The organism is Pirellulales bacterium, from assembly GCA_035546535.1.
Taxonomy (GTDB): domain Bacteria; phylum Planctomycetota; class Planctomycetia; order Pirellulales; family JACPPG01; genus JACPPG01.
Window position 1 is genome coordinate 1 of the sequence record DASZWQ010000153.1, and the last position, 40,997, is coordinate 40,997.

Consider the following 40,997-nt stretch of genomic DNA (forward strand, 5'->3'; position numbering starts at 1 on the left):
TCTACTTCGCCCGGGGATGTGCTTTTTCGTAAGCGGCGCGCAGGGCGGCGGTACTGACGTGCGTGTAGATCTGCGTGGTCACCAGGCTTTTGTGGCCGAGCAGCTCCTGCACGCTGCGGATATCGGCGCCGCGGTCGACCAGGTGCGTGGCGAAGCTATGCCGCAGCGTGTGGGGTGTCGTGCGGCCGTCGAGTCCCGTAACTTTCAGATACTTTTCCAGCAAGCGGCCAACGCTGCGCGTGGTGAGTCGCTTGCCGAAACGGTTGACGAAGACCGGGGCCAGCAGCGTGTCGGCCACGCGTCCGGCGACGCGACGTACTTTGAGCCACTTGCGCAGGGCCTCTTGCGCGTAAGAGCCTAAAGGCGATAGGCGTTCCTTGCGTCCTTTGCCGCGCACGCGCAGGATACCGGCCGGCAGGTCCATGTCTCCGTCGTTCAAGCCCACCAGTTCGCTGACGCGCAGGCCGGCCGAATACAGTGTTTCCAGAATGGCCCGATCGCGCAGGCCCAGTGGATCGTGCGTTGGCGGCGCGGAGAGCAGCCGGTCCAACTCGCCGCTCGACAAGAAGTGGGGTAGCGCGCGGCCGCGGCGCGGATTGCGCAGCGGTTTGGCCGGATTGGTCTTGGTCCATCCTTCGCGCTGGCCGAAGCGGAAGAAGCTGCGCAGCGACGCCAAACGGCGTGCAATCGTTGTCTTCGCGTAACCGGCCGTGTGCATGGCCGAGGCATAGCCGCGCAGATCGAGCGTGGTCAGGTCGGCCGGCTCGGGGCAGCGGCCGCGGTGCCGCTCACTGAGGAACTCCATCAAGGCTTCGAGGTCTTCTCGATAGCTCTTGATCGTGAGCGCCGAGGCGTTGCGCTCGACGCGCAGATATTGCAGAAAACGATCGACGGCCGCGGCGAGAGAGTTCTCAGAGACGGTTGCCACGCGCGATAGCTCGCTTGGTCAGGCCCGGCGTTCGGGGCGCTCAAATACCTACGAGGTGGTCTCTTCGCCGTCCGTCGGCGCCGGCATGCTGAAACGGGGCCGGGTGGCGGGAGCTTGCGCCTGCTGGCTTTCTTGCCGGATCTTCTGGCTGAGCACAGCGGCGTCGTACCAGGAGAAGCTCAGTTCGGGGTTCGAGGCGTACCGGCCCAATACCCGCAACGTCGCCGCACGGCTCGCGTCGTTATATAGAAACACGTACCGCTCGGCCCCTTTAACGAGGGCGAGAACGTTGATGTCCTGGGCCACGGCGAACTTCCTCCTTCCGCCACGAGTCGGAAATGGCCGGCCTGGACAATTGGGGTACAGGTGGCCGCGCAGACGCACGATGCCTCTTTGCTGCTATATCGGTCGTTGACTGGTGTTGCGCCAACGCGCCACGCCATCGGGTGGCACGGCTGACGGTATCGACACAATCGGCATCCCTTCTCCAGCTTTAGGCGGCCGATTTCCCAGCATCGCGGGATAGTTACCGGGCGGGGTGCGGCAGAGGTGCGCCGCGGCGAGTTCGGCGCAGCGGCTAGCGTTCAAGAAGAGCACACCGCGATCGAGTCAGCCGCCAACGACAGCAGCGCGACTACAGCAGGTCGCGCAAACTGGCCAGACCCACCGGTTCGCGACTGGCGAAAGGTTCGCCGTATTCGACGCCGATCGACCAGCCCCAGAAGGCGGCATAATCCCGCCAGCGATCGATAAGATTCGGGCTTTGCTGCTCGCGCCCCTTGATGAACTGGCTGTGGTAGCATTCGATCGCGGCACGCTTGCGCGGCCAGTAGGGGCTAATGTCAATGACGAACGCCGGCGGCGCGACGACGCGCAGGTGCACGCAGTGGTAGTAGAGAATGCGCGACGGATGGAACGGTTCGCCGGGCAGATCGCTCTTGGTGAGCTTCGACCAGAATCGTGCCGCCTCGATTAACTCCGTGGCCGCGACGTGATCGGGATGGGCATCGACCCAATAAGGGGCGAAGATCGTGCGCGGTCGCACGCGGCGAAAGACGCCCGCCAGTTGGGCCCGGGCATCGAGCGTGTGTTCCAGCTTGCGGTTGACGAGCCCGAGGTTTTCACGCCAACTGATTTTCATGACGTCCGAGGCGGCGGCCGTTTCGCGGGCGCGAATCTCGGGGGTGCCAAACGGCGTGGGTTCGCCGCTGGTCAGGTCGAGGATGCCGACCTTCAATCCCTCGTCGAGGGCGCGCATGATCGTGCCGGCCATCCCTAATTCGGCATCGTCCGGATGAGGCGCGACGACCAGGATATCGAGCACGGCGGCATCTCCAAGTTGGCAGCGGAAGGACGCGGGGGCAGCTACGCACGCGGGAAGCTGGCACTATTGTTAGCGTGCCGCGTGGGGACGTAAACCTGGGGCGACCTGAGAGCCTGCCGGGAGTCGTCAGGTTGGGTGGCGCTGCCAGCACGCCAGAGCATGCGACACTTCGCCGGGAGGGGGCTCGAGCAGTGCCGGAGGTCGATCTTGACCCGCGCCGTCGGGCTTGGTATTCAACCCGGCTCTCTTCTCACATTTTCACGTCTTCGACTCGAAAATTGCGCGCGAGGAAGCCCCTCTGAGACACGCGTACGTGGTGCGCGGCCTGGTGGCCGCCCTAGTGCTGTTCGCTGCGACTGTGACCCGCGGTCAACGGGTGCAGTTTCCCTCGGCGGTGCCCGAGGGAAGCCCTTACACCGCGCCGGCCCCGGTCGCGCCGCCGTCTTATGCGCCTCCGCCGCCGAGCGTGGGCGCTCCGGCATTTGATCCGTACGCGACGACCACGCAGCCGGTATTGGCTGATCCGGCGGCTGCTGGCGCGCCCGGCCAGCCGACCACCTTTATCGGCAATGCGACGCGATTCTTTCAACAAGTTGACTTCGATAGCACCTACATTTTTGGAAATAATACGGGCAACAACCTGGGCATCACCGACGTCGAGGCCAGCGCTACCTTCGCCATTCCCATCTTCAAGAACCCTTTCCTGGTGACGCCGGGCTTTGCCGCGCACTTCTGGAACGGGCCGAATACGAATGGCTTCGGCGTCACGCCCGGTCCGGAAATGCCGCCGGAGACGTACGACGCTTATCTCGATACGACGTGGAAGCCGCAAATCACGCCGCGGCTCAGTGCCGACCTGGCCGTGCGCGTCGGCGTTTACTCCGACTTCAACTTCGTGACCTTTCAGAGCCTGCGCACGCCGTTTCGCGCTTTGGGGCTGTACGCGCTCAATCCGCAACTGACGTTCGTGGCGGGCGTGGTGTATCTCGATCGTCTCTCGGTGCGCATTCTGCCGGCGGGCGGTGTGATCTGGGTGCCCGACCCCGATTCGCGCTTCGAGCTGCTATTCCCACGCCCCAAGCTTTCCCATCGGATCATGACGGTTCGAAACTCGAATCTGTGGGGCTATGTGGAAGGCGAGTACGGTGGCAACACGTGGACGATCCGCCGCAACGAGCCCGGCTTCAACGGAGACCTGGTCGACTACAACGATCTCCGGTTGAGTCTCGGCATTGAATCGATTGGGTTCAACGCGCGGCGCATGAATTTCGAGGTGGGCTACGTCTTCAACCGGCGCTTGATGTATCAGAGCGGTATCACGCCGACCACTTATCCGCACGGCACGGCCATGATACGCGGCGGGTTCACGTTCTAGCGACGCTGGCGCGCCGCGAATGCACGCCGCGATGAAAAGAGCTTCATGAGATTCCGTACCAAGATTAGCGAGTCATCGGCGAAGATCGTTCCAGGCGAAGGCACGGGCACTGCTACCACGCACGGCGCGCGATAAGCAGGCCAGCGTCAAAACAGGCGGACCAGGCGATGGCGGGAACGTGGCTGCAACCTTTTCGTGCTTGCCGACCGTATGGGCCGATAAGCACTCAGTACAACCCCATCGCGCCGTTTCGGCACCTTTACCGACGATGCCAGGCACCATGCACAGGGCAGATCGCTTGCGGCCGTGGCTATCCTGCTGCGCAGGCCTGGTCATTGGTCTGGCGCTTGCGGCCGGGCTTGCGCGCGCGCAAGCATTGCTGCCACCGCTCGGTTCGGGAGACGACGTTTTAGAACGCATCAAGCGCTTGCCTCCCGCCGAAGAGCAAGCACCGCTCTCGCGCCTGCCCCCCGTCATCGATCCCAACACCGCTCCGACACGGCAGCCGGAAAGCGTGGCGCTGTTGCCGCCGTCGGCGGACAACTCGAGCTTTTTCAGCGATCCGCGCGACCCAGGCCGGCAGTACGACCCGCTCGAAGAAGAGGTCGCCAAGGAAGAGGCGCCCGCCCTGCCGCCGGGTTTCAAGAACGGCGTCCTGCAGTTCACGACCTTCCGCAAGACGTTTCTGCTCGAAGGCCCGCGCGACACGGGGCTGGGGATTCAAAGTTTCCTGCTGCAGACCACGTTTGCGCTGCCGTTTTTCACGCGCGACAAACCGATCTTCATTACGCCCTATTTTCAAGCGCACATTCTGCAAGGTCCGGTTCCGGTCGACTTGCCACCGCAGCTTTACGACGTGTCGCTCGAGTTCCGCATCTTGCGCCAGCCCACTCCGCAGTGGGGAATCGATCTGGCGTTCGCGCCGACGATCCTCAGCGACTTTCAGAACATGTCGCACCAGGCCTATCGTTGGGTGGGGCGGGCCGCGGCGCTGTACACCTACTCGCCGACCTTGCAAATCGCCGGAGGCGCGATGGCCACCGGTCGTACGGACGTGCCGGTTTTGCCGATCGGCGGCCTGATCTGGACCCCCAGTCCCGACTGGCGGCACGAGATCATTTTCCCGAAGCCCAAGCTCGCCCGCCGCTTTGTCGTGCGCGAAACGGCCAGTTGGTGGGGTTATACGGCCGGGGAATTCGGCGGCAACAGCTACGCCATCGAACGCGCCTGGGGCGCTGACGACATTGCCACTTACCGTGACCTGCGCTTTATCCTGGGACTGGAGCGCAAGGACATCTCGGGCATGTATCACCGCTTCGAAATCGGCTACGTGTTCGACCGGCTGGTTTCTTACCAGAGCGGTACGCCCTCGTTCGCGCCAACACCGACCGTGATGCTGCGTGGAGAGGCGGTCTTCTAAAAGCCCGAGCGACCGCTGTCGTAATTGGCATGCTTAGAGCGCCCTTTGCGACAACGCATGTCACGCAAGATCCACGGGCAGCCCGTTACGGTGATAGGACCTTGATGGCCGGACTGCTGACCCGGCGTACCATGATCGCCCGCAGGTCGCGTTCGAGGCGGTCAAAGTCCTCGTTGGCGAATGGGCCGGTCCGCTCCTCGGCCAGGGCGTGCAACTCGACGACCGCCGTGCGGCCAGCCCAACGGGCCGGCGGAAAGAGTGTCCATCGAGCAGGATCGGCCAGCAGCATACCGCACGCAACTTTGATTCCGGGGTCGCCACGGCGACCGCAGTGAACGTTTCGAGGTTGTGACGAACAAGCCCAGTCACGGTTCCAACAAGCACGGGCGAACCAAGAATACCGCCGCGCTTGTGGCTCGCTAAAGTTTCCTTCGGCAAGGCGACCCGCCAACAGTGAATGTCAGTGGCGCGGAATTCGTGATTTGCCACGACGCGAGTCCGAGTGCGCGGGGCTACTCGTCGGCGCGGTTGTCCAGAAGGACTTCGGCTGCGTGTCCCCTTGCCATTACGTGTTGCACGATGCCGCAGGCAACTGTGCCGTGATCGAGTACGTGGACGGCAAGCGGAGCATCCACGACAACCCGCTCGGCGTGTTCACCAACGCGCCAACCTTCGACTGGCACATCACCAATCTGCGCAATTACGCGAACCTTTCCGTCACGAACGTCCCGCCGGTCGAGCTTGTGGGCGTCCGCCTGAGCGGCTTTGGCCAGGGGAACGGGCTGTTTGGTCTGCCGGGAGACTTTACGCCGCCGTCACGGTTTGTCCGTGCCGTGGCGTTCTCGCAGTCGTCGGTGGCCACGAAGACCGCGGTCGACGCAATCTTGCAAGCCTTTCACATCTTGAATCAGTTCGACATTCCCAAGGGAATAGATTGGGGACGTGGCGGGGCTGGCACGATAAAGATTCAGACCGCGAACGCCTCGCCGGCCCCGCGTAAATTCTCGCCCAACTCGATTCGTTGCCAAGCGTTCATTGCCAACAGATCGATCGTGGCACGTCCTATCGCGGTCTTGCCGATAACTCTGGTTTCTTGCCAGCGGAAGTGTTCGTGCCAATGATCGCGCCGTGGATTGTAAAGCGGCACAAGGTTTCCGTTTTCCGGGTCGAGGGCTGCTATGTTCGGCCCTTTATGGAAGTTGCAGTGACTGCCCGCGAGCGCCAGATTCTCGCGCTCGGACGAGCCACCGTGCTGTCGGGCGACAATATGCTCGGCATGGAAAAGCACCAGCCGAGAGGCCGCCTGTGGCAGGCGACAGTACTCACAGACGTCACCCGCCCGGGCGCGAACTTCGGAACGAAGCTTCCGATCCATCGACTTATTGGTTGAGCTTTTGCGTGCGTGCCTTGGCTTGCAAGGCCGCGATAACATCGATCGCTTGAACGTAGCCGGCGTATTCGGCCCGCTCTTCGTTGCTGAGCGCTCCCTCGGACGCGCGATCAGCCAGATAATCGATACGCTCCTGAGTGGCTTCGTCCGCGCGCAGGTCAGCAATCTTTGCGGCCACGTCCGCTGGCAACAAGTTCACAAGCGGTTGGAGCAGGCGGTCGAGATGAATGGAAACCGTACTCATTTGGTATACATCCTGCAATAAATCATAACACGCCCCGAATTGCCCGCCAAATCAGCTCAGAATCGCACGAGAATCTCGCCGCGCCCGCCTGTGAGCATATCGCCGTGGAAGATCTCATAGCTTGCGCGGCGCCACTCGTCCGGCGCGGGAAAGTCCAGCGCGGCGAGCTTGCCCAGATAGATGCTCAAGAAGAGCGGCTGACAGCGGCCGCCCGATCGAAATGTCGGTAACAATGCCGGTCGATCGTTGAAGATGACCAGCGTGCCGCGTCGCATTCCGGCGGCCGGGCGCAAGCCGCAAGTGCCTGACACGAACAGGCTGCCCGCGATCATATTGATGCCGGCAAAGTCGCCCACATTGCCGCCGACGGCGATCAGGCCGCGACGCATGGTGTGCGCCGTCTGATCGCCGGCGCTACGGTGAATCAGCAAAATGCCGCCGGTCATGCCGGCTTCGCTGCCAGGGTAGGCGGCACCGGCATGATGCCCTGCATTTCCGCGAATGCGGATAAGGCCATCGTGCATTTCCGCGCCGGCCCAATCGTCCGCGTCACCGTCGACCGTGATTTCGCCGCCCGTCATCCGGCTGCCCAGGTGGCGTCCCGTATTTCCGGTAACGTGGATCGCGCCCGATTGCATCCGCGCGCCGACATGGTGTACGCCCGCCATGTCGCCAACGAACTCGATTTGCTCGTCGGAGGCGTCGCCGCGCACGTTGAAGAGCTCGGCCAGCGGCAACTGCTCATTGCCGTGCAGCACGGAGAGCCGTTCGATTTGCGCAAGCGTCACATCGCGCACCACGTCGGGCACGATGCCGGCAACCTCGATCGGAATCGGCGACGGCGCACGCAATGTCAGCTTGAGAGGCATCGCGGTGGCTCAATAGTTGAAGCGCACGCCGCGCTTGCGCAGATCGGCCACGAGCGTGGGTGTGTCGGTGTATTGAACGGCGTCAAAGCCGCACGCCCGCGCTCCGGCAACGTGCCCGGCCGTATCGTCCATGAAGAAGATTTCCTCCGGTCGGACGTGCGCGGCTTCGGCGGCCGCGGCATAGATCTTTGGATCGGGCTTCATCGCGCCCACGCGAAAACTGAGCGTCACGACGTCGAACACGTCGGGAATCATGGCGTAGCGGCCGTCGGTGAAGTAATCCCAGTGCATTTCGCAAGTGTTCGAGAGCAGGCCGACTCGATGGCCACATTCTTTCAAGTGCGACAACACGGGCTTCATCGAGCCGTTCATGCGAAAGATGGCGCCGGCGGCGTGGGCGAGGGCCTTATAGTCGGGACGCCGGTCGGTGCGGCGGCAGAACTCTTCGTAGAATTGCTGACTTGTGACCTGGCCCGCTTCGTATTGCCATTGCAGGCCGCTGTCGAAGACGGCCTCGCGGACTTGCCCTTCGGTGAGTCCGGCCGCGGCCGCCATTTGCCGCGCCGACAGCGCATGGTCGAAGAACAAGAGGACGTTGCCCAAATCGAAATAGATGAACTTGGGCGCCATTACCGCACGTCCGGCTTGCGGGGCTCGTCCCCGGGCTTCATGCCGAAAAGGAAATGCATCAGGTCGCGCGTGCCGAGGGTGCGCGGGCTGGCCAGCAATTCGCCGGCGAAGTAACCGGCCGCCTGTCCCTGCTGCAGTGCAAAGGCGCGCACGCGATCGAGCACGTGCGCCTTGGCCGGCGGGAATTGCGTTTCGTAGCAGCGGATGGCCTCGATCTTGGTGTCGAGCGTGTCGGTAATGTCGACCACCAGGTGCCCACCGGCCGGCGGCAATCCCAGCGCGCCGAATGCCAGCGTGTAATAAAGCTGGGCCGAAATCGTGTGTACCGGCAGGCCAGCGAAGTAATCGTCCCACTTAGTCAGTCGCGCATAGAAAACGGCGGCGTCCGTGATTTGCATCGCCTGCCAATGATCGGGTGATGCAAGCGGCGTCTTCTCTCCAAAACCCAGCACGAGCTTTGGGCGATACTTGCGAAATTCCAGACCGAGCGCGACGCGCGCCTCGAACGAGTCGAACAACCGGCGGTTGGGTAGGTCCAACTGGATGCGCTTGGTTACACCCAGCACTTTCGCGGCGCGCTCAGCTTCCGCCAACCGTGCCTCGGGACCGGGCGACAACGGAGTCGGCTCGCCATCAGTCAGGTCAATAATGCCGACGCGGTAGCCTTGCTTGGCAAGCCGCGCGAGCGTGCCGCCGCAGGCGATCTCGACATCGTCAGGATGGGCGCCAACGGCAATCACGTCGAGTTGTGGATAGTCCTCTGGCTTCGTCATGCGTGGCCCGCAATGGGTCTCTAAGGGCGAGTTAGGACGAAGGTTTAACGATCGCCAACAGGAACGTCGGATTCAAGGCATCGAACCGTACGCGTTCGAGTTGATACGTACCTCGAGCGATATTGACCATCCATACGCGCACCTCGCCGGCGCGGCGATGCAGCGTGGCGTGAATATCGGCCAGGTTTTCGATGCTGCCGGTGTTGGCGACCAGCCGGCCGCCGGGACGCAGGCGCTCGTAGGCCAGGTCGAGGATGCGGCTGATTTCTCGCCCGCTACCACCGACGAAGATCGCGTCGGGGTCCGGCAGATCGATCCACGCCTCGGGCGCCCGGCCGAGCACGGCCACCAGATTGCGCAGTCCGAAGCGCGCCGCGTTATCGAGAATCAGCGTGTGGTCCTCTTGATCCATTTCAATGGCGTAGGTCTTGCCGCCCGAGGCGATTTGCGCCGCTTCGATGGCCACCGAGCCGCTGCCGGCGCCGATGTCCCATACGGTGCTCATCGTGCGCAGGTCCATTTGCGCCAGTGCAATCGAGCGCACTTCGCTGCTGGTGAGCAGCCCTTGCTTGGGCTTCGATTGCAAAAAGGCTTCATCCGGATTCCCGAACAACCGCAGGCCGATCTCGTCCGAGGGACGATCGGGCATGTCGGGCTTGCGCACCAGGATCATCACGTTCAACGGCGCGAAATCCTGCGCGGCCAACTCCTTCAAGCTGCCGCGCGTGACGCGCTCGTCGGGCGAGCCCAGGTTCTCGCACACGTAGCCCCAGAAATAATCGATGCGCCGATCCAGAAGCGCTTGCGCGACTTTCGAGGGCGGGCAATCCTCGCTCGTAAACAGCCCCACCCGCTCGGCGACGCGTATCTGCTCGATCACCTGCTCCAGCGGGCGATTGGCCAGGTTGCTGAGGTAGGCTTCTTCCCAGCTCTCCTTCACCCGGGCGAAGGCCAGTTGCATGCTGCTGACGTGCGGCACGACCACGAAACGATCTTTGCCCAGCTTTTCGCACAAGTAGCGCGCCAAGCCATAAAAGAGCGGATCGCCGGAGACGAGCACCACCACGCGGCGCGTTGCGGACGCGGCGATGCGTTCGACGATGGCGTCGAGATTGCCGCCGGCCACCAGCCGCTCGGCCTTGCCCGACGGCACCAGCCGCAGGGTATGGTCCGCGCCCACCAGCAAGTCGGCCTGTTCGATCAAGGTCCGCGCGGCGCTTGTGACCCCTTCCAGGCCATCGTCGCCGATGCCGACAATGTGAACTTTGTCCTTAGGGGGCATGTCCGATCGCGGTGTGCTGGGTTGGGGAAGTGCGAACGAAGAGGTCGCTGGCCTATCTTCTGTAGCCGGCCTCTGCGAGGCCGGGATCACATAAGTTGCCTGCCCGGGGTCACAGACCCCGGCTACAGGAAGTTTTTCTGCGTGTCGCCCGAGATTTTATGCCGACCGGGGAAGTTTGTACAACGGCTCCGCCGCACGCATTGGACGCACCGCCAGGGCCGGGTTACAAGTAAGGAGTCGCTCGCCGCGCTGGCACGGCGGACTGCGCAACACCTTGATCGGCGACAATACTCGTGACCACCAAGCAAAAGCAGAACCGCGGCGCAGGTCGGCCCGCGCCCGGCGGTCGTTCAGCGCCGCAACAAACAGAAGCGCGACCGGCAAAACGCCCGATCGTCGCAGGTCTCATCCTAGCGATGCTCGTGGGCGCCGCGGTGTACGCCGCAACGATGTACAACGCGCCGGCACCCTCAGCGGATCAAGCGGCGAAGGCCGCGGACGAAGCACGGGCCCGGCCGCACGTGAACGAGACACCTCCGCCGGGCGAGACGCCTCCCGGCATGGCGTGGATTCCCGGCGGCGTGTTCTGGATGGGGACCGAAGATCCGACGTCGATGGTGTGCGGCGGCCCCGATGCGATGCCGGATGCGCGGCCCGTGCACTTGGTGGCGGTCGATGGCTTCTGGATGGACCGCACCGAGGTCACCAATGAAGAGTTCGCCGCATTCGTCGAGGCAACCGGATACCAGACCATCGCCGAACGCACGCCGCGGGCCGAGGACTATCCCAGCGCTCCGCCGGAAAACCTGGTGGCCGGCTCGGTCGTCTTTACGCCGCCCGATCATCCGGTGCCGCTCGACAATCACTTTCGCTGGTGGAGTTACGTCCCCGGCGCCAACTGGCGGCACCCGGAAGGCCCCTCGAGCGACCTGGTCGGTCGTGCCAAGGAGCCGGTGGTCCACGTTTCCTTCGTCGATGCGATGGCCTACGCCGAGTGGGCGGGCAAGCGGTTGCCGACGGAAGCGGAGTGGGAATTCGCCGCGCGCGGCGGCTTGGATCGGCAGCCCTACGTCTGGGGCGATGAGCTGAAGCCCGAAGGCCATTACGTGGCCAATATCTGGGAAGGGCATTTTCCGAACGAGAACTCGGCCGAGGACGGCTTCGTGCGCGCATCACCCGTCGGTTCGTTCCCGGCCAACGGCTTTGGACTTGTCGATATGGCGGGCAATGTCTGGGAATGGTGCAGCGACTGGTACCGGCCGAACTATTACGCGATCGTCGCGCCCGCGGCTGACGGCGCCGTCCATAATCCGAAAGGCCCCGTCGACAGCTTCGATCCGAGCGAGCCCGGGGTGGCTAAGCGCGTGCAGCGCGGCGGGTCGTTTCTGTGTACCGATCAATATTGCACGCGCTATATGCCGGGTTCGCGCGGCAAGGGGGCTGTCGACACCGGCGACAACCATCTCGGTTTCCGCTGTGTGCGGTCGAAATGACGAGCTTGTGTGTTCCGGGTGCCAGCATCGCTAAGTGTGCTCTGGCGTCGCACTTGTCTCGATACACGGCGGCGAACGATTAACAGCGTCGACAGGCAGTTCGGGTTTGCGCGCCTGGCGATTGCTATTACAATCCCGCCGCTTTTCATCGTCGGTTGCCGTCGGGGGGACGGCGCCGTGGGATCCGATTTCACTGCCACGCCTGCTAGCACGCTCGTCGTGCTGCGCGCCCAAGAGGTCTGGTTTTGTTCAACGCCGGATGCCGCGAACAACTCGACGCGACTCATCGCACGGCCGGTTCGAGCCGCGGGACCGCACGCCGCTGTCGTACTGCGGGCCTTTGGCTGCTCGCGGCGCTCTTGTTCAGCGCGGTCGAGGTTCGTGCGGAAGAGGCGGGCCCGACCGACCAAGGCACCGGGCTTACCGCGGCCAGCGTCCAAGACAGGTTGAAGCGCGTCGAGGACTCGCCCGATCTCGACAAGGATCAGAAGGCGAAGATCGTCGATCTCTACAAGGGCACGCTGGAACAGCTCACGAATGCCCGTGATTGGGAAGCGAAGGTCGCCGAGTACCAATCGCGGCGGCAAACCGATCCCGAGGAGCTGAAGCAACTCAAGGCGGAACTTAACGCACCGCCGAGCGACCCTCTGGCGCTGATCCCCGATGATGCCACGCTACCACAGCTGGAGCAGCGGTTGGTCGACGCCGAAACCGAACTCAAATCACTGCAGGCGAAGCGCGCCGAGTACGAAAACGAACCCAAGCGGCGGCGTACCGAGCTGCCGGGCTTGTTGAGTGCCGCCCAGGAGCGGCTGAAGGAAGTCGAGCGCGATCTGGCGGCGCTGCCGCCGGCCACGGACGCCTTGGATATTGCCGAGGCGCGGCGAGAATTTCTCACCGCTATGCACCGGGCCGTGCAAGCCGAGCTGGCCGCGTACGAAAATGAGCGCGCCTGGTATGAAGCCAGCACGGAATTGATCTCGGCGCGCCAGGAAGTGGCCGTGCAGCACGTTCACCAGGCCGAAGCCATTGCCAAGCGTTGCCGGACGTTGCTGAACGAACGGCGCAAGCTGGAAGCGATGAAGGAAGCCGAAGAAGCCCGCCGCGCGGCCGTGGCCGCCATGCCCGAGTTAAAGGCGCTGGCTGATAAGAATGCCGAGCTGACGCAAGAACAGAACGGTCCGGATGGCTTTCCGGCCAAGATCGCGGCGCTGGCCAAGGAAGTCGACGACGTGAAGAAAGAACTGGTCGAGCTGCAGACCAAGTTCAAACGGGTGCAAGAGCGGATCGACGCGGCCGGCGTGACTGATGCCGTGGGGATGATCTTGCAGAAGCAGCAGGCCGAGCTGCCCGACCTCCGTGCCCATCGCCAGCGCCTGGCCTATTGGCGCGACGAAGCATCGCGCGTGCATGCCAAGCTGATCGAACTGGACGATCAGTATGACGACCTCGACGATCTCGACGGTCAGGTCAGCAAGGTCATGGCCACCCTCGATCCGGGCCTGGCCGTTTACCAGCGCTACGAAATCGAAGCTGCCTTGCGCGAGTTGCTCAAAGCACGGCGCGGCTACCTGAAATCACAATACGAAACCGGCGACGCGTATCTCCGCGCGCTGGAGGTAGACGTCAATATCACCGAGAAGAATCTGGTCGAGGAAATCGAGCGCTACAAGAAATTCATCAGTGAGCGCATCCTGTGGGTGCGCAGCTCGCCGGTGCTCAGCGTCGCGGACGCGCGCCGATCGCTGGACGGCCTGATCAAGATTGGTGACGGCAAGCAGTTCGTGCAGGCCTTGCGCGACCTGATGCAAGACGCTCGTCATAACCCGACCATTTATGTGCTGGCGGCCGTCGCAATCGTGCCGTTGGCCGTCGCTCAGCGTTACCTGCGGCGGAAGGTACACGCGGTGGACATGATAACGACGCAAGCCTACGCGGCGGATATCCGCCCCACGGTTCAGGTCGCTTTGCTGACCGGCTTGATCGCGATGTTTTGGCCTCTGGTGATGTGCTTCGTCAGTTGGCGGATGACCGCTCCGGACGCCGCGTCACTGCATGCCCAGAACATCGCGTACGGGTTGCGTGCAACGGCGATGCTGCTTTTGACGATGGAGCTCTTTCGGCAGATTTGCCGCCGCAAGGGATTGGCCGAGGCACACTTCGGCTGGCCCGCCGAGACCGTGGCCCTGGTTGGCCGGCACTTGCGCTGGGCAACGCTGCTGGGGCTGCCGATTACCTTTCTGGTGACTGTATCGGAATCGCCCGAATTCGAAGTGCATCGCTCGCCGCTAGGACGGCTGGCGTTCATCGCGGGCTTGATGCTGCTGGCCGCATTCGCCCACTGCGTGCTGCACCCCAGCCGTGGGTTGTTGAGCTCTCTGGCGGACCGCCGGGACATTAGTTGGTTCTGGCGCAAGCCGCGCGCCTGGTACATGGCGGCCATTGCCGGGCCAGTGGCGCTGGCGATTGTTGCCGCCGCCGGATATTTCTACACGGCGTTGCAGCTCGCCTCGCGCTTGCACGCCACGCTGTGGCTGCTGTTGGGCCTCTTGATTGCCCAGGCGTTCGCCTTGCGGTGCTTGCTGGTGGCGCGGCGAAAGCTGGCGATCAAGCAAGCCCGCGAGAGGCGCGCCGCGGCTTTGGCGCAATCGCAGCATCACGCCCAGCATCACACGCACGCCGGTCCGACCGACACTATCGCGGCGGAACGGACCCTGGACCTGGTGTCGATCGACGTGCAGACGCGACGGCTGCTGCGCAGCTTCGTCAACGTGGCCTTGGTGGTAGGTTGCTGGTTGATCTGGATCGACGTCCTGCCGGCATTGGGTATTCTCGACCGTTGCCACGTCTGGAGCTATTACTCGCATAAGCAGGCGGTCAATGGTGAAGAGCTGGTCAACCAGCCGACGATCGCTTACATCACGCTGGCCGATTTATTGCTGAGCGGTCTTGTCCTGCTACTGACGATCGGGGCCGAACGGAACCTGCCCGGCCTGCTCGAGATCGTTCTCTTGCAGCGGCTGCCGATGGATCCCGGCGGGCGGTACGCGCTGGCGACCGTGTCTCGCTACGTGATTACACTCGTCGGGCTGGCCGTGGCCTTCTGGATGATCGGTATCGGATGGTCGAACGTGCAATGGCTGGTGGCGGCAATGACGGTGGGCTTGGGTTTTGGTCTGCAAGAGATTTTCGCCAACTTCGTGTCGGGGTTGATCATTCTCTTCGAGCGCCCGATGCGCGTCGGAGATACGGTCACGATCGGCGGCATCAGCGGCACCGTGACGCGGATTCGCATCCGCGCCACCACGATCACCGATGGCGACCGCAAGGAATTGATCGTGCCCAACAAGGAATTCATCACCGGCCAGTTGATCAATTGGACGCTCTCGGACACGATCCTGCGGATGGTGATTCGCGTCGGTGTGGCGTTCGGAGCCGATATTTCCCAAGCGAGAAAGCTGCTGCTCAAGGCGGCCCAGGAAGATCCCCGCGTATTGCGCGAACCGCCCGTTACGGCGGTGCTCGACAAGTTCGGCGACAGTACGCTCGATTTCGAGCTACGCTTGTTCGTCGCGGGACTGGAAGAGTTCGCGGAAATCCGCCATGATTTGAATGCCCGCATCGATCAATTGTTCCGTGATGCGGGCATCGAAATGGCGTTTCCGCAGCGGGATATCCACGTGCGGACGATTGAGCCGGCCCTGGGCGTGCTGCCGCAAACGACGGCGCCGCTGAAGCGTGCCAGCTAAGGCACTCATGAGCAAATCGAGCCAACGCCGGCAACGCAGGTTGCGCTTCTCGCGCCGCTCGAAGCCCGGCGATTTGCCAGGGCTGGTCCAGCCCGATCCCGAGGCGCCGCCGCCGGTCGTACACGTCATCGCCTATGGTCCGGACGAGATTGTCGAGAAGCGCGTCACCGATTGCCAGCAAGTCGCCGAGCTGGTGAACAAGTCGCCCGTGACTTGGGTCAACGTCGAGGGGCTCGGCGACGCCAAGACGATCAGCGCCATCGGCGAGCTCTTTCACCTGCACGCGCTGGCGCTGGAGGATGTGGTCAACACCCACCAGCGCCCCAAGGCCGAGCAATACCAGGGCTTCCTGTTCATCGTCGCGCGCATGGCCGAGTTGAACGACCGGCTCGAAACCGAGCAGGTGAGCCTGTTCTTGGGCTCGAACTTCGTCGTTACCTTTCTGGAAGACCCCGGCGACGCGTTCGACTCGGTGCGGCAACACTTGCGCAACGCGCAAGGGCGCGTGCGATCCTCCAACGCCGGGTACCTGGCTTATTGTCTGCTCGACGCCGTGGTCGATGGCTATTTCCCGGTGGTCGAATCCTACGGCGAGCGGCTCGACGAATTGGAAGACGAGGTGGTCAGTTCGCCCACCCGGGCCACGATTGCCTGGGCGCACCAGGTGAAGCGTGACCTGCGGTCGCTAAGGCGCGCGATCTGGCCCCTGCGCGAGGCGATCAATGCCCTGGCCCGCGATCCGCACGAGCTGATCGACGCCGAGACCCGCGTCTATCTGCGCGATTGCTACGATCACACGGTGCAGATCATCGATATCGTCGAGACCTATCGCGAGCTGGATGCCGACCTGACGGATCTGTACCTGTCGAGCCTCAGCAACCGGCTGAACGAAGTGATGAAGGTGCTGACGATCATCGCCACGATCTTCATGCCGCTGTCGTTCATCGCCAGTGTCTATGGGATGAACTTCAATACCCAGATCTCGCCCTGGAACATGCCGGAGCTGAACTGGTATTACGGCTACCCGTTCGTGTGGGCCGTGATGATCGCCGCGGCGGCGGGCATGTACGGTTTCTTCCGCTGGATGCGCTGGACCGGACCGCACAGCGTGGAGCGGCAACAGCACGAGGCCCGGTTGAAGATCCCCGACGATCCCGCGAACGAAGTCAAACCGCCCGCGGCACCAGGCAGCGTGCCGGCGGCAAAACAGAGCTCCTCGGCGACGTCCACGGTGCCACGAAAAACGAGCTAAGGCGGCCCTCGTCGTTCAGAGCAATTCGGTCACGGCTTCAGATCGACCGACCAGTAGGCGTTGTCCAGGAAGCTTTTCCAGCTTTCGTATTTCGGGTTGCCGAGCTTGATGCTCAACAGCGGACTGCGCTTCGGCTTGACGGGTTGCCGGACCAGGTGCATGTGCGCCTCCTGAGGCGTGCGGCCCCCCTTTTTCACGTTGCACTTCACGCAACTGCAGACGATGTTTTCCCAGGTCGTTTCGCCGCCACGGCTGCGCGGCGTGACGTGATCGAGGCTCAGTTCGCTCATGGGGAACTTGCGGCCGCAGTATTGGCAGCGGTTTCCGTCCCGCGCGAAAATGTTACGCCGATTGAAGCGGATGGCCTGCTTCGGCAGACGGTCGTAAGTCAACAGGCGGATGACGCGGGGAACCTGGATCTCGAAATTGACGGAGCGAATCCAGTCGTCGTGCGGTTCCTTGAAGGCGGACCGCAGTTCGCTGACCTCGCGCCAGCTTTCAAAGTCGTAGTTGGCGTACTGGCCCTGCTCGACGTGAATGACTTCGGCCAGTTCGCGGAACAGGAGCCCGAAGGCCCGTCGCACGCTCACGACGTGAACGGCCATGTACAGCCGATTCAGCACGAGCACGCTGGAACTCAAGGGGCTCAGCGCAGCATTCGACATAGGGTGCCTCGCAATAGTGCTGACTGGTCGCGAGATCGCCGGTTACAACTCCCTGTTCGGCCCGGACTTCGATCGGCGACCGAGATCCTTGCATTGCCAACCCAGATGGGGCATGCACGGCATTCTATTCGCCCCCCACACGACCGGCTAGTCAATTTGCCAGCATGGCGGTCGTGAGGTCGCGCAGCTCATCGAGGGCAACGTCATTTGCACCCCCCGGACGCTCTCCGGCTGGTCCATCCGGGAACGCCAGGTAGCGCACCGAGGCGGCACATTTCTCGGTCCTTGTCAAGGCAGGAACAGCCCGCACAGACACGAAAAAACAAGGGTCAAAAAAGCCTCAATACGACTTGCTCGCCAGCGCGAATTGTCATTAGGATGAACTTTGTCGTTGCGCAAACGGTTTGAAGATTTCGGGCCGGTCCGCAGAGTCATTCTTGTTCTGGTGAATACTGCCCTGGCACGGGGAGCCCTCGCGATGATTCATTACTCGTGCGATCTCTGCAAACGTCCTCTCGATCCCGAAGAGGAGTTGCGCTTCGTGGTCAAAATCGACATCCATGCGGCCTTCAATCCGCTCGATCTCGACGGGCCCGAGGCCGACGTCGACCACCTCGACGACTTGGACGAGATCATCGAACAACTGGACGACCTCTCCAGCGATGCGATCGGTGACGATGTCCAGCAGCAGTTGCGTTTTGACCTCTGCCCGGAATGCCGCAAGAAGTTTCTGGCGAATCCGCTGGGGCGGAAGAAGCTCGAGAAATTCAACTTCAGCCAGAACTAGCTAGCGAATTCGCCACCGAACCACGTGCGTGTTCGGCGGTGCTATTGGCGCTGAACCACTTGCGTGTTCGGCGGTATTATTGGCGCCGAACCACTTGCGTGTTCGGCGGTGCAATCGGCTGCCGAACCGCGTGCGTGTAGACGGCTGGTTCTCGGCTGCTCGTCCGACGCTTCGACGTTTCCTGACCGTGGACGGCGCTACCGGTGTATGATTCCGGCTCGGTGAATCGTGCCAGAAATCGTCGGCTGCTCATGCGCGCTGCCACGGTTCTGATTCTGACCGTTATTGCGGCTCTGCAATCGTGGCGCGGCTGCTCGACGGAGCCGCGTGAGCCGCAGCCCGTGCCCGAGGGGCGCTATCACGTCCTGCGAGTCGTCGACGGCGATACGCTGCTCATGCAGGATCACAAACGCCTGCGGCTGATGGGCGTGGACACGCCCGAGACGGTCAAGGAAGACACGCCGGTGCAGCCGTGGGGTCCGGAAGCGACGCAGTTCACGCGCGACTTTGTCGGCCGGGGCGACGTAAGGTTGCAATTCGACCGCGAACGGACCGACCGCTTCGGCCGGTACCTGGCGTACGTGTGGGTCGGCGATCGGATGCTCAACGAAGAGTTGCTCCGCGCCGGCCTGGCCCGTTGGGAGCCGGGATACCACTACTCGCAGAGCATGAAGACGCGTTTCCGCAAGGCGCAGCGCGAGGCCCAGCAGGCTCATCGCGGCATTTGGAGCGAGCAAGAGACCAGGCATGAAGCCGGGAAGGACCGACCATCGCGATTGCCCGGCCAGGGCGACTTGTGACCTTCGCGGTCCGCGCAAAGCTTGACCGGGCGACGGTGTGCGACGTAACCTTCACTGAGAGGAGTTCCGAATATGAAGGTGATCGTCGACATTCCCGCCGAGGTCGAGCAAGCCCTGCAGCAACAGTTGGGAGGCGATTTAACGCAGGCAGCCAAGGAGGCGATGGCCGTCGCCTGGTATCGCGCGGAAAAGCTTAGCATCGGTCAGGTTGCCGCGTTACTCGGCATCTCGACCTATGAAGCCGACGGCTTAATGAAGCAGCACGGGGTCGTCGTCCCCTATTCGATCGACGACTTCAAGCAGGATCAAATCACACTCGACCGCTTGCTCGGCTCGTGATCGTCGTCGCTGATACATCGCCGATCAATTACTTGATCCTGACGGGCCATATTGATGTGCTGCCGGCGCTGTTCGGCGAGGTGCTGGTCCCTCAATCTGTAGCGGACGAATTGCAGCATGCCAGAACGCCGCGGGACGTGCGAAGTTGGGTTGCACAGCCGCCGCCATGGTTCATCGTCCGGCCCGCTGCGCAAGTCGAGGATCCGATCCGTCTAGGGCGAGGCGAAGCCGAGGCAATTTGCTTAGCCCTTGAGGTGCATGCTTCGATTCTGCTGATCGATGACCGTCGCGGACGTCGGGAGGCGATCGCACGTGGCATTCCCGTCGCCGGCACGCTCAACGTACTCGTAGCGGGGGCCGCGCGTGGTCTGTTGGAGTTGCCTACGGCAATCAGGAAGTTGCGAACAACCAATTTTCACATTTCCAACGACGTCATCGCCGCGGCGCTGAAAGAGGATGCCGAGCGCCGGAAGTGAAAAAACCTCTCGTGCCTAGTCCTGGAAGCGCAGCGCGGTGGCGAACGCTGCCACCAGCAGACCGCCCGCGAATTGCAGGAGGGCGATAATGCGCATGTTCCGCGCGTAATGCGGATCGCGCAGCATCCGTCGGACACGGTACAGCTCTTCGCGCGAGACGAACACGCGGATGAATAACCGGGGCCATTCCGCAAAAAGCCAGGTCAACGCTGCGAACAACGAGAATCCGAGCAATATCCAACGGGCGTCAGGCATTGATCGATCCTCCGCGGGCGATTGGCCCGGTTTATGAACGCTGGGCTGAGATGCACTTGTTTCACTCGGTACTACGTGTGGAAGTCCCAAACTTGTTCACCCCCCGCACGGCGGTTAGAATCGGCGATTCTTTCCTGCTCGATTTGCTCGTAATTGTCACCCCCAGGTGGAGTTCTCGTCTTGGCCAACAATAAGAGTTTGAAGATCGCCGTAATCGGTGGCGATGGTACCGGCCCGGAAGTGGCCGCCGAAGGTTTGAAAGTTCTGGACGCCGTCGCAAAGCTCGAGAATTTCAAGTACGAGCTCGTACACTACGATTTCGGCGGTGACCGCTACCTGCGCACCGGCGAGATTCTCCCCCCGGGCGCGATCGACGAGCTGCGCACCTTCGATGCCATGTATCTGGGCGCGGTCGGCCATCCGGACGTAAAGCCGGGTATTTTGGAGAAAGGGCTGCTCCTGGAGCTGCGCTTTCAGCTCGATCAGTACATCAACTTGCGCCCCGTGCAGTTGTTCCCAGGCGTGGAAACGCCGCTGAAGGACAAGGGGCCCAAGGACGTCGATTTCGTGGTGGTGCGCGAAAACACCGAGGACATGTACTGCGGCGTCGGCGGCTTTTTGAAGAAGAACACTGCCGACGAGGTCGCCACGCAAACGGCCATCTACACCCGCAAGGGTTGCGAGCGGTGCATCCGCTGGGCCTTTGAGTTCACGCGCAAGCGGAACAATCCGAAAAAGATGCTCACCCTGGTGGCGAAGACGAACGTGCTCACCTACGGCCATGACCTGTGGTGGCGCACCTTTCAGGACGTGGCCAAGGAATATCCCGACATCAAGGCCGATTACAACCACGTCGACGCTTGCTGCATGTGGATGGTGAAGAACCCCGAATACTACGATGTGATCGTCACCACCAACATGTTTGGCGACATCATCACCGACCTGGGCGGCATCCTTCAGGGCGGGATGGGCGTGGCCGCCGGCGGCAACATCAATCCCGACCCGGGCGGCACCAGCATGTACGAGCCGATGGGCGGCAGCGCGCCGAAGTACACGGGCCAGAACGTCATCAACCCGATCGCCGCGATCAACGCCCTGGGCATGCTGCTTGAGCACACGGGCCAGCCGGCCGCGGCCGCGCGGGTGAACAAGGCGATCCGCAGCGTCACCGGCACCAAGATGAAGAGCCAGGCCGCCGGCCGAATGGGCTACAGCACGCAACAAGTCGGCGATTTGGTCTGTGAGGCGCTGTAGGGCGACGGGTCGACTGTCGGACCTGCAGTATTATTGCTGCGAGCGTTCGCCTTCGGACATCCAGGCGGGTTCCAGCCCCTGATAGAGAACATCGGGGTCGATGTCGGCGCCGTTTTCCCAAACGATCGTGCCGAGGCGCGGATCAACTTTAACGCTTGCAAACTGCCGTGGATCGTCGCGCAGCGGCTGAAAGATCGGGCCGCGCAAATACGGGTTCAAGTCGATTTCCTTCTGTGTTCCGTCAGTGAAATCGAGCCTGACGCGAAAACCGATTAGGTGCGTCACGTTTGCGATACGGACTGGTTGGGACATAAAGGCCTTTCCGCGGATTGGACCGTGACCCAGATCAGCCGCACTATGGATTGTGACCGACAAATTGCGCAGCGCGTTCGCGAATGATTGCGACTATGTTTTCGCTTGTCGCGCCGTTCCAGTACCACTGAACTTCGGCTGTGAGCAGGTCCTGGTAAGCGTTGAACAAGAGGTAAAAGTCAAACAGCTCTTTCGCGTAGTCGAGCGAGATGCAGAGGTCGTGTGCCAATGCGACGGCTTCGACCAGTTCTACGTCATCGGAGAGGGCCATCCGCAACTGCTCGGTAGCATGTGTGAGAACAGCCACTCGTGGATCAAGTGCCACGATTGCTTGCTCGCGAAGGGCATTGTCGCGCAATGCGGCGACTTCAAAGTGGTTGTATGGCGGCAGCATGCCCGCTAGCCTTGTCAGATATTCGCCGTCTCGTCCCTCGAGGAGCATCGAGATCGCCCAGTCGACGCAGCGCTGCCCGCATGGCTCATCGAGCGCCTTGTCGGCCAGTATGTGAGCTGTGGTGATCCTGCGCATCCTGAGATTCTAACTACCATCGAGGCACCCATGAAAAACTCTCTCTTCGATCTTTCCGGACGCGTGGCCCTGGTGACCGGGGGCAGCAAGGGGCTCGGTAAGGCCATGGCCCGGGGGTTTGCCGAGGCTGGTGCCGACGTGATCATCAGCAGCCGGCACGAAAACGAGCTGCGTGCGGCGCTCGACGAAATCGGCCAGGGGACGACCGGCCGCCGCGAGTACATCGTGGCCGACATGACCGAGCGGGCCGACGTGCAGCGACTGGCCGCTGAATCGCTCAAGCGGCTGGGCCGCGTCGATATCGTCGTGAACAACGCCGGCGGCAATACACCGCAGCCGATCGACAAGATCACCGACGAAGACTGGGATCGGGTCATCGAGCTGAACCTGACCAGTTGCATGGCAGTGACGCGGGCGCTCGCGCCGCAAATGAAGGAGCGACGCTGGGGCCGGATCATTCACATCTCGTCGATCATGGGGCTGGCCTCCAAGGAAGGACGCAACGCCTACTCGGCCACCAAGGCAGCACTGATCGGTATGGCCCGGGCGAGCGCGCTCGACCTGGGCAGGGACAATATCACGGTGAATTGCATCGCCCCGGGCCCGTTTCTTACCGACCTGCCGGGCAACCTGCTTTCGGCCGACGAGAAAAAAGTCTTCGCCGATCGCACCGCTTTGGGCCGCTGGGGCGACCCGCGCGAATTGGCGGGCCCCGCACTCTTGCTCGCCAGCGAAGCCGGCAGCTACATCACGGGCGCCGTGCTGGTGGTCGACGGCGGCAGCCTGTGCAAGACGTTTTAGTGAAATCCCTCTCCCTTTCAGGGAGAGGGTAGGGTGAGGGTATCGTAAGGAATGCCACAGAGCTCACAGAGAACATCGAGATAAGGAAAAATGATGAATGCAGAATGATGGGTTGAACGGCGAAGGCGCCTATCCACCGCTCATCACTCAGCACTCATCGTTCCGCACTTCTGCCTAACTGTGCATCCGCGCCAGTGGGTCGCCGCGGTCGATGATCTCGGCCTCGGCCGCCGACAACTCGTCCAACCTCGCATTCACAACCTCGGGCTTGGCAAAGAGCATGGCCAGGCGGACGTAGGTGGCGTGATGGCGCGCTTCGGATTCGAACAGGCTGGCATAGAAATCGGCCAGCTCTCGATCGCGGATCCGGTCCTTCAACAGCGCGAACCGCTCGCAAGAGCGGGCTTCGATCAAACCGGCCACGAGCAGCCGGTCAACGGCCTTGCCCGGCTCTTGCTTGCGCACCAGGTCGTTCAACTGCCGGCCGTAGCTTGACGGCGTGAGTCGGCGAAAGCGCCAGCCGCGCGATTGGATCAGATCGAGCACCTGGCCAAAATGCTCCAGCTCTTCGTTGACGATTCCCGACAGCTCGCGCACCAGCTCGACCCTGTCGACATAAGCGAAGATCAGGTTCATCGCCGTGCCGGCGGCCTTCTTTTCGCAATGCGCATGGTCGATCAGGATATCGGCCAGGTTTTCTTCGACCGTATCGAGCCACCACGGTGCGGTGCTGCTTTTCAGGCTGAGCATGCCAAATCAAACGGCGGTTTTTTCGGCGATTTGTGGCGGCGCGGCGGCCGGCGGTTCCTTCTTCAGCGCCGCCAGTTGCTTCGCCCAATCCTTGGCCAGCAGGTTGCAAACGTAGTTGGGGAAGAACCGCTTCAATCGCCAGAAGATGCGTCCCTGTCGCGGCAGCACGACGTATAGCCGCTTGTCGGCAATAGCTTGCACCGCGGCATTGGCGACGTCGTCGGCGGTAAAGTTGGCCACCTTCATCATCTTCGAGGCCAGGTCGCGATCGATCTTTTCCAGCCGGCCTTCGTTCAGCAGGTTCGTCTGAAAGAACGACGGACAGACGACCGTGACGCCCACGTTGTGCGGCTTGAGCTCGCCGTACAGCGTCTCTGAGAGCGAAAGCATGCCGGCCTTCGCTACGTTATAGCCGGCCATACCTGGCTTGGCGGCCACGGCGGCCAGCGACGCGGTATTGATGATGTGAGCGCCGCGCGGATTTTTTTTCAGCCACGGGATGAAGTAATGGCAGCCGTAGATTCCGGCGTTCAGGTTGATGCCGAGAATCCAATGCCAGTCGTCGATCGAATACTTCCCTACCTCGCCCGAGCCCGCCACGCCGGCATTATTCACCAAGAGGTCGAGATTCTGCCATTCGGATTCGAGGCGGTTGCGCAGCGCTTGCCAGGCAGACGGCTGCGACACATCCATGTGGTACGTGAAGCCGTCGCCGCCGGCGCTGCGCACCAGGCGCAACGTTTCGTCGTTGGCCGTGTCGTTCACGTCCACCAGGGCCATTCGCCATCCGTCGCGCGCCAGCCGCAGCGCGATCGCCCGCCCTAAGCCGCTGGCTGCGCCCGTGATGATTGCATTGCGTCGATTGTCGGATCCCACCACGGCGGTCTCCCGGATAAATCTTTGCGGCGCGAAAGATATCGGGCCGAGGAGTTCGGCTCAGTTTTCGCGCTCCACCAGCGCCGCGCGCAGGATAGATGGCCCACCCGAGGCGGTCAAGCAGCGCGATTCCTGGCGGCCGTTATTCGACGACTTCGACGTCGGCCCAATAGAGCGGGTGGTCGCTCGCGCCGTGGTCCTCGCAGCCCGCCGCGACCGTGCGCAGGCCGCGCGTGAGGAGCCAATCGATCCGCCGCGGCGGCGGCTCGGTCATGCCGGCGGCAACCGCATCGACGACGCCGGGAACGCCCAATAGCTCCTGCAATTGCGGATCGTCGGGCAGGGTGTTCATGTCGCCCAAGAGGATCGCAGGCGGCGCCAGCGACAGAAACAGTTCACCGACGGTGCGCAGTTGTTCGTGGCGCCGTTCCGCATCGCGGCTATCCAGGTGCGTGAGCAGCACATGGACCGCGTGACCACTTACGTCGATCGTCGAAAACACCACGTTGCGGTGCGTATGGGCGCCGGCCCGCGGCAAGGGAATCCGCTGCCAGGCGGTTACCGGCAGCCGGCACAAGAGGCCATTGCCGAATGAGCCGTCCCACCAGCGCGATTCGGTGGGTGCGAACAACCATTGCGTGTCGAGCAACTTGCCCAACTGCTGGCACTGGTCGGTCTGCCACCACAGTTTTGGGCCGAGAACTTCGTTCATGCCCACGAGATCGATGTCGCGCAGGCAGTCGGCAGTTCGAGTTAGGTCACGCACATTGTCGGGTCCGCGGCCGCCATGAATGTTAAAGATGCCGACGCGGAAGCGCGGCTGCGTCGCCGTGATCGGAGCGGCCGTCCCTTCGAACGCGCTACCGGCCGCGGGGCCTGTGGACATCCGCACGTTGCTGGCGGCGATCATGGCCGCGACGGCGACCATCAAAAGCCAGGTCCAGGGCGATCGGACCCAGGCGCGCCAGCGCGACGCGCGGACAGGCTCACCGGTGAGCGGTTTCGATCGTTCGCCGCCGCGTCGGGCGGGCGTTTCTTGGATCGTGGCGCGCGTCATGTCATGGCACTCGAAAGAAAAATGAGCCGTCGGCGCTGGCTGGATAACTGGCGATCGCCGAACGCGTCAAGTCCAAACAACTCGCCCGCTCGTCAGCTCACCAGTTGGCCAACATGCGATCGGCCCCTGCTAGCATTCCAAAAACATCGTTCGACGAGAGGACGATCCTCCGCAGCTTACTCACTTCTCCTCGCACGCTTGGGACGCGCACAACTGATATGGTCCGAAGCTCCCCAATGCGGTACACCGTTCCGACCAGGTTGCGCGCGAGATCGATGCCGTGATAGCAGCGTTCTCGGGCCGCGCGCGACTGACCGATCGAGCCGCTCTTCGCCTGGCTCAAGCGACGGCGGAGCCTCGGGGCGAAATGCTGGATTAGAACAACGTCGGCGGAATCGAAATGCTCTCAAGGATGCGAGCCAACTGGCAGGCGCTACTGGCGATAGAGACGCCGCGGGAATACGCCAACCGTCTGGCGACCGCGGCCCCCGCGCGCGAGCGCGTGCCTCTCCGGATCGGCCTGGCGCTCGTGCTACTCGTGGCTTGTCTGGTGCCGCGCCTACTCATGGCACTGCGCGTCGACACAGTATGCGCCGATGGCGTCATCTATTTCGAGCTGGCCGATAAGCTCGAAGAGGGACGCGTCGACCCGGACGATGTCAGTCATTTGCAGTCCGGCACGTTTCCGTTCGCCTTGGCCACGTTACATCGACTGGGCCTGGGCTGGGAGGACGCGGCGAAAATCTACGGCGTGCTGGCCGCGTCGCTGGCCGTGTTGCCTTTGTTCGGCTGGGCGCGCCGGCAGTTCGATGATCGCGTGGCCGTGCTGGCGTGTCTGTTGTACGCGACGCATCCGAAGTTGATCGAATGGAGCCCGGAAGCCGTACGCGAACCGTCGTTTTGGCTGTTCTTCTTACTGGCGATCTATCTCCTATGGCGCGCCGCGGTCGAAGTCGACATGCGCTGGTTTGTCGCCGGCGGCGCGGCGACTGCGGTGACGGTACTCACGCGATTCGAAGGCTGGTTCTTGCTGTTTCCGCTGGTCGGTTGGACCGTCGTGCGATTCTGGCATCTGCACGCGGCCCGGTGGCGACTCGTCGGCGGCTGGGCGTGCAGCCTGGCAATGATGCCGCTCGTGTTTTATGCCTTCGGTCTCTTGCAGCCCGAGGGCGTCAGGGGAAACCAGTTGCGTCTCGATCCCGTCAAGCGCGTGGGCAACTGGTTCTTGTCGTGGCGTGTACCGGCAGACGAATCGCCTGCCGCGAGTGCCGCGGGTGATTTGGCGGTCGCTGCCGCGTCCCCACCGGCGCCGGCAATCGCTCCGGCACCATTGACCGCGGCCGAAATCACGGACCCGCACGCCGCGGATTGGACACTCCGTGAGGCGGCGCTGACGATGCTCAACGTGTGCGAGCGTGGCTTGACGCCGCTGTTTGCGATTATGATGTTCGCCGGGTATCTCACCCATTTGCGGCTGTTCCACCGCAGCGATCATCTGCCCATGCTGCTCTTGGCATTGGTGGTCGTTGCGGCCGTGTGGATTCACTTGTGGTACGCACACCAGGCGAGTAGCCGTTACGTGTTGACGATCGTGCTGTTGGCGACGCGCGGCGCTGCGATTGGAATTCTGGATTTTGGCCGGCTAGCCGAAGCGTGGTTTTCGCAGCGCTGGCCGCGGGCCAAATGGTCGGCCGCGACGGCCCTGCTCGTGCTGGCGATGCTCGTGGGCACGATCGACGCCGTGTCGAGCGACTTCAAAAGTCGCGAAGCACTGGCCGGACTGGGCAACTGGATTTACGACCGATACGGCGCATCGTCCGTTGTCGTCGGTTCGGAGAGCCAGTTGGCCGTCGTCGGCTTTTATGCACAGACCGAGGCCTTTCCGTTTCCCATGACATTGTCGGGCGACGCGCTAGCGCAATGGCTTGACGGCGTTGCGCCGGACGTCGTCGTAATTTCCAAACGTCGTCAACAGCCGGCTGATTATGAGCCGATCCTGGCCCAGCGCGAGCGTCTCGGCCTGGAGCTGATTCCGGCGGAACGTATTCCCGCCTCGACGAAAAACATGCTGGTGCTCGGCCGCATCCATCGTCCGGCCGACCTGGACCAGCAAACGACAAGCGCGCCTGTTCCACGTCGTTGACCCTCGTTCGTTTCCATCCCGCGGTGTCACTACTCAGTCATCCACCCGATGTATTTTTCGGTTCTCGCGGATAGCTCGGTGAAGATGGGCCTGGCGGTCGCCGTTGCCGCATCGCTGCTATTAACGCCCGTCGCCCGCGCCCTTGCCCGCCGCTGCAGCGTGCTGGACAATCCCGACAGCGTTCGCAAGCATCACGGTCGTCCGGTGCCGTTATGGGGCGGGATGGCGGTTTACTTGGCGCTGGTGGTGGGCTTGCTGGCGGTTCGTTTCGCATCGACGCCCAGCGCGGCATTCGACCAATTATCGACCACCGTCATCCTGGCGTGCGGACTCGTGTGTCTCGTCGGGTGCGTCGACGATAGCCGCGATTTGAACGCCCGTCTGAAGTTGCTGCTGCAAGTCGTGTCGGTGATCCCGGTCGTGCTGGCCGGTTATTCCTTCGATCGCGTCGTGGCGTTTGGCTATCCGATCGAGCTGGGGTGGCTGGGAATTCCGCTGACGGTGCTGTGGCTCGTCGGCTGTATCAATTCGCTCAACCTGCTCGATGGGCTGGATGGCCTGGCGTCGGTCGTGGGACTTTGCTCTTCGCTGATCATGGCCGTGATCGCCGTGAACACCGGGCATCCCCAGGTCGGCATCGTGGCCCTGGTGCTCGCCGGCTCGCTGGCAGGCTTTCTGGTTTACAATCTCCCGCCCGCCAGCATTTTTCTCGGTGATTCGGGCAGCATGGTCATCGGGCTGGTCGTGGGAATGATCAGCATTCAAGGGGCCCTGAAGACCAGCGCCACGCTCTCGATCGCCGTGCCGGCGGTCGTGATGAGCGTGCCGATGCTCGATACCGTGTTTGCCATCGTGCGGCGGAAATTGTCGGGCCAGGCGTTCGACGCCGCGGATCGCGGTCACATTCACCATCGCCTGCTCGAACGCGGCCTCACCAACTGGCAGGCGTTGTGCATCATTGGCGCGCTGTGCCTGACGACCGGCGCCGCAGCCACGGCTGCGACGCTTTTGAGCTTCGAATGGCTGGGCTGGATCACGGCCATTTCGCTGGTGGTCCTCCTGATTCGCACGCGCGCCTTTGGCCATCACGAAGTGGCGCTCTTCAAGCAAAAGACGGTTGCCGCGCTGGAGTACGTTTCGAGAATTGTCGCAGAACGCGCACATGGTCTTACGCCACCTCCGGTGCCCACGTGGCACTCGGCTTGGACGGACCTGGTTCACGCGCTGAATGAACGGCAGGCCGGCGGCTTCGAGCTATTGTTCGCCAACCGTGAGAAGCAATTGCGGTATTCCTGGCGGAGAACCGGTCCTCGGGTGGTGATCGTCGGTCAGCCGCAGGTGCTCGCCTTGCCCCTGGCTGACGGCACGTTTTGCCAATTGCAGCTCTTGGGACTGCCGGCTGACGCGCGAAACGACCTGCTGCCAACGCTCTTGTCGCTTTTGGAGACTCTTGCCGCGGTGGGACGATTGTCGGGGGAAGTCGTGCCGCCGGTTGAACTCGGCATCGACTTCCATCAAATCGCCGTGGAATTTGTCGGCCGCGCCGCTTGAGGCCCAGGGCAGGATCGGTCATGGAAGACGGCAGTCATGCTTTGCCCGACGTTCGTACGCTGGCCGGCTGGCGAACGATCGAGTCGACGACCGGTTGGCCGCGGCTGGCCGTCGGCGAATTCTGGCGGCATCGCGAGTTGCTCGGCTTCTTCCTGTGGCGCGACGTCAAGGTGCGCTATAAGCAGACGCTGCTGGGCGTGGCGTGGGCAGTTCTGCAACCGGCGGCCACGGTGACGATATTTAGCGTGGTTTTTGGCCGCTGGGCTCATCTACAGTCGGACGGCGCGCCTTATCCGGCCTTTTGCCTGGCAGGCCTTTTGCCGTGGATGCTCTTTGCCACCGGCGTCACGTCGGCCGCGAATTCGCTGGTCGGGAACGTGAACTTGATCACCAAGGTTTACTTCCCGCGCGTCCTGTTACCGCTTTCGAACGTGCTGGCGGCGCTTGTGGATTTTGGCGCGGCGCTTTTCATGGCGCTCGCTGTGCTCGGCTGGTATGGAACTATGCCGAGCGTTCGGTTGCTGCTGTTGCCGCTGCCGATTGTTCTGGTGCTGGCCACTGCGGCGGGCGCCGGCTTGTGGTTGGCCGCGCTCAATGCCCGCTATCGCGACGTACGTCACGCGCTGCCGTTTCTCGTGCAATTATGGATGTACAGCACGCCGATCGTTTATTCGCTGGCACTGGTACCGCCCGGGTGGCGGTCGGTTGCCGCGCTGAATCCGCTACTGACGGCCGTACAATGCTTTCGTTGCATCTTGTTGGGCGCTCCGGCGCCGGCGCTGGGGCTTGTGACAATATCGACATGCGCCGCGCTAGCGCTGCTGGCGACTGGGCTAACCGTGTTCCACCTCACCGAGCGTTCGGTCGCCGACACGATTTGAAGACTCATGTCCGATACGATCCTTCGCATCGAGCAACTCTCAAAATGCTATCGGCATGCCCGCGGGGCGCGCCGCCATGCGACCCTGCGCGATCGATTGGCGCGTATTGTGCGCGACACCGTGGACCGAGCAGCCCAGAAGCAAGCATGTAACGAGGAGGCGGATGCCTATTGGGCCCTGCGAGACGTTAGTTGCGACATTAGCCGCGGCGAAGTCTTCGGCCTGGCTGGTCCCAACGGCTCGGGCAAGAGTACGCTGCTGAAACTTCTGGCCCGCATCACCGAGCCCACGGCCGGCCGGGCCCTGATCCGGGGGCGCGTCGGCGCGCTCTTGGAAGTCGGCACCGGTTTTCACATGGAGCTCACGGGCCGAGAGAATGTCTATCTGAGTGGTGCAATCTTGGGCATGCGGCGGTCGCAGATTCGCAGCAACTTCGACGCCATCGTCGCCATGTCCGGCGTCGCGCAGTTTCTGGAGTTGCCGGTCAAGCGCTATTCCACCGGCATGTACCTGCGGCTGGCATTTTCCGTGGCGGCGCACTTGGAGAGCGAAATCCTGCTGCTCGACGAGGTGCTGGCCGTGGGAGATGCGGCCTTTCAGCAAACGTGCGAGGCGAAGATCCGCGAGCTGGCTCGCCTGGGTCGGACGATCCTGGTGGTCTCGCACGAAGCAGCCTTGCTGCGCCGCATTTGCGATCGCGTCATGCGGCTCGAGTGCGGACAGGTGCAGGCCATCGGGCATCCCGAGCGCGTCCTGCCCGCGGCGGCAGCGGCGGCCTGAATCGCCCACACGGTTCCGCTTCCTGATGCCGGCGCGGCCATGCCAGCATTCGATTCCCGGGATGCAGCCGACTCGGCGTTGACCCCTTCGGCACAAGCAGTTACTGTACGCCCCCCTGGCTGGGCCGTACCGCGAAGAGGCTCCGTGTCGTAAGCCCCGCGTCTGTTCTGCGAAGGTTCTTATGTCCGCGTCCAATGAGCTCGATGCCCTGGCGTTTGACGTACACGGACGTCGGTCATCGGGCGGCCGGACTTCACACGGCGCCGCGACCAGCCGCTTTGATCTCGACGTCGGAATCATCTATTCCGGCGAGCGCCATTTCATGACGCCGCTTGTGTCGTCGTTGGCCGATTCGGTGGGCGGTATCACCCCCCGCTTGATCCTGGTCGACAATGCCTCGGCCGATGGCGTCGCCGATTGGGCGCGGCCGATGCAGACCAAGGTTCTGCGTAACGAGAAGCCCCTCGGGTACGCGGCGAACCTGAATCGCATTCTTTCAGCCAGCACGTCCCGTTACGTGCTGCTGATGAACACGGACATGTATTTCGGCCCGGCCGACCAGTGCCTGGCCAAGATGGTCGCTTTCATGGATGAGCGACCGCGCACGGGCATAAGCATCTGCCAAATCTATCGACCGGACGGGAGCTATGGCTTTCCGGCACGCCGCTTTCCCACGCTGCGCACGATTGCCGCGCGACGCTTGGGGCTGGCACGCCTGCTCAAGAGGCCGCTGGGCGAGCACTTGTACCAAGACCGGCCGATCACCGACTGCTATCCGTGCGATTGGGTGAGCGGTTGTTTCATGCTCGTGCGCCGTGACGCCATTCAGGACGTGGGGCGGTTTGATGAGCGATACGTCAAATACTTCGAGGACGTGGATATCTGCCTGCGCATGGCGCGGGCCGGCTGGCAGGTGATGTTCAACGGCGGTACGCGTTGCTTTCACCACGAGCAGCGGGCCAGCCGCAAAGCATTTTCGCGCGATGCCTGGCGCCACGGCCGCGCCTACCTGCGCTGGCTGATGAAGTGGGGGCTGACGCTCCCCAGCTCGGGAGAATTGACCGCCAGCCGCGCCGAGGAATGGCTGACCACGGGCAAGCGCATTGACGCGGCGCACATCGTTGTCGGGCCTCCGCATGGCGGACTCAACCGCGACGCGGCAACTCAAGAAGCAACGGCCAATCGGCCGGCCGCGTAGTCGGCGGCTTACACGATCCCTTTGCGCACGGCCCACACGGCAGCCTGCGTGCGATCGTTGACGCCGATCTTGCGGAGCACGTGCTGTACGTGTTCTTTCACCGTCTCGACGCTGATCTCGAGGCTCTTGGCGATCTCCTTGTTCGACAGGCCGAGCGCCAGGTGACGGAGCACCTGCGTCTCGCGCTGCGTGAGCGAGGCTTCGTCGTCTTCGGTCTTCTTGCGCGTGGCCATCGTACCGGCCACCTTGCTCAGCTCGCCGTGGTCGCCCGTTCCCTCACGCGTGGTGACGGCGTGAATCGTCTCGAGCAACTGCTCGCGCGTGCAGCCCTTCAGCAAATAGTCGCTGGCACCCAGGGCGTTGGCCCGCGCGATGTACGTCGGATTATCGAAAGCCGACAGCATGACGACGCGGGTTTCGGGCAGGTCCTTGTGAATCTGCTCCAGCGCCGTGAGGCCGTCGTCGCCGCCGTCCATCATGCGAATGTCCAATAGCGCCACGTCTGGCTTGTGCTTGTGCGCCATCTCCACGGCTTCGCTGGGATGGCTGGCTTCGCAGATGATTTCCACATCGGTGCCGGCCAATAAGCTGGCTAAGCCTTGGCGAACCACTTCATGGTCGTCGGCGATCAATAGCCGTACGGTCATCAGAACACTCCTGGGGGGCGTCGCGTAGAGAGCACAGAGGTCATTCGACCCCTAAAAGTATTAGCGTAGCCACCCGGCGCAGGCGGAACAACCAATACGGCGCAACAGTTGTAACACGATCCTCACAACTGCTGGCTAATGAGCAGCTTGCCGCGTTGACCTGGCACATCGCGTGACGTAGATATTTGACGACACTTGCGGTCCCTTCTCCCCACGGACCTTGTCCGAGCCGCATTTGTCGCCCCGGCGGCCCTGCCGCTGGGGGGCAGGAAGAACGTTAAAGACGAATATAACGACGGCGATCGGGTGGCCCTCGAACCTCAAGGGGTACCGCCCGCAGCGCGTCGTTGTCGGCTGTCACCGGAACGCAGCCGCAGAAGATAAACAAGCGCGATGACCGCGACCGCTGCGCGAGGGACTTTGCGCTTGGTTTTCGGCCGCACGTCCGCGCCCGGGCGAGGCTTTCCCCATGAAGCGAGGGTCCTTGTTGCTGGTGGACGATGATCGTCCCCTGTTACAGTCCATGGCCGCATGGTTGCGCGAGCTGGGATTCAGCGTTGATGCGACAACCGGTGTGGCCGACGCCAACGCGGCCTTGGGCAAAAAGCAATACGACTTGGCGCTCGTCGATGTGCGCCTCGGTGACGGCGACGGCTTCGACATCCTGGCGCACTGCCGCGAGCAACGCCCGGGCACGGCCGTCATTCTGATGACCGGCTACGGTACCGTCGAAACCGCCGTCGAAGCGATTCGCGCCGGCGCCGCGGACCTGGTGACCAAGCCGATCGTCGACGACGAACTGGAGATGGCCATCGATCGCGCCATCAACCACCGCCGCGTCGTCGAAGAGAACAAGAATCTCAAGACTCAGCTCGACATCCGCTTCGGCATGGAGAGCATCGTCGGGCACGACTATCGCATGCGCCGCGTTTTCGAGATGGTGCAAAGCGTGGCCGACACTCGGGCCAGCGTTTTGATCACCGGCGAAAGCGGCACCGGCAAGTCGATGATCGCGCGGGCCATTCACCGGCAAAGCCGGCGGCGCGATAAACCTTTTGTCGAAGTGGCCTGCGGCGCGCTGCCCGAGACGTTGCTGGAAAGCGAGCTATTCGGCCACGTCGCCGGCGCGTTCACGAGCGCCGTCAGCGACAAAACGGGCAAATTCAAGCTGGCCGACGGCGGCACGATCTTCTTAGACGAGATCGCCACGGCCAGCCCGGCCATGCAGGTCAAGCTGCTGCGCGTGCTGCAAGACTTCGAGTTCGAGCAGGTCGGCGGCACGAAGACCTTCAAGGTCGACGCCCGGGTGATCCTCGCCACGAACGAGAGTCTGGAAGAACTGGTTCGAGCCGGGCGTTTCCGCCAGGATTTGTATTACCGGATCAACGTCATCAATGTCGAAATACCGCCGCTACGCGATCGCGTGGCGGATATCCCGCTTTTGGCCGCGCACTTCCTCCAGGACGTGTGCGAGGAGTGCGGCAAACAGGTGCCGGGCTTCACCGATGAATGCATGACCGCGCTTGAACACTATCACTGGCCCGGCAACGTACGCGAACTGGCCAACGTCATCGAGCGGGCCGTGCTGCTGGGCAAAGGCGGGCCGATCAGCGTCGAAGATCTGCCGGCGGCTACGGTCGCCGGTGGCAGCGGTCGCGCGCTGGAACCGGTGGCCGGCCGCACGCTCAAGCAAGCCCTCGAAGAACCCGAGCGGCGGATCATCCTGGAAGTGCTGGAAAGCAACCAATGGAACCGGCACGCCACGGCCGATTCCTTGGGCATCAACCGCACGACGCTGTACAAGAAGATGAAGCGGCTGGGGTTGGAAGACCGGCCCTTCGTGCGGATGTAATTCCGCCGAATGTAGGGTGCACTTTGCGCACCATGACCAAAAGAAAGTGCGTCGGTGCCCACAGGGCACCCTACGGCACACTGATGGGTGCCATGCTTTTTCGCCGCAGGCGAATAAGCATGCTGTATGAGCAGCCTATTTGAGGTGCATGGACAAGCGGAGTATCTCTTCGCCACGTCTGCCGACAATCAGTACGTTGGCGTCTTGCTGTCTCAGAAGTCGGCGAAGGCGGACGAGCCGCTCCCCAGCCACTTGAACACCGGCAATCTCGCTTATTGTGTCGCCGGGACGAATATCCGCCTCCGCTGCGGGACTCATTGCGTCGACCGTATCTACGACCACGATCCCATCGCGACGTATGATGTGCAACCCGCTCCGATCGATGGACTCCGGCTCGTTCAGTCGATTCGTGGGGCGGAGATATAGGCTTTTCTTCGGAAAATCGAACGTGACCACAAAACGTGATAGCAGTTGCATCCCAATGCGGTTTTCGTCGAAAACGGCTGTCGAGAATACTGGCCCCTTAGCGAGGTGCCCTCCGATGGGAAGTTCATCGAGCTGAACCATTGACTTAGATTCTATTTTATTGAGATCCTGAAAAAGAGCTGAACCGACGTCGCGCGCGCTGCCGTTGGCAATCCGTTGTTTCGCAAGGTACGACTTCAGGATGCCGTCGCCGCTCGCGCCTGTATCGATGGTGAACACCTTTGGAGATCTCCAGACGTTCTCGATCTTGATTTGTGGTTGCTGAAACTCGCCGAGCTTAAAGCGGATGGGCTCTTCGGGGACCGTGCCAAGATCTCCGAGGAGTTCACACACCCCGCGGTCGAAATCGATGCGGACGACTTTGTTAGATAGAAAGTCCATTCCGAGCAAGCCGTACAGTCGTTCGTCCCACGCCTCGCGGAAGCTTGTTAGATCGGCGCATACGACGCGACGTACCGTCGCACGAAGTTCTTCCTTGCCGATGCGCGCTTCGGGTGCTGCGGCCACTGCGACCTTGACCGGGCCAGATGGAGCGCGCAGCCATGTCGACTCGTCCGGTTCGAGGTCGATCAAGGATTTATCGATCACGGTCCTCGTGCAACCAGTATCGAGGATGAAGAAGTGGGTCGTCCCGGCAATTTGAACGGGAAGAAACACGCCGTCGCCGTCGTGGCCGATCGTAAAAGACTCGATGACCTCTTCACCGAGCGCCTTGGACCCTGTAGCAATTGAAAGTGACAGTAATGCGATCGCCAGACATACAGCGAACGCACACGCGATGATTTCGCAGGACTTGACGGAACGCATCACGAACCTCCATGCCGATATCCTTGACGTTTCTACGTCATCCGTTTTTCCGCCGCACTCCGCCCCATCCACCGATTGGCACTCCACAGCACCGCCAATAACACGGCCCATTGCGCCAATACGGTGCCCACGTTTTCGATCCGGTCGGGACGCAGCCATTCGACGAGCCGGGCGGAGAGGGCGAGCGACGCACCCTCCTTGGATTCGGCCGCCGGGAACGTCTGCCAGAAGAACCACGCCAGGAGCACGACTCCTTGCAGGGGAACCAGAATGCCCATGATCACGGTCCACCAGCGGCCGATCGTCATCTGGTTGCATGGCAGGTTGATGTAGCGACTGCGGAACTGCTCGAGCCCGTAGCGGGCCGCGACGAAGGCGAACATCAGGCCGCTGGGAATCAACGCCGTGGCCCACACCCAATCCTGGTTCTTGAGGAAATCGAGGCTCAAGGCGCTCGGCACGCCGCCGGCCAGACCCAGGACGCCAGCAATCACGAGCGCTCGGTTCCGCGTCAGGCCCAAGTCTTGCAGTCCGCGTACGGCCAACTCGACCATCGAGATCAGGGACATGAACGCCGCCATGAACAGCGCGGCGAAAAAGAAAATCATGAACAGTCCGCCCGCCGGCATGCGGGCAAACAGTTGTGGAAACCAGATAAAAGTTAATCCTTCGTTGCCGGCCCCGACGATCTGTTTTTCGGCCTCGGGCATGATGGCAAAGATCGTGCAAAGCACGGCCACGCCCGACAGGAGCGAGGCGATGTTGTTCCCGATTCCCAACAGGAAGCAATTGACGCTGCTGTCGTCTTTCTGACGGACATAAATCGCGTAGACCGTGATCAAACCCCAGCCCGAGCCGGTGTCCCAGGCGTTCTGTGTGAGTGCTTCGAGCCACATCCGGTAGTCGGCCAGTTGCGACCAATCGACCGTGAAGATGAAGGCTAACCCCTTCTCGGCACCGGGAAGCAGGACGGCCCGCACAGCCAGCGCCACGACCAGGAAAAACAGGCTCGGTAGGAGGAGCGTCGTGACGCGTTCGATGGCGCCGACGCCGCGCCAGATCACCAGAAGTGCGAGGCTCATGCTCACAAAGTGCCACACGAGCGGCCGTGGCCCGGCGACGAACTGGTCGTAAAACTGCTGCGGGTCGGCACTCGCCAACTGGCCCGTGCAGGAGACGATCAGATACTCGAGCACCCAGCCGGTGATCACCGAGTAGTAGAACATGATCGCCACGGCGGCCATCGTGATCCAGGCTCCCATCCAGGCGAATTTTGGGCCAACCAGGCGGACGATCGAACCCAGCGGCCCGGCCCGCATGCCGCGCCCCAGGCCGAACTCGAGAATGATGAGCGGAATGCTCCAGAGGAAAAGCGAGATCACCCACGGAACGAGAAACGTCCCGCCGCCGTTGCTGGCCAGGATGCGCGGGAAGCGCCAGATGCTGCCCGTGCCCACCGCCATGCTGAGCATGGCGAACAACAGGGCCCAGCGCGAAGAGAAGGATTTTTGATCGTCCATCAGAGCGTCGCGCTTGGCTTGGTTACAGCGAATCTACATACGCGCGCAGCTCGGACAACTCGCGCTCGTATCCACCCGACAGAATCGGGAAGCGGCACCAGGTCTTCGGATCCAAGTTTTCGTCGTCCAAGTGGAAGCTGGGGGCGTAGCGCTCGCGCTTCCATTGATTGCGGCACCACAGGCGAAAGAACCGTTCGACCCATTGTCCTAACTGCTGCGCCGAGTATTGCGGGAAGCGTGGTTGCATCTGCTGGAAGACTTCGACCGGCGCGAGCTTGTCGCGAATCGCCGCGCGCTCGATGGCGTCCAGCAGTTCGTAAGGCATCAGGTCGGCTTCGTCCGTTTGTCCTGATTCGGAGGGGCGCAGCTCGGCCGTCGGGGGCTGGCAATTCACCGCCGCGAGCGCCGGGATGCACCGCCCGCCCTCGGGACCCGTCACTTCCAGCCAGCGCAACCAGGAGCGCAAATACGCCTTGTCGATGCCGGCGATCGGCGAGAGGCCGCCACTGGTATCGCCATCCATTGTGGCGTAACCAACGGCCGCTTCTGAGCGATTGCTGGTCGACAGCAATAAACCCGATCGAAGGTTGGCCAGCATCCACACGCCCGGCGCGCGAACGCGGGCTTGAATGTTCTGCAGCGCCAGGTCGTCCTGTTGCCAGGAAAGTTCGCGGCCGATCGCCCGTGAGACCATCGTCACGTAATCGTGTACGAGCCTGTCGACGTCGAACTCATAAAACTGCGCACCGATGGCTTGGGCGACGCCAGTGGCGGCATCGCGCGTGGTTTGCGAACTGTTCCGCGTCGACTGGTAGACGCACGTGACCAGTTGCTTGATGAGATGTGCTGGCGACGTCGCTGCGCGCACGCCGGGCAGATAGGCCAGCTTCTGCTTGTAGGCTTCCAGTCCCAGCTCACCGACACCCAGATCGACCATCATCGCGGCCAGACAGGCCACGGCCGAGGAATCGGCCCCGCCGCTGGCCGAGATCACGACACCGTTCGAGCGGCTTTTCCGCATGTAATCGAACAGTCCCAGCGACACGGCCCGGGCGAATTCTTCTTCTTTGACGTGAGGGCCGGTTTCCCAGGCAGCACGCTCGACCTTCGTGCTCTCGGGCTGCAGACGCGGATAGTCGAAGGGCGCCGTCACGGTCGCGCTATCGACGTCGAGCCGCGGCTCGAAGCTTCCCAGCCGCGATTGCTGCATGCGCGTGGCGTCGACATCAACCACGGCCGAGGTCAATCGCCAATCGGCGAACGAAAACCGCGGGCCCGTGGCCGCGAGTTTGCCACCCGAGGCAATGAGCGCTCCGCCGTCGTAGATCGCGCGTCCCGCTTCGTTGCCGAGCAAGTTGGCATAGGCGTAGCTGACGCCGAAGGTACGCGAGCCTTCGAGCACGAAGCGGTGGCGAATCTCCATCTTGCCAAAGGCAAAGTGGCTGGCGCTGGGATTGAGGATAATATCCGCGCCGCGCCGGGCCAATTCGGCCCCCGGACGCTGGGCAACCCAGGCATCTTCGCAAATTTCGAACCCGATCTTGATGCCGCCGACGTTGAAATCGATATCGCCGATTGGGAACTTGCCTTCGCCCAGCGTTACTTCGGCCCGCTGCCCGACGGGCCAGGGTTTGAACCAGCGCGGCTCGTAGTGAATTCCATCGCCTGCCAGGTAGCGCTTGGCGACAAGGCCCAGGATCCGCCCGTCCGCTACCAGGCACGCCGCATTGAACAGGGCGTGCTGATACGGCACCGGCAGGCCGAGCGAGACGACGATCCCTTTCGTATGCGGCACGATCTCGGCCAGCACCGCGGCCGCCATGTGCTGCACGGCCGGCGATTGAAAGGCGTCCTCGCACCCATAGCCCGAGATGCACAGCTCGGGCAGGCAAAGAATACTGACGCGTTCGGCTCGCGCGGCGGCGACGGCCGCAAGAATGCGGTCGCGATTGCCGTTCCAGTCGAGCGGCGTTTGATTCAACACCGCGGCCGATAACTTGACGAGCTTCATGGATCGCGGGGACGCCGTTTAATTCAACAATGTGGGCGGAGTTTTCAGCTGACCAATTTTACGTTACACGCATGCGGAAGTCGTGCGGTGACCATGAGACCGGCAAGGTCCGTAGGCGGGATCTGTAGGGTGCCCTGTGGGCACCGTGACGCGAGACCCTTTTTTCTGGTGCGCGCAGCGCACCCTACGGCCCCGGCACCCGCTCAGCCCGTAGGGTGCCCTGCGGGCACCGTGCCGCGAGAACTTGTTTTCTGGCGCGCGCAGCGCACCCTACGGCCCGGCGCCCGCTCAGCCTCCGAGCGCCTGCCGCAATTCGCCGATCTGGTCGGCGTTTTGTTGCGATTGACCCACGACGTCAGCCAAATCCGAACGCAATTGGGCAACGGCCGTCCGCAGGTCGGCAATCTCCTGACGCAGGGCAGCGATTTCGCCGTTCTGAACCGGTGGCGCACTCGACACCGCTGCTGGGCGCGGCGCCGCGGCTGCCACGGGTGCTTGCGCGGCCTGCACCGGGCGCGGCGCGCCGTCGCCGCCGTGCTCGCCGTATTGCCGCTTTAGCTTTTCCACTTCCTCCGGCAGGTACAGGGCGTGCGAAATGATCTGGCCGCGCCCTTCAGGCGTGAGAGCTTGGATGAGCCCTTTGGCCTTGAGCGAATCGAGCAGTGTGCGCAGCGTGGTCAGGTCGGGAATCGGGTCCATCCGCGCCGCGCGGCCGCGCAGGTCGCCTTCGGTCTGGGCGCCGCGCAACAAGAGCTCGGCCATGATCGCTAGCTCGACCTTGTCGACCCCCAGCCATTCGTACATGTAATGCCGGTACTTGCCCACCCGGCCGCTCCCCTGCACGGCGGCCACGGCGCCCAGCAGGCGCAGCCGATCGAGCGACTCTTCCACCTCGTGCGGCTCGTACTGCGTGAGCGGGTGGCGGTTATTTTTTTGATTGCAGCCGGTCACCAAGCCGTTGAGCGACAAAGGATAGGTGTCAGGCGTCGTCTTGGCCTTTTCCACCAGAACGCCCAGCACGCGCCGGTCGATGGCCCGGATTGGTTGCCAGCGCGGCTGGTGAGCTTCATCTCCGGCGGCCGCTTCGTCATGGGTCATGGGTGCGAATTCTCCGAAAGCTCCGCGACGGCAACTGGTGAACCACGGGGACGCTCCCTGCGCCCGGAACGGTTATGCCATGTGAGGCGCGGGGCGTCCAGAGATACCGGCGGCGGCCACTTTCCGCGCGCCGCGCCAGCGGTTAAGTTCGTGGCTGTGCGCCTCTTCACTGCGTCGTTCAACATGCCTCGTGCATCCCAACAAATCCAAGGAATCTGCCATGAAAAAGTCGCTGCTCATCGCCACCGTTTGCACGCTGCTCGTGGGCTTGTCGTACGCTTGGGGTGCGGTCGATGACAAAGCCGCTGGCGCAAAGGATGGCAAGCTGTTGTCGCACAACGTCTACTTCGCCTTGAAGGAAGCGACGCCCGAGGCCAAGCAAAAGCTGGTCGA

At 62.6% G+C, this 40,997-nt stretch carries 40 protein-coding genes; 19 read left to right on the forward strand and 21 right to left on the reverse strand.

Annotated elements, in window-relative coordinates:
- Position 1: 1 nt before the first annotated feature.
- From xerC to bshB1, 3 genes are all read right to left on the reverse strand, one after another.
- On the reverse strand, positions 2-928 hold the full coding sequence (gene xerC / locus VHD36_18075) for a tyrosine recombinase XerC (protein HVU89239.1): 927 nt from the start codon (positions 926-928) through the stop codon (positions 2-4).
- Positions 929-976: 48 nt separating this feature from the next.
- A complete protein-coding gene (locus VHD36_18080; GenBank protein ID HVU89240.1) occupies positions 977-1,234 on the reverse strand; it encodes a hypothetical protein in 258 nt (85 codons plus the stop codon).
- A 328-nt stretch (positions 1,235-1,562) separates the two neighbouring features.
- Positions 1,563-2,252 carry a bacillithiol biosynthesis deacetylase BshB1 gene (gene bshB1, locus VHD36_18085; protein ID HVU89241.1) on the reverse strand — a complete coding sequence of 230 codons (690 nt, stop codon included), beginning with the start codon at positions 2,250-2,252 and terminating at the stop codon, positions 1,563-1,565.
- A 328-nt stretch (positions 2,253-2,580) separates the two neighbouring features.
- Here bshB1 and VHD36_18090 point away from each other — a divergent pair, with 328 nt between their 5' ends.
- Positions 2,581-3,627 (forward strand): hypothetical protein, encoded by a 1,047-nt coding sequence (locus tag VHD36_18090; GenBank protein ID HVU89242.1) that lies wholly within the window; start codon positions 2,581-2,583, stop codon positions 3,625-3,627.
- 280 nt (positions 3,628-3,907) lie between these two features.
- Positions 3,908-5,047 carry a DUF6268 family outer membrane beta-barrel protein gene (locus VHD36_18095; protein HVU89243.1) on the forward strand — a complete coding sequence of 380 codons (1,140 nt, stop codon included), beginning with the start codon at positions 3,908-3,910 and terminating at the stop codon, positions 5,045-5,047.
- A gap of 85 nt (positions 5,048-5,132) precedes the next feature.
- On the opposite strand, the gene VHD36_18100 is transcribed toward VHD36_18095, so the two are convergent.
- Positions 5,133-5,336, reverse strand: coding sequence for a hypothetical protein (locus VHD36_18100; GenBank protein ID HVU89244.1), 204 nt, complete (start codon positions 5,334-5,336; stop codon positions 5,133-5,135).
- Between the two features lie 193 nt (positions 5,337-5,529).
- Here VHD36_18100 and VHD36_18105 point away from each other — a divergent pair, with 193 nt between their 5' ends.
- On the forward strand, positions 5,530-6,168 hold the full coding sequence (locus VHD36_18105) for a linear amide C-N hydrolase (protein ID HVU89245.1): 639 nt from the start codon (positions 5,530-5,532) through the stop codon (positions 6,166-6,168).
- Positions 6,159-6,437 carry a hypothetical protein gene (locus VHD36_18110; protein HVU89246.1) on the forward strand — a complete coding sequence of 93 codons (279 nt, stop codon included), beginning with the start codon at positions 6,159-6,161 and terminating at the stop codon, positions 6,435-6,437. The genes VHD36_18105 and VHD36_18110 overlap by 10 nt, the downstream gene beginning before the upstream one ends.
- Here VHD36_18110 and VHD36_18115 read toward each other — a convergent pair.
- The 5 genes from VHD36_18115 to cbiE are packed head-to-tail and all read right to left on the reverse strand — an operon-like array spanning position 6,427 to position 10,235.
- Entirely contained in the window at positions 6,427-6,681 is a 255-nt protein-coding gene (locus VHD36_18115; protein HVU89247.1) for a hypothetical protein, read from the reverse strand. The genes VHD36_18110 and VHD36_18115 overlap by 11 nt on opposite strands.
- 56 nt (positions 6,682-6,737) lie before the next feature.
- A complete protein-coding gene (locus VHD36_18120) occupies positions 6,738-7,550 on the reverse strand; it encodes a formylmethanofuran dehydrogenase subunit C (protein ID HVU89248.1) in 813 nt (270 codons plus the stop codon).
- A gap of 9 nt (positions 7,551-7,559) precedes the next feature.
- Complete coding sequence (locus VHD36_18125) at positions 7,560-8,180, reverse strand: HAD family phosphatase (protein HVU89249.1); 621 nt, start codon at positions 8,178-8,180, stop codon at positions 7,560-7,562.
- Complete coding sequence (locus VHD36_18130) at positions 8,180-8,953, reverse strand: PIG-L family deacetylase (protein HVU89250.1); 774 nt, start codon at positions 8,951-8,953, stop codon at positions 8,180-8,182. Before VHD36_18130 ends, VHD36_18125 begins: the two co-directional genes overlap by 1 nt.
- Positions 8,954-8,984: 31 nt before the next feature.
- Positions 8,985-10,235, reverse strand: a complete 1,251-nt coding sequence (cbiE, locus tag VHD36_18135) for a precorrin-6y C5,15-methyltransferase (decarboxylating) subunit CbiE (GenBank protein HVU89251.1) — start codon at positions 10,233-10,235, stop codon at positions 8,985-8,987.
- A 293-nt stretch (positions 10,236-10,528) separates the two neighbouring features.
- Here cbiE and VHD36_18140 point away from each other — a divergent pair, with 293 nt between their 5' ends.
- The 3 genes from VHD36_18140 to corA all read left to right on the forward strand — a co-directional run bounded on the left by VHD36_18140 (position 10,529) and on the right by corA (position 16,729).
- Positions 10,529-11,728 carry a formylglycine-generating enzyme family protein gene (locus VHD36_18140; GenBank protein HVU89252.1) on the forward strand — a complete coding sequence of 400 codons (1,200 nt, stop codon included), beginning with the start codon at positions 10,529-10,531 and terminating at the stop codon, positions 11,726-11,728.
- A gap of 245 nt (positions 11,729-11,973) precedes the next feature.
- Positions 11,974-15,477, forward strand: a complete 3,504-nt coding sequence (locus tag VHD36_18145; GenBank protein ID HVU89253.1) for a mechanosensitive ion channel domain-containing protein — start codon at positions 11,974-11,976, stop codon at positions 15,475-15,477.
- 7 nt (positions 15,478-15,484) lie between these two features.
- Positions 15,485-16,729, forward strand: coding sequence for a magnesium/cobalt transporter CorA (corA, locus tag VHD36_18150; GenBank protein HVU89254.1), 1,245 nt, complete (start codon positions 15,485-15,487; stop codon positions 16,727-16,729).
- A gap of 29 nt (positions 16,730-16,758) precedes the next feature.
- On the opposite strand, the gene VHD36_18155 is transcribed toward corA, so the two are convergent.
- Positions 16,759-17,394 (reverse strand): HNH endonuclease, encoded by a 636-nt coding sequence (locus VHD36_18155; protein ID HVU89255.1) that lies wholly within the window; start codon positions 17,392-17,394, stop codon positions 16,759-16,761.
- A gap of 478 nt (positions 17,395-17,872) precedes the next feature.
- On the opposite strand from VHD36_18155, the gene VHD36_18160 reads away from it, so the two are divergent.
- The 4 genes from VHD36_18160 (at position 17,873) to VHD36_18175 (ending at position 19,796) form a co-directional block, all read left to right on the forward strand.
- The gene (locus VHD36_18160) at positions 17,873-18,181 is read left to right on the forward strand and encodes a hypothetical protein (protein HVU89256.1); all 309 of its coding nucleotides are present in this window, start codon (positions 17,873-17,875) and stop codon (positions 18,179-18,181) included.
- Between the two features lie 221 nt (positions 18,182-18,402).
- Positions 18,403-18,981 (forward strand): thermonuclease family protein, encoded by a 579-nt coding sequence (locus VHD36_18165; protein HVU89257.1) that lies wholly within the window; start codon positions 18,403-18,405, stop codon positions 18,979-18,981.
- A 72-nt stretch (positions 18,982-19,053) separates the two neighbouring features.
- On the forward strand, positions 19,054-19,320 hold the full coding sequence (locus VHD36_18170) for a UPF0175 family protein (GenBank protein ID HVU89258.1): 267 nt from the start codon (positions 19,054-19,056) through the stop codon (positions 19,318-19,320).
- On the forward strand, positions 19,317-19,796 hold the full coding sequence (locus VHD36_18175) for a hypothetical protein (protein HVU89259.1): 480 nt from the start codon (positions 19,317-19,319) through the stop codon (positions 19,794-19,796). The genes VHD36_18170 and VHD36_18175 overlap by 4 nt, the downstream gene beginning before the upstream one ends.
- A 15-nt stretch (positions 19,797-19,811) precedes the next feature.
- Here the strand turns inward: VHD36_18175 and VHD36_18180 are convergent, their stop codons facing one another.
- Complete coding sequence (locus tag VHD36_18180; GenBank protein ID HVU89260.1) at positions 19,812-20,051, reverse strand: hypothetical protein; 240 nt, start codon at positions 20,049-20,051, stop codon at positions 19,812-19,814.
- Between the two features lie 180 nt (positions 20,052-20,231).
- Here VHD36_18180 and VHD36_18185 point away from each other — a divergent pair, with 180 nt between their 5' ends.
- Positions 20,232-21,305, forward strand: a complete 1,074-nt coding sequence (locus VHD36_18185; GenBank protein HVU89261.1) for a 3-isopropylmalate dehydrogenase — start codon at positions 20,232-20,234, stop codon at positions 21,303-21,305.
- A gap of 30 nt (positions 21,306-21,335) precedes the next feature.
- On the opposite strand, the gene VHD36_18190 is transcribed toward VHD36_18185, so the two are convergent.
- Together VHD36_18190 and VHD36_18195 are read right to left on the reverse strand one after the other, a co-directional pair.
- A complete protein-coding gene (locus tag VHD36_18190; GenBank protein ID HVU89262.1) occupies positions 21,336-21,617 on the reverse strand; it encodes a DUF2442 domain-containing protein in 282 nt (93 codons plus the stop codon).
- 43 nt (positions 21,618-21,660) lie between these two features.
- Entirely contained in the window at positions 21,661-22,146 is a 486-nt protein-coding gene (locus VHD36_18195; GenBank protein ID HVU89263.1) for a hypothetical protein, read from the reverse strand.
- A 30-nt stretch (positions 22,147-22,176) separates the two neighbouring features.
- On the opposite strand from VHD36_18195, the gene VHD36_18200 reads away from it, so the two are divergent.
- The gene (locus tag VHD36_18200) at positions 22,177-22,947 is read left to right on the forward strand and encodes an SDR family NAD(P)-dependent oxidoreductase (GenBank protein ID HVU89264.1); all 771 of its coding nucleotides are present in this window, start codon (positions 22,177-22,179) and stop codon (positions 22,945-22,947) included.
- 174 nt (positions 22,948-23,121) lie between these two features.
- Here the strand turns inward: VHD36_18200 and VHD36_18205 are convergent, their stop codons facing one another.
- The 3 genes from VHD36_18205 to VHD36_18215 all read right to left on the reverse strand — a co-directional run bounded on the left by VHD36_18205 (position 23,122) and on the right by VHD36_18215 (position 25,630).
- Positions 23,122-23,697, reverse strand: coding sequence for a tRNA-(ms[2]io[6]A)-hydroxylase (locus VHD36_18205; GenBank protein ID HVU89265.1), 576 nt, complete (start codon positions 23,695-23,697; stop codon positions 23,122-23,124).
- A 6-nt stretch (positions 23,698-23,703) separates the two neighbouring features.
- Positions 23,704-24,576, reverse strand: coding sequence for an SDR family NAD(P)-dependent oxidoreductase (locus tag VHD36_18210; GenBank protein ID HVU89266.1), 873 nt, complete (start codon positions 24,574-24,576; stop codon positions 23,704-23,706).
- A gap of 139 nt (positions 24,577-24,715) precedes the next feature.
- Positions 24,716-25,630 carry an endonuclease/exonuclease/phosphatase family protein gene (locus VHD36_18215; GenBank protein HVU89267.1) on the reverse strand — a complete coding sequence of 305 codons (915 nt, stop codon included), beginning with the start codon at positions 25,628-25,630 and terminating at the stop codon, positions 24,716-24,718.
- A 400-nt stretch (positions 25,631-26,030) separates the two neighbouring features.
- Here VHD36_18215 and VHD36_18220 point away from each other — a divergent pair, with 400 nt between their 5' ends.
- The 5 genes from VHD36_18220 (at position 26,031) to VHD36_18240 (ending at position 32,183) form a co-directional block, all read left to right on the forward strand.
- Entirely contained in the window at positions 26,031-27,773 is a 1,743-nt protein-coding gene (locus tag VHD36_18220; GenBank protein HVU89268.1) for a glycosyltransferase family 39 protein, read from the forward strand.
- Between the two features lie 48 nt (positions 27,774-27,821).
- Positions 27,822-29,324 (forward strand): MraY family glycosyltransferase, encoded by a 1,503-nt coding sequence (locus VHD36_18225; GenBank protein HVU89269.1) that lies wholly within the window; start codon positions 27,822-27,824, stop codon positions 29,322-29,324.
- Between the two features lie 20 nt (positions 29,325-29,344).
- Positions 29,345-30,205: an ABC transporter permease gene (locus VHD36_18230; GenBank protein HVU89270.1), complete on the forward strand. Its 861-nt coding sequence runs from the start codon at positions 29,345-29,347 to the stop codon at positions 30,203-30,205.
- A 6-nt stretch (positions 30,206-30,211) separates the two neighbouring features.
- Complete coding sequence (locus VHD36_18235; protein HVU89271.1) at positions 30,212-30,985, forward strand: ABC transporter ATP-binding protein; 774 nt, start codon at positions 30,212-30,214, stop codon at positions 30,983-30,985.
- A gap of 181 nt (positions 30,986-31,166) precedes the next feature.
- Complete coding sequence (locus VHD36_18240) at positions 31,167-32,183, forward strand: glycosyltransferase (GenBank protein HVU89272.1); 1,017 nt, start codon at positions 31,167-31,169, stop codon at positions 32,181-32,183.
- Between the two features lie 8 nt (positions 32,184-32,191).
- On the opposite strand, the gene VHD36_18245 is transcribed toward VHD36_18240, so the two are convergent.
- A complete protein-coding gene (locus tag VHD36_18245) occupies positions 32,192-32,830 on the reverse strand; it encodes a response regulator transcription factor (GenBank protein ID HVU89273.1) in 639 nt (212 codons plus the stop codon).
- Between the two features lie 469 nt (positions 32,831-33,299).
- On the opposite strand from VHD36_18245, the gene VHD36_18250 reads away from it, so the two are divergent.
- Positions 33,300-34,682, forward strand: coding sequence for a sigma-54 dependent transcriptional regulator (locus VHD36_18250; protein HVU89274.1), 1,383 nt, complete (start codon positions 33,300-33,302; stop codon positions 34,680-34,682).
- Positions 34,683-34,817: 135 nt separating this feature from the next.
- On the opposite strand, the gene VHD36_18255 is transcribed toward VHD36_18250, so the two are convergent.
- From VHD36_18255 to VHD36_18270, 4 genes are all read right to left on the reverse strand, one after another.
- Positions 34,818-35,975: an aspartyl protease family protein gene (locus VHD36_18255; GenBank protein HVU89275.1), complete on the reverse strand. Its 1,158-nt coding sequence runs from the start codon at positions 35,973-35,975 to the stop codon at positions 34,818-34,820.
- 32 nt (positions 35,976-36,007) lie between these two features.
- On the reverse strand, positions 36,008-37,495 hold the full coding sequence (locus VHD36_18260) for a sodium-dependent transporter (GenBank protein HVU89276.1): 1,488 nt from the start codon (positions 37,493-37,495) through the stop codon (positions 36,008-36,010).
- Between the two features lie 22 nt (positions 37,496-37,517).
- The gene (nadE, locus tag VHD36_18265) at positions 37,518-39,506 is read right to left on the reverse strand and encodes an NAD(+) synthase (GenBank protein HVU89277.1); all 1,989 of its coding nucleotides are present in this window, start codon (positions 39,504-39,506) and stop codon (positions 37,518-37,520) included.
- 288 nt (positions 39,507-39,794) lie between these two features.
- Positions 39,795-40,604, reverse strand: a complete 810-nt coding sequence (locus VHD36_18270; GenBank protein HVU89278.1) for a DUF480 domain-containing protein — start codon at positions 40,602-40,604, stop codon at positions 39,795-39,797.
- Positions 40,605-40,997 lie beyond the last annotated feature (393 nt).

What these genes read in the sequence shown, in the direction of transcription:
- VHD36_18155 (HVU89255.1), bottom strand. Translation starts at nt 17,394, where the DNA reads ATGTCGAATGCTGCGCTGAGCCCCTTGAGTTCCAGCGTGCTCGTGCTG.
- VHD36_18215 (HVU89267.1), bottom strand. Translation starts at nt 25,630, where the DNA reads ATGACGCGCGCCACGATCCAAGAAACGCCCGCCCGACGCGGCGGCGAA.
- VHD36_18245 (HVU89273.1), bottom strand. Translation starts at nt 32,830, where the DNA reads ATGACCGTACGGCTATTGATCGCCGACGACCATGAAGTGGTTCGCCAA.
- corA (HVU89254.1), top strand. Translation starts at nt 15,485, where the DNA reads ATGAGCAAATCGAGCCAACGCCGGCAACGCAGGTTGCGCTTCTCGCGC.
- VHD36_18170 (HVU89258.1), top strand. Translation starts at nt 19,054, where the DNA reads ATGAAGGTGATCGTCGACATTCCCGCCGAGGTCGAGCAAGCCCTGCAG.
- VHD36_18195 (HVU89263.1), bottom strand. Translation starts at nt 22,146, where the DNA reads ATGCGCAGGATCACCACAGCTCACATACTGGCCGACAAGGCGCTCGAT.
- VHD36_18180 (HVU89260.1), bottom strand. Translation starts at nt 20,051, where the DNA reads ATGCCTGACGCCCGTTGGATATTGCTCGGATTCTCGTTGTTCGCAGCG.
- VHD36_18120 (HVU89248.1), bottom strand. Translation starts at nt 7,550, where the DNA reads ATGCCTCTCAAGCTGACATTGCGTGCGCCGTCGCCGATTCCGATCGAG.
- cbiE (HVU89251.1), bottom strand. Translation starts at nt 10,235, where the DNA reads ATGCCCCCTAAGGACAAAGTTCACATTGTCGGCATCGGCGACGATGGC.
- VHD36_18240 (HVU89272.1), top strand. Translation starts at nt 31,167, where the DNA reads ATGTCCGCGTCCAATGAGCTCGATGCCCTGGCGTTTGACGTACACGGA.
- VHD36_18200 (HVU89264.1), top strand. Translation starts at nt 22,177, where the DNA reads ATGAAAAACTCTCTCTTCGATCTTTCCGGACGCGTGGCCCTGGTGACC.
- VHD36_18230 (HVU89270.1), top strand. Translation starts at nt 29,345, where the DNA reads ATGGAAGACGGCAGTCATGCTTTGCCCGACGTTCGTACGCTGGCCGGC.
- VHD36_18125 (HVU89249.1), bottom strand. Translation starts at nt 8,180, where the DNA reads ATGGCGCCCAAGTTCATCTATTTCGATTTGGGCAACGTCCTCTTGTTC.
- VHD36_18205 (HVU89265.1), bottom strand. Translation starts at nt 23,697, where the DNA reads ATGCTCAGCCTGAAAAGCAGCACCGCACCGTGGTGGCTCGATACGGTC.
- VHD36_18260 (HVU89276.1), bottom strand. Translation starts at nt 37,495, where the DNA reads ATGGACGATCAAAAATCCTTCTCTTCGCGCTGGGCCCTGTTGTTCGCC.
- VHD36_18130 (HVU89250.1), bottom strand. Translation starts at nt 8,953, where the DNA reads ATGACGAAGCCAGAGGACTATCCACAACTCGACGTGATTGCCGTTGGC.
- VHD36_18250 (HVU89274.1), top strand. Translation starts at nt 33,300, where the DNA reads ATGAAGCGAGGGTCCTTGTTGCTGGTGGACGATGATCGTCCCCTGTTA.
- nadE (HVU89277.1), bottom strand. Translation starts at nt 39,506, where the DNA reads ATGAAGCTCGTCAAGTTATCGGCCGCGGTGTTGAATCAAACGCCGCTC.
- VHD36_18115 (HVU89247.1), bottom strand. Translation starts at nt 6,681, where the DNA reads ATGAGTACGGTTTCCATTCATCTCGACCGCCTGCTCCAACCGCTTGTG.
- VHD36_18235 (HVU89271.1), top strand. Translation starts at nt 30,212, where the DNA reads ATGTCCGATACGATCCTTCGCATCGAGCAACTCTCAAAATGCTATCGG.
- VHD36_18100 (HVU89244.1), bottom strand. Translation starts at nt 5,336, where the DNA reads ATGCTGCTGGCCGATCCTGCTCGATGGACACTCTTTCCGCCGGCCCGT.
- VHD36_18220 (HVU89268.1), top strand. Translation starts at nt 26,031, where the DNA reads ATGCTCTCAAGGATGCGAGCCAACTGGCAGGCGCTACTGGCGATAGAG.
- VHD36_18225 (HVU89269.1), top strand. Translation starts at nt 27,822, where the DNA reads ATGTATTTTTCGGTTCTCGCGGATAGCTCGGTGAAGATGGGCCTGGCG.
- VHD36_18270 (HVU89278.1), bottom strand. Translation starts at nt 40,604, where the DNA reads ATGACCCATGACGAAGCGGCCGCCGGAGATGAAGCTCACCAGCCGCGC.
- VHD36_18255 (HVU89275.1), bottom strand. Translation starts at nt 35,975, where the DNA reads ATGCGTTCCGTCAAGTCCTGCGAAATCATCGCGTGTGCGTTCGCTGTA.
- VHD36_18095 (HVU89243.1), top strand. Translation starts at nt 3,908, where the DNA reads ATGCACAGGGCAGATCGCTTGCGGCCGTGGCTATCCTGCTGCGCAGGC.
- VHD36_18190 (HVU89262.1), bottom strand. Translation starts at nt 21,617, where the DNA reads ATGTCCCAACCAGTCCGTATCGCAAACGTGACGCACCTAATCGGTTTT.
- VHD36_18160 (HVU89256.1), top strand. Translation starts at nt 17,873, where the DNA reads ATGATTCATTACTCGTGCGATCTCTGCAAACGTCCTCTCGATCCCGAA.